Below are 52,009 nucleotides of genomic sequence, written 5' to 3'. Positions count from 1 at the left end.
GGACGGGGCCCGGGCGCGCCGGGGTGCGGCCGGCGCGGCGGCGACGCCCAGTTGGGCGGCCGGCCGGCCGGTCCCGGAGGCGGGCCGGGCGGGGCGGCGACGGGCGGGCCGCCCGGTGCGGCGGACCAGGCCGTCCCCCCCGGGTGAGCCGCCACCGGTATGCCCATCGATTCGGTCTGCGGTGGGCGCCCCGCCATGCCCTGGTGCCGGCCGACCTCGAAGATCAGCTGCGGCCCATCCGGATTCCCGATGTTCAGGCACTGGCCGTCGTGAATCTCCACCACCGGCACCCGCCGGCCGTTGACGAAAGTGCCGTTGAGCGAACCGTTGTCGATCGCGAGCCACCGGCCTTGGTCGAAGCGCAGCAGCAGATGAGCGCGCGAGATCAACGGGTGCGTGATACGCATGTCGGCGCGCAGGTCGCGCCCCACCACCACATCATGGCCGGCGGCGAACGTGCGTTCTGAGCCGTCGAAGCGAACCGTCAAGACGGGCGGGGCTGGTGCACTCATCGAACCAACTGTAACTCGTGGACCAAAGGCCAACCTGAGGCCCAAATGTGCGTTAGCGGGGCGATCACCGCCGGCGCGCTAACTTCGATTGCCCGCCAAAACATCCGGGGCGCCGGTGACCACGCAGCGCGTTCGCGTGTAGATGGTGGCCATGCACTTGTTGCAGTGGGTGCACGCCGAGCGCACGCTGTGCGCGGCTCCGTCGGCGGCGATCCGGTTGATCAGGTCCGGCTCGGCCAGCAGCGCCCGGCCCATCGCGACGAACTGGAAGCCCTCGGCCATCGCCAAGTCCATCGTGTCGCGGTTGGTGATGCCGCCGAGCAGGATCAGCGGCATGGTCAGCTCGGCGCGGAACAGCTTGGCGTGGCGCAACAGATAGGCCTCGCGGTAGGGGTACTCGCGCAGGAACTTCTTGCCCGTCATCCGCATGCCCCAACTCAGCGGCGGCTTGAACGCCGCGGCGAACTCCTTGAGCGGCGCGTCGCCGTGGAACAGATACATCGGGTTGACCAGCGAGCTGCCCGCGGTGAGTTCGATCGCGTCCAGGCCGCCGTCGTCCTGTAGCCACTTCGCGGTGGTGAGCGATTCCTCGGTGCTGATGCCGCCGCGCACGCCGTCGGACATGTTGAGCTTGGCGGTCACCGCGATCGGCGTGCCCTCCTTTTCCACCGCGCGGCGCACGGCCATTACCATGCCGCGCGCCACCTTCGCCCGGTTCTCAAGCGACCCGCCGAACTCGTCGTCGCGACGGTTGATCAGCGGGGACAGGAACGAGCTGGCCAAGTAGTTGTGGCCCAAGTGGATTTCGACCGCGTCAAAGCCGGCTTCGATGGCCAGGCGCGCCGCGTTGGCGTGCCCCTCGATGACGTCGTTGATGTCGTCGCGGGTCGCCTTCTTGGCGAAGCGCATCCCGATCGGGTTGAAGAACCGCACCGGCGCCAGCGCCCTGGCCTTGTTGGATTTGGCGTTGGCGACCGGGCCGGCGTGGCCGATCTGCGCGCTGACCGCCGCGCCCTCGGCGTGAATCGCGTCGGTCAGCCGGCGGAACCCCGGCACCGCCTCCGGGCGCATCCAGATCCCGTTGCCCTCGGTGCGGCCGCCGGGGGAGACGGCGCAGTAGGCAACCGTCGTCATGCCGACACCGCCCGCCGCGGGCAGCCGGTGGTATTCGATCAGGTCGTCGGTCACCAGGGTGTCGGGCGTGCGGGCCTCGAAGGTCGCCGATTTGATGGTGCGGTTGCGCAGCGTGATCGGGCCGAGCTTGGCCGGGCTGAACACGTCCGGAGGGGTAGGCATATCGGGAGCCTAATCGCGATCGCAAGCGCGGCGAAGCCGCCTTCCCGCTCCGCACCACATAACCAGTGGCCGGCTTCCCGCTCCGCGACACATAACCAGTGGGGACGACTCGCCGATGACGTTCGCACTGGATTATGTCTCGCGATGTGCCCGCGGGGTGGGCCGCCGTCGTCGCCAGACACGCCCGTCGTGCCAGACTGTCAGGCGTGGGCGCAATCACACTGGACGGCAAGGCCACCCGCGACGAGATCTTCGTCGACCTCAAGCAACGGGTCGCCGCGCTGACCGCGTCGGGCCGCACGCCCGGGCTGGGCACCATCCTGGTCGGCGACGACCCGGGGTCGCAGGCCTACGTCCGCGGCAAGCACGCGGACTGCGCCAAGGTCGGCATCACGTCGATTCGCCGCGACCTGCCCGCCGACATCGGCACCGCGACGCTGCAGGACACCATCGACGAGCTGAACGCCAACCCCGAATGCACCGGCTACATCGTGCAGTTGCCGCTGCCCAGGCATCTGGACGAGAACGCGGCGCTCGAGCGCGTCGACCCGAACAAGGACGCCGACGGGCTGCACCCGACGAACCTGGGCCGGCTGGTGCTCGGCGTTCCGGCGCCGCTGCCGTGCACCGCGCGTGGCATCGTGCACCTGCTGCGGCGCTACGACGTCGAGATCGCCGGGGCCCACGTGGTCATCATCGGCCGCGGTGTGACGGTCGGCCGCCCGCTGGGGCTGCTGCTGACCCGTCGTTCCGAGAACGCCACGGTGACGTTGTGCCACACCGGAACCCGCGATCTGGCCGCGCACACCAGGCAGGCGGACATCATCGTGGCTGCCGTCGGGGTGCCGCACATGCTGACCGCCGACATGGTGCGTCCCGGCGCCGCGGTCGTCGACGTGGGCGTCAGCCGGACCGACGACGGCCTGGTCGGCGACGTGCATCCCGACGTGTGGGAGGTGGCCGGGCATGTGTCGCCGAATCCGGGTGGTGTCGGTCCGTTGACCCGGGCGTTCCTGCTGAGCAACGTGGTCGAGCTGGCCGAGCGGGGATGAGCGCGCGGTCCGTCGTCAGGGCCCAGTGGCCGATCTTGCTGGTGGGCCTGACCTTCGCCACGGCGCTCGCGCTGGTCGGGGCCAACTTCTGGCGCCGCGGCTCGCTGCTGATCGGCATCGGCGTCGGCCTGGCGGCCGCACTGCGGCTGGTGCTGTCCGACGATCGATCGGGTCTTTTGGCGGTGCGCAGCAAGGGGATCGACTTCGTCACCACGGCCGCGGTCGCGACCGCGATGGTCTACATCGCGTGGACCATCGACCCGCTGGGCACCGGTTAGATACCCGGCACCGCGGGGATCTGCCCGGCCATGCCGGGGATCTGGCCGCCCACGCCGGGGATCTGGCCGGGGATTTGCCCGCCCATGCCGGGGATCTGCCCGGCCATTCCGGGCAGTTGCGGCACCGCGCCCGACAGGTTGCCACTGGCCAGGTTGGCCATCTGCTCCGGGCAGTAAGTCTGGATCGCGATGGTGGTGAACATGCGGGCCATCATGGGCGACATGCCCCGCCCGGAGACGCTGGACGCGGCCGCGGCGAAGTTGCCGCCCGGCTCTGCGAGCATCGGGCAGATGGACTGGCCCACCGACATCGCGTTTCCGGGTTCGCCGAAGTCGATGCCGGCGTGGTTGAGCGCGTCGATGAAGTTGTCGTCGGGGTTGTCTGCCCCGGCGGGCGCGGCCAGCGCAGATGCCGCGGTCAGCAGCCCGGCGGCCGCGGCCAGCAGACGAACGGTCAGCGGCTGGGTCCGAAACAGCCAGATCCAGCGGTGCGTTCGTCCCCATGCCTTCATGCGGCCTCCCCCTCGGTCGTGGAGTGCGCCGGAGGCACTCGAATCACGTTACGAACTCTGAGCTATCACTGTCACGTTTGCGACACGGAGGGATAAATGTTCGCACAATAAGCGTTTTGTGATTTCGTCGCGGCCGCGGCGTCGATTATTGGGCGGTCGCCCGCCGCGCGGATCGAAGCCACACTGTGACCTGACACGGGCGCCGTCGCCGGGTTTTTGCGTGAGAAATGTTTGAGAATCTCCGCACATGACGACGAATCGCAGCCGTCCGCTGGACCCCGCCCTGCCAAGGGGCATCTCGCGCCAGACATTCCTTCGGGGCGCCGTCGGGATGTTGGCCACCGGCGCAGTTTTGGGTACCGCGCGGGCGGCCGCGGACGCCGCCGCCGGCTGGGACGGGCTGGCGTCTTCCATCGGCGGCACCGTCGTGCTGCCGACCAACGCCACTCAATTCACCACCAGCAAAAAGGTTTTCAACTCGTTCTACGACAACTCCAGTCCCGCCGCGGTGGTGACGGTTTCGTCGCAGGCGGATGTGCAGAAGGTGGTCGCTTTCGCGGCGGCCAACAACCTCAAGGTCGCCCCGCGCGGTGGCGGTCATTCCTACGTCGGCGCCTCCAGTGCCAACGGCACCCTGGTGCTGGACCTGCGCGGGCTTCCCGGTGGCGCCAACTTCGACGGCAACACGGTCACCGTCACGCCGGCGACCACCCTGTATGCAATTCATCAGGCCCTGACCGGCGCCGGCCGGGCGATACCCAGCGGCACCTGCCCGACGGTCGGCGTCGCCGGACTCGCGCTGGGCGGCGGGATAGGACCCGACGCCCGGCACGCCGGCCTGACCTGTGACGCGTTGCAGTCGGCCACCGTGGTTCTGCCCAGCGGCGACGTGGTGACCGCCTCCGCGAACGACAACCCGGATCTGTTCTGGGCGCTCCGCGGCGGTGGCGGAGGCAATTTCGGCGTGACGACGTCGATGACGTTCTCCACCTTCGCCACGGCATCCAGCGATGTGGTGCGCCTGGACTTCCCGCCCGCGTCGGCCACGCAGGTGCTGGTCGGCTGGCAGTCTTGGCTGAGCGCCGCGGACCGAAACACCTGGGGCATCGTCGATCTCATGGTCGGCTCCGCGCCGAATTGTCATGTGCTGGCCACCTGCCCCGCAGGCTCGGGGTCGGGAGTGGCCGACGCGATCAAGTCGGCGGTCGGGGTGGCACCCAGTTCGGTATCGAACAAGACCATGAGCCGGTCGGATCTGGTGATGTTCCTGGCGGGCGGTAGCTCGACGCCACCGGCGCGCGCATTCGTGGCCGGCTCCGACGTCATCGGTCCGGTGGATTCGGCTGCGGCGCATGCCATTGCCACCGCGATCGGCCAGTGGCCGTCGGGCGCCGGACAGGCGTCGGTCCTGGTGGACCCGCTCGGTGGCGCTGTCGCCGACGTGGCAGCGGGCGACACCGCGTTCCCGTGGCGCAATCAGGCGGCCGTTCTGCAGTGGTACGTCGAACCCTCCAGCAGCCAGGTCAGCGCCGCGAACACCTGGCTGAGCTCCGCGCACCAAGCGGTGCAACAGATTTCGGTGGGCGGATACGTGAACTACCTGGAGGCCAACGGCGCTCCGGCGCGCTACTTCGGCTCGAACCTGTCGCGGCTGACGACCGTGCGGCAGAAGTACGACCCGAATCGGGTGATGTTCTCGGGGCTGAATTTCTAGCTGGGTTTTTTGCGAAACGTTTTGCGCGAGTGTGAATCTGTGGTGATTTCTGGGGGCGTTTTTGTCGGTGGGGGTGGCTAGTTTGGCGGTATGAGTCCCAGTGGTCATCCCGAGGTCGAGGCGGTGTTCGACGACCTTGATGCGGTCATGGCGCGTGCCCGCGCGTTGCCGGTGGACGCGATGACGGTTGGGCAGCAGCTGGCGATGCTGCAGCGTTCCGAGCAGGTCCGCCGCCAACTGCCGGCTATCGAGCATCCGGTGGTCAATTCCCTGGCCCGCCAGGCCACCCCCGAAGAGCTCGGCGGCACGCTGGCGCACGCGATCGCCGAGACCACGTTGATCAGCCGCGCCGAAGCCTCCCGGCGCGTGAAGGAGGCGGCTGATCTGGGTCCGCGGCGTGGGTTGACCGGTGAACCGCTGGAGCCGCTGCTGCCCGCGACCGCGGCCGCCCAACGCGCCGGCAGGCTGGGCACCGGGCAAGTGGCGGTGATCCGGCGGTTCTTTCACCGGCTGCCCGGCTGGGTGGACTGCGCCACCCGCCAAGCGGTCGAGGCTGACCTGGCCACGCACGGGACGCAGTATCGCCCCGAACAGCTGGCCGAGCTCGCCGAGCATATCGCCGACTGCCTCAACCCCGACGGCACCTACACCGACGACGACCGCGCCCGGCGCCGCGGGCTCACGCTGGGCAAGCAAGGCCCCGACGGCATGTCCGAACTACGCGGCACTGTCAGCCCCGAACTGCGCGCCACCATCGAGGCGGTGCTGGCGAAGTTGGCGGCGCCGGGTATGTGCAACCCGCTCGACGACACCCCCTGCGTCGACGGGGCACCCAGCCAAGAGGCGATCGACCGTGACGCCCGCTCGGCGCCACAGCGCAACCACGACGCGCTGCTGGCGGCCAACCGCGCCCTGCTGGCCTCGGGAAAACTGGGCCAACACAACGGCTTACCGGCCTCCATCATCGTCACCACCACCCTGGCCGAGCTCGAAGCCGCCGCCGGGCGTGGGCTGACCGGCGGCGGCACCATCCTGCCGATGAGCGACGTGATCCGCCTGAGCCGCCACGCGCGTCACTATCTGGCGATCTTCGACAAAGGCAAACCCTTGGCCCTGTACCACACCAAACGACTCGCCTCCCCCGGCCAGCGAATCGTGCTCTACGCGAAGGACAGGGGATGCTCGGCGCCGGGCTGCACCGTGCCCGGCTACTACTCCGAGGTCCACCACGTCACCGACTGGACCCAATGCCGGCGCACCGACATCGACAACCTCACCTTCGCCTGCGGACCCCATCACCGCCTGCTCACACCCGACGGCTGGACCACCCGGAAAAACACCCAACACGACACCGAATGGATCCCACCCCCGCGCTTGGATCGGGGCCAGCCCCGCACCAACACCTTCCACCACCCCGAGAAACTGCTCCGAAACGAGGACGACCGCGACGACAGCGACGACGAACCGTAGCGTTCGCTACTCGGCGAGCGCCGCCCGGATGCAGACGGTGACGTAGGGCAGCGCGAGGCCGGCGGAATTCGACAGCGCCGGATGGGTGGCCAGCAGTTCGCGCACCTGATCCAGCGTCCTGGTGCGGACCTCGGTCGGCGAGGTGATGCAGTAGCTGCGCGATGCGACCAGGTCGATCAGGGCTTGCGGCGTAAGGTAATTCGTCCACTCCACCTGGTGGCGCTCCGGCTCGGTGAACGACGCCGACAGGTCGACGTCGAAGCGGCCCCGGTCGCCGTCGGAGCCGATGATCTCGCCCAACTCCCGCACCCAGCCCAACCGCTCGTCGCGGGTGTTCCACACCAGGCCCAGCCGGCCGCCCGGGCGCAGCACCCGGGCCACCTCGGGAATGGCGCGCTCGGCATCCACCCAATGCCACGCCTGCGCGACCAGCACCACGTCGACGCTGTTGTCCGGCAGCGGGATCTCTTCCGCCGTGCCCAGCAGCGCCCGGGTTTCCGGCAGCGAGGTGCGCAACACCTCCAGCATGTCGGGAATCGGGTCGACGGCCACCACGTCCAGCCCGCGTTCCACCAGCCGGGTGGTCAGCTTGCCGGTCCCCGCGCCCAGGTCCAGCACCTGGCGCGCGCCGCGGGGCAACAGCCAGTCGATGGCCTCCGGCGGATAGGACGGACGGCCCCGTTCGTAGGCTGCCGCCGCCGAACCGAACGACAGGGAGCGGTCGTGGCGAGAGCGGGTCACCGCCGGCACGTGCCTTCTGCCGCGCCCGCTTTGGCGGCCAGATCCAACGTCTGGCGGATCAGGTTGCCGACCGCGTCGGTTTCCACCAGGAAGCCGTCATGCCCGCAGATGGACTCGACAACCTGCAGCCCGTCGCAGCCCGGCAGCAGCTCGGCGAGCTCCTGCTGCAGTCGGAGCGGGTAGAGCCGGTCGGAGGTGATGCCGCCGACCACCGCGGGCACCGGGCAACCGCTGAGGGCCCTGCCCACCCCGCCGCGGCCGCGGCCGACGTCGTGGCTGTTCAGCGCCTCGGTCAGGGTCACGTAGCTGCCCGCGTCGAAGCGGGCCAGCAGCTTGTCGCCCTGATGTTCCAGGTAGCTCTGCACCGCGTAGCGACCGCCTCCGAATGGGGGGCCCGGATCCTCGCCGCCCTGGGAATCGTTGCCGAACCGGGTGTCGAGCTCCTCCTCGCCGCGATAGGTCAGGTGGGCGAAGCGGCGGGCGAGGGTCAGGCCGGTGTCCGGTGTGCGGCCGGTGCCGTGGTAGTCGCCGCCCTGCCAGTTCGGGTCGGCCTTGATGGCCGCGATCTGCGTGGTCTGCGTGCCGATCTGGTCCGCGGTCGCGCGCGCACCGACCGCCAGCAGCAGCCCCGCCCGCACCCGGTCGGGGTGACCGATCATCCACTCCAAAGCCCTTGCGCCGCCCATCGATCCGCCGACCACCGCGGCCACCTCGTCGATGCCCAGAGCGGCCAGCGCGGCGATGTCGGCCTCCACCTGGTCGCGCACCGAGATCATCGGAAACCGTGAGCCCCAAGGCTTTCCGTCGCGGGCCAGCGAGCTGGGCCCGGTGGACCCCCGGCAACCGCCCAGCACGTTGGTGGCCACCGCGCACCAGCGGCCGGTGTCGATCGGCGCGCCCGGCCCGGCCACGCCGTCCCACCAGCCGGCGGTCGGGTGCCCGGGCCCGGCGGGCCCGGTGATGTGCGAGTCACCGGTCAGCGCGTGCAGCACCACCACCACGTTGTCGCGCGTCGGCGACAGCTCGCCCCAGCGCTGAACGGCGATGCAGACGTCGTCGATCACCGCGCCGCTCTCGGTGGTCAGCGAGCCGATGTGCACCAGCCCGATCTCGCCTTCGGCCGGCAGCGTCTGGGTGGGGACGTCGGAGATCGTCATCGCCGGGCTCCTCAGAACGCCGCCACTGCTTGCGGGTCGGCACCCGAGTTGTTCGCGTCCGCGCCGAATTTGCGCGCCGCGGCGAAGCCGAGCTCCAGATCGGCCAGGATGTCGTCGATGCCCTCGATCCCGACGGCCAGCCGCACCAGCCCGGGGCTGACGCCGGTGCTCAGTTGCTCGGCCGGGCTGAGCTGGGCGTGGGTGGTCGACGCGGGGTGGATCACCAGCGACCGCACGTCGCCGATGTTGGCGACGTGGCTGTGCAGCTTCAGCGCGTTGACGAACGCCTTGCCCGCCTCGACTCCGCCGGCCAGCTCGAACGACAGCACCGCGCCGGTCCCCTTGGGCGCCAGCTTCTTTGCCCGCTCGTGCCAGGGCGAGCTGGGCAGGCCCGCGTAGTTGACCGCGAGCACACCGTCATGGCCGGCCAGGTATTCGGCGACCCGTTGCGCGTTGGCGACGTGCCGCTCGATGCGCAGGCTCAGCGTCTCGATGCCCTGGGCGACCAGGAACGCGTTGAACGGCGAGGCGGCGGACCCGAGGTCGCGCAGCAGCTGGACGCGCGCCTTGAGCGCGTACGCCGGCGGGCCGAGCTCGGCGAACACCACGCCGTGGTAGCTCGGATCGGGCGTGGTGAACCCGGGGAAGCGGCCCTGCGTCCAGTCGAAGGTGCCGCCGTCGACGATGACGCCGGCGATCGCGGCCCCGTGCCCGCCCAGGTATTTGGTCGCCGAATGCACCACGATGTCCGCGCCGTGCTGCAGCGGCTGGATCAGGTACGGCGTGGCGATGGTGTTGTCGACGATCAGCGGTATCCCGTTGGCATGCGCGATCCCGGCCACGCCGGGGATGTCCAGCACGTCGATCTGCGGGTTGGAGATGGTCTCGCCGAAGAACGCCTTGGTGTTCGGCCGCACGGCGGCCTGCCAGGCGTCCAGGTCGTCGGGATCGTCGACGAAGCTGACCTCGATGCCCAGCTTGGCCAGCGAGTAGTGGAACAGGTTGTAGGTGCCGCCGTACAGGCGCGGGCTGGAGACGATGTGATCCCCGGCACAGGCGAGGTTCAATATGGCGAACGTCTCAGCGGCCTGTCCCGAGCTGAGGAACAGCGCGGCCACACCGCCCTCGAGCGCGGCGATGCGCTGCTCGACGACGTCGGTGGTCGGGTTGCCGATCCGGGTGTAAATGTTGCCCGGCACCTCGAGCCCGAACAGGGCCGCGGCGTGGGAGGTGTCGTCGAAGGTGTACGACGTGGTCTGGTAGATCGGCAGGGCGCGGGCGTGGGTGGCCCGGTCCGGTTGCTGGCCGGCGTGCACCTGCTTGGTCTCGAACGACCAGCGCGCGGCCGGATCGGTGTCGTCGCTGGTGGCGTCGGTGCTGGTGGTGCTGGTGGTGGTGTTGTCGGGGCTCACGTGGGTGTGCTTTCTGCTTCGGGGTGGGCGAATCGGGTATCGGGGTTGCTGGCGGGTTAGCCGCGGGTTAGCAACGACACGCGATTCGACACATGAGCCGATCCGAAGGAGCCGAACAAGAAAGGGCCGAAGAAAGAGCCGAAGGTGTGCACATGACGTCTTCCCCTCTAGTCAGGGGTCCGTTATGGCGGACCCGCGCTTGCCGCGCAGCCTGTGGCTACTAGACCTGGTCATCACCCGGGGCACCCCACCGCGGTTGGAGGGTTGCCGGCCAGCAAGCCGGGGCTTGATGCTGGCGCTCATGACCAATACGAAGATTAGCTTACTGTGCCGACTCCGTGCCAATGGCAGGTCGACACCTGCCCAAACGCCCTTGATAACGTGGCAGGAAGAACGCTGAGCCCCCCAGATATCTGACCGATATTCGAAGATTTTCCACGCCGGGAGAGGGACCGTGAGCGCCGAACAGCCGACCGTCATCTACACGCTGACCGACGAGGCGCCGTTGCTGGCGACCTACGCGTTTCTCCCGATCGTGCGCGCCTTCGCCGAGCCGGCGGGCATCGAGATCAAGACCAGCGACATCTCGGTCGCCGCCCGCGTCCTCGCCGAGTTCTCCGACTACCTGACCGAGGAGCAGCGGGTTCCCGACAACCTGGCTGAGCTGGGCCGGCTGACCAAGCTGCCCGACACCAACATCATCAAGCTGCCCAACATCAGCGCCTCGGTGCCCCAGCTGATCGCCGCCGTCAAGGAGCTGCAGGGCAAGGGATTCAAGATCCCGGACTTCCCGCAGAGCCCGAAGACCGACGAGGAGAAGGAAATCCGCGCCCGCTACGGCAAATGCCTGGGCAGCGCGGTCAATCCGGTGCTGCGCCAAGGCAACTCGGACCGGCGCGCGCCCAAGGCCGTCAAGGAGTACGCGCGCAGGCACCCGCACAGCATGGGGGAGTGGTCGCCGGCCTCGCGCACCCACGTCGCGACCATGCGGCACGGCGACTTCTACCACGGCGAGAAGTCGATGACGCTGGACCGTGCCCGCAACGTGAAGATGGTGCTCAAGACCCGGGGCGGCGAGACCCTCGAGCTCAAGCCCAAGGTCGAGCTGCGCGACGGCGACGTCATCGATTCCATGTTCATGAGCAAGAAGGCCCTGGTCGAGTTCTACGAGGAACAGATGCAGGACGCCTACGAGACCGGCGTGATGTTCTCCCTGCACGTCAAGGCCACCATGATGAAGGTCTCGCACCCGATCGTCTTCGGCCACGCCGTGAAGGTCTTCTACAAGGACGCCTTCGCCAAGCACCAGGAGCTCTTCGACGAACTCGGTGTCGACGTCAACAACGGGCTGGTCGACCTCTACAGCAAGATCGAGTCGCTGCCGGCGTCGCTGCACGAGGAGATCATCCGCGACCTGCACGCCTGCCACGAGCACCGCCCCGAGCTGGCGATGGTCGATTCGGCCAAGGGCATCACCAACTTTCATTCGCCCAGCGACGTGATCGTGGACGCGTCGATGCCGGCGATGATCCGCGCGGGCGGCAAGATGTGGGGCGCCGACGGGCGGCAGAAGGACACCAAGGCCGTCAACCCCGAGTCGACGTTCTCGCGCATCTACCAAGAGATCATCAACTTCTGCAAAACCCACGGGCAGTTCGACCCGACGACGATGGGCACCGTGCCCAACGTCGGCCTGATGGCGCAGCAGGCCGAGGAGTACGGCTCGCACGACAAGACGTTCGAGATCCCCGAAGACGGTGTCGCCGACATCGTCGACCTCGACAGCGGGGAAGTGTTGCTCACTCAGAACGTCGAGGAGGGCGACATCTGGCGGATGCCGATCGTCACCGACGAAGCGATCCGGGACTGGGTCAAGCTGGCGGTCACCCGGGCGCGCAACTCCGGCATGACGGTGGTGTTCTGGCTGGACACGGAACGGCCGCACGAGGTGGAGCTACGCAAAAAAGTCAAGGCGTACCTCAAGGAGCACGACACCGAGGGCCTGGACATCAACATCATGCCGCAGGTGTGGGCCATGCGGTACACGCTGGAGCGCGCGATGCGCGGGCAGGACACCATCGCCGCGACCGGAAACATCCTGCGCGACTACCTCACCGACCTGTTCCCGATCCTCGAACTGGGCACCAGCGCCAAGATGCTGTCCATCGTGCCGCTGATGGCCGGCGGCGGGATGTACGAGACGGGAGCGGGCGGTTCTGCGCCCAAGCACGTCCACCAACTCCTCGAGGAGAATCACCTGCGCTGGGATTCGCTCGGCGAATTCCTGGCCCTGGGAGCGTGTTTCGAAGACATTGGTATCAAGACCGACAACGAGCGCGCCAAGATCCTCGGCAAGACGCTCGACGCCGCCATCGGCAAGCTGCTGGAGAACAACAAAAGCCCCTCGCGCAAGGCCGGCGAACTCGACAACCGCGGCAGCCAGTTCTACCTGGCGCTGTACTGGGCGGAAGAACTCGCCGGGCAATCCGACGACGAGGAGCTGCGCAAGCACTTCGCCGCGCTGGCGGACTCGTTGCGCGAGAACGAGGACACCATCGTGGCCGAGCTCGCCGAGGCGCAGGGCGAGACGGTCGACATCGGTGGCTACTATCAGCCGGACAGCGAGAAGACGACGGCGATCATGCGGCCGAGCAAGACCTTCAATGAAGCGCTAGCCGCTTCGCAAGGCTCGTAAGGCCCGGGGCCGCGGGCCCAGGGCCGCGAAGAGAAAGCCGAGCTCGGTATGTCCAACAAGATCAAGGTCAAAGGGCCCGTAGTCGAGCTCGACGGTGACGAGATGACCCGCGTCATCTGGAAGTTCATCAAGGACATGCTGATCCTGCCGCACCTCGACATCAACCTGGACTACTACGATCTCGGCATCGAGAACCGTGACCGCACCAACGACCAGGTGACGATCGACGCCGCGTATGCCATCAAGAGGCACGGCGTGGGCGTCAAGTGCGCCACCATCACCCCCGACGAGGCGCGCGTCCACGAATTCAACCTGAAGAAGATGTGGCTATCGCCCAACGGCACCATCCGGAACATTCTGGGCGGCACCATCTTTCGTGAGCCGATCGTGATCTCCAACGTGCCGCGGCTGGTGCCGGGCTGGACCAAGCCGATCGTCATCGGCCGGCACGCGTTCGGCGACCAGTACCGGGCCACCAACTTCAAGGTGGACAAGCCGGGCACCGTCAGCATCACGTTCACGCCCGCCGACGGCAGCGAGCCGATGGTGCACGAGGTGGTGTCCATTCCCGACGACGGCGGCGTCGTGATGGGGATGTACAACTTCAAGGAATCCGTCCGGGACTTCGCGCGCGCCTCGCTGGCCTACGGCCTCAACGCCAAGTGGCCGGTGTACCTGTCCACCAAGAACACCATCCTCAAGGCCTACGACGGCATGTTCAAAGACGAGTTCCAGCGCATCTACGACGAGGAGTTCAAGGACCAGTTCGAGGCCGAGGGGCTGACCTACGAGCACCGGCTGATCGACGACATGGTGGCCGCCTGCCTCAAGTGGGAGGGCGGCTACGTGTGGGCCTGCAAGAACTACGACGGGGACGTCCAGTCCGACCTCGTCGCGCAGGGCTACGGCTCGCTGGGGCTGATGACGTCGGTGCTGATGACCGCCGACGGCAAGACGGTGGAGGCCGAGGCCGCGCACGGCACCGTCACCCGGCACTTCCGGCAGTACCAGGCCGGCAAGCCGACCTCGACGAACCCGATCGCGTCGATCTTCGCCTGGACGCGGGGGCTGCAGCATCGCGGGAAACTGGACGACACCCCCGAGGTGATCGAGTTCGCGCAGACGCTGGAGGACGTGGTCGTCGCGACCGTCGAGAGCGGCAAGATGACCAAGGACCTCGCCATCCTCATCGGCCCCGACCAGGAATGGCAGCAGAGCGAGGAGTTCCTCAACTCGATCGCCGAGAACCTGGAAAAGAAGCTGGCTAACTAGCCGAGGGGTTGGCGCCCCGGCTCGTCGAGGTGCACTCCTCGAGGAACTCGGTGATCAGTTCGGTGACGCGCTCGGGCGCCTCGAACATCGGGATGTGACCCACGCCGTCGAGCTTGGTGACCTGGTGGTCGTCGGGCAGGTGGGTGGTGAAGTGCCGGCTGAACCGGGGCGCGGGCACGATCCGGTCCTTTTCGCAGATGACCAGGTGCGCCGGGACGGCGTTGTCGGCCAGCTCCCGCAGGCCGTGCAGCAGCAGCGACTTGACCAGCAGCTGGAAGTAGGCGGGGCAGTGGGCGACGTCGTCGATGCAGCCGAGCAGCTGCTCTTCGGTGACCCCGTCGGGCGTCGCGCTGATCGCGTAGGTGGCGAGCCGGCGGCTGAACGGAAGCCGCATCACCTTCGGCCCGAACAGCCAGGCCAGCACCAGCAGCGGGATGCCCAGGACGAACTTGGCGATCACCTCGAACTTGGCCGGGCTCCAGCGCGTCCACCCGCCGGCCGGGGCGATGCCCATCACGCTGCGCGCCCGGCCGCGCCGCTCGAGTTCGAACGCGACCCAGCCGCCCAGCGAGTTGCCGACGATGTGGGCGGTGTCCCAGCCCAGCTCGTCCATCTGCCGTTCCACGTGGTCGGCCAGCACGGCCGAGGACAAAAACCAGGTCCCGGCCGGCGGCCCGCCGTTGTGCCCGGCCATCGTCGGCGCGAAGACCTCGTACCGCCCGGTGTCGGCCAGCCGCTGGGCGACGTCCGCCCACACCGCCTGGGACAGCAGGAACGGGTGCAGCAGCAGCACCGGTTCGCCGGAACCGAGATGGATCGGTGGACGTGTCCCCAAGCTCCCCATGGTCCCGACATTAAATGCGGTACCGCCGGTACCGCAAGGCGGGCCCGGCGCGAGGGCGGGGGCGCCGGTCGCTCGCGAGTGTGAAGCTGGCCGCACACTCAGCGGCCGCGGCCCCGCGGAAAGGCCCGCGTGAAAAGATCGATGCATCATGAGCACCGCTACCGGATCCCGCCGGATCTTCTCCGGCGTGCAGCCCACCTCCGATTCGCTCCACCTGGGGAACGCCCTGGGCGCCATCACCCAGTGGGTCGCGCTGCAGGACGACCACGAGCCGTTCTTCTGCGTGGTCGACCTGCACGCCATCACCATCCCGCAGGATCCCGCGGCGCTGCGGCGCCGGACGCTGGTCACGGCCGCGCAGTACCTGGCGCTGGGCATCGACCCCGCCCGCAGCACCGTCTTCGTGCAGAGCCACGTGCCCGCCCACTCCCAGCTGGCCTGGGTCCTGGGCTGCTTCACCGGCTTCGGGCAGGCCTCGCGGATGACGCAGTTCAAAGACAAGTCGGCCCGCCAGGGCGGGGACTCGACCACCGTGGGGCTGTTCACCTATCCGGTGTTGCAGGCCGCCGACGTCCTGGCCTACGACGCCGAACTGGTGCCGGTGGGCGAGGACCAGCGCCAGCATCTCGAGCTGGCGCGCGACGTGGCGCAGCGGTTCAACAGCCGGTTCCCCGGCACCTTCGTGGTTCCCGACCTGCTGATCCCCAAGGCCACCGCCAAGATCTACGACCTGGCGGATCCGACCTCGAAGATGAGCAAGTCGGCGGCCACCGATGCCGGCTTGATCAATCTGCTCGACGACCCCGCCGCGTCCGCCAAGAAGATTCGCTCGGCGGTCACCGACAGCGAGCGGGAGATCCGTTTCGACATCGACGCCAAGCCGGGCGTGTCCAATCTGCTGACCATCCAGTCGGCGGTCACCGGCGTGGGCATCGACAAGCTCGTCGAGGGCTACGCCGGACGGGGTTACGGCGACCTGAAGAAGGAGACCGCCGAGGCGGTCGTCGAGTTCGTCGGGCCGATCAAGGCCCGCGTCGACGAGTTCCTCGCCGACCCAGCCGAATTGGAGGGGGTGCTCGCCGCGGGGGCGCGGCGGGCCGAGGACATCGCCGGCGAAACCGTCCGGCGGGTCTACGATCGGCTCGGGTTCCTTCCGCAGCGAGGATGAGTTTCACATGAGCGAGCCGGCCAACGCGGGCCTCCTCGATCGGCTGCGGGCCCGGTACGGCTGGTTGGACCACGTCCTGCGCGCCTACCAGCGCTTCGACGGCCGCAACGGCGGGTTCTTCGCGGCCGGTCTCACCTACTACACGATCTTCGCGTTATTCCCGTTGCTGATGGTCGGTTTCGCGGCCTTCGGGTTCGTCCTGTCGCGGCGGCCGGAGCTGCTCAAGACGATCGACGACCACATCCGGTCCCAGGTGACCGGCGCGCTGGGCGATCAGCTGCTGGACCTGATGAACTCGGCGATCAACGCGCGGGCGTCGGTCGGTGTCATCGGCCTGGCGACGGCGGTGTGGGCGGGCCTGGGCTGGATATCGCACCTGCGCCAGGCGTTGACGGAGATGTGGTGGGAGGAGCGCATCGAGTCGCCGGGCTTCGTGCGCAACAAGCTCTCCGACCTGGTGGCCATGCTGGGGACGTTCGCGGTGACCATGGCCACCGTCGGCCTGACCACCGTCGGCCACGACGCACCCCTGGGCGCGCTACTGAAATGGCTTGGCATACCGCAGTTTGCGGTGCTGGACTGGTTCTTCTGGCTGCTGTCGATCGTGATCTCGACGGCGGTGTCGTGGTTGCTGTTCGCTTGGATGATCGCCCGGCTGCCGCGGGAGAAGGTGAGCCTGGCCGACTCGATGCGGGGCGCGCTCATCGCGGCGGTCGGGTTCGAGGCTTTCAAGCAGGCGGGATCCCTGTATCTGCGCGCGGTGCTGCGCAGCCCGGCGGGCGCCACCTTCGGCCCGGTGCTGGGCCTGATGGTGTTCGCCTACATCACCTCCTATCTCGTGCTGTTCTGCACGGCGTGGGCCGCGACGGCGTCCGATCACCCGCGCTCCCGCCACGTCGCCCCGCCGCCGCCGGCGATCATCGCCCCGCGCGTACAACCCGACGAGGGGATCAGCGCGCGGCAGACGCTGACCGCGATGGCGATGGGAGCCGTTGGGGCGCTGGCCCTTTCCCGCGTCACCCGGCGGCTGCGCTAGCCGCCCACCCGCCAGCGGCCGGCCGCCATCACGGCGGCCACCCGCAGATCGCGATCCAGCACGACCAGATCGGCGTCGTAGCCGGCGTTCAGGCTGCCCACCCGATCGAGGCCGACGGCGCGCGCCGGCGTCGCCGACGTCGTCTGCACCGCGGCGGCCAGTCCCGCGTCGGCGGCCACGTTGCGAAAGAGGCGGTCCATGGTGGCGGTGCTGCCCGCGATCGTCGACGTGCCGCGCACGCGCGCGACACCGGCCTCCACGTCGATCGGCACCGCGCCGAGCCGGAACGACCCGTCGTCGCAGCCGGCCGCGGCGATCGCGTCGGTGACCACGGCGACCCGGCCGGGACCGGCCGCCCCGACCACCGCGCGCGCGACGGCCGGGTGCATGTGCACGCCGTCGGCGATCAGCTCGACGGTGACCCCTTGGTGGCGCAGCAGGGCGAGCGCCGGGCCGGGCTCGCGATGGTGCAGCGGCGGCATCGCGTTGAACAGGTGGGTGCCGACGGTGGCGCCCAGCGCGATCGCGTGCTCGGCCTGCTCGTAGGTGGCGTCCGTATGCCCCACGGCCACAACGACCCCGGCGTCGAGCAGGCGCCGGATCGCCGCGTCGGCCCCGGGTAGCTCGGGCGCCAGGGTGACCATCCGGACCGCGCCGTCGGCGGCGTCGAGCACGGCGTCGATCTCGGCCGGGTCCGGGTCGCGCATCCGGGCGGGGTCGTGCGCACCGCAGCGGGCCCGGCTCAGCCACGGCCCCTCCAGGTGGATACCGGCGACGGTGCCGCGCCGGACGGCCTCGGCGAGCGCGCGCACCCCGGCGAGCAACTCCGCGGGCGAGGCCGTCACCAGGCTGGCGAGCGTCGTCGTGGTGCCGTGCCGCAGGTGGAAATCCGCGGCCCCGGCGATGCCGTCGGGGTCGGTGTAGGACGCGCCGCCTCCGCCGTGCACGTGCATGTCGACGAAGCCGGGCACGACCGTGCCGTCGGGGAATTCGGCGTCGGCCGCGCGGGGCGGCGCACCCGCCCCGCAGGCCGCGATCCGCCCGCCTTCCGTCTGCAGCCAGCCCGGCCGGTGCACCCGACCGTCGAGCACCGCGGTGCCCGCGGCGATCACTACCATCGGCCGCCGTTCTCCCAGAAGTGCCGGATCTCTTCCAGCTGGCGGCCCTTGGTCTCGGGCGCGTACCGGTAGACGACGACGAAGGCGAGAACGGCCAGCGACGCGAACAGCGCGAAAGTGCCTGCGCCACCGAGGGAATGCAACAGGGTGAGGAACACGGCGGCGATGATCGCGTTGGCCACCAGGTTCGAGGTGAGCATCGTGCTCGACCCGATGGACCGCAGCCGCGACGGGAAGCTCTCGCTGGCGTACACCCAGCCCAACGAGCCGAACCCCATGGTGTAACCGAAGATGAACAGCACGATGCCGGCGAAGCCGAAAACCGCGCCGCCGAGGCCGCCCCCGAACACGGCTATCAGCACGACGTCGGCGGCGATCATCATGGCGATGCCGGACAACAGGGTCGGGCGCCGGCCCACCCGGTCGACGAGCAGCAGCGCGGCGCCCACGGCCCCCAGCCCGGCGAACTGAACCAGCGCCGGCAGCGCCAGCAGCGCGAAATTGCCGGTGAACCCCATGGTCGCGAAAATCCTTGGGCTGTAATAGATGATCGCGTTGATGCCGGTGATCTGGAGCAGAAACCCGAGCGTGATCACGAAGGCGGTGGCCCGCGAATACGGGCGTCGCAGCATCTCCGACCAGCCGCCGCGCCCCTCGCCCAGCGCGCGGCCGATCTCGGCGAGCTCCTCGTCCACCCGGGCGCCGGGCTCCACGCGCAGCAGCGCCGAGCGGGCGTCGTCGAGCCGGCCCTTGAGCACATACCACCGCGCCGTGTCGGGCGCCCGAATCAGCAACGGCAGCAACAGCATCGCCGGCACGGCGGCCAGGCCCAGCATCCAGCGCCAGCCGTGGATGCCGGCCAGCAGGTATCCGGTCAGGTAGCCGGCGATGAGCCCGCTGACGATGGCCAGCTGATAGGCGGTCAGCAGCGAGCCGCGGACCGCCGTGGGGGCCGACTCCGCGATATACACCGGCACCACCACCACCGCCACGCCGATCGTCAGGCCCAGCAGCAGCCGCGCCGCCAGCAGCATCGGCAGGGAGGCCGAGAGCGCGCCCAGCAGCGCGAACGCGGCGTAGGCGACCAGCAGCAGCACCACCGACTTTTTGCGGCCGATCGCGTTGGCCAGCATTCCCGCGCCGAGCGCGCCGGCGATCTGGCCGATCACCGCCATCGTGGTGAGCAGTTCCTGCTGCCGGGTGGACAGCCCGAAGTCCTCGGTGACGTACAGCTGCGCCCCGGCGATGATGGACAGGTCGTAGCCGTAGACGAGGCCGACGCTGGCGGCGGTCAACCCGACCAGCAGCCCGCGCGACCGGGCGGGCCGCGATCTCACCGGTGCTGCGGTCGGCGGTTCATCGAGCGTGCGACCATGATCAAACTAAACACGATGACGGTCCCGATGACGGCGACACCCACCCGGATCGGCAGCGCGTCCGCCGACGGGATGAGCCCGGCGGCCTGCGCGCCGTTGGCTTGCCGGTCGGCGGCGCTGTCCCGCTTGGCGGGCGCCAGCGACGGGTCCGGTTCGATCAGGCTGCCGACCTGGGTGCCCTGCGGCGTGCTGAACCCGTAGTCCAACAGGTGCGCCGCCTGCTCCCACGGGGCGATCGGCTGCCGCGTCCCGTGCAGCAGCACCGCCATCAGGCGTCGCCCGTTGCGGTTGGCCGCTCCGACGAAGGTCTGGCCGGCGTCGTCGGTGTAACCGGTCTTGCCGCCCAGGGCGCCGGGGTACTTGTAGAGCAGCTGGTTGTCGTTCTCCAGTTCGTAGCCGGGATGGTCGCCGTGGCCGGGGAAGTCGAACGTCCGGGTGGCGACGATGTCCGCGAAAGTCGGGTTCTGCCAGGCGTATCGGTAGAACAGGCCGATGTCGTAGGCCGACGTGCTCATGCCCGGCCCGTCCAGCCCGGACGGCGTCGCCGCCCGGGTGTCCTTGCCGCCGAGCTTGGCGGCCAGCACGTTGATCTTCTCCACCGCCTGCTGCATGCCGCCGAGCTGCATGGCCAGCGCGTGCGCGGCGTCGTTGCCGGAGTGCATGAGCAGGCCGTGCAGCAGCTGGTTGACCGTGAACACGCCGCCCTCTTCGACGCCGACCTTGGTGCCCTCGGCGGCCGCGTCGTCGGCGGTTCCGGGCACGGCCTTGTTCAGGTTGAGCGCGTTGATCGACGCCATGGCGACGAGCACCTTGATGATGCTTGCTGGGCGGTGCCGGCCGTGCGGGTCCTTGGCCGCCACCACCGCGCCGCTGTCCAGGTCGGCCACCAACCACGCGTCGGCGGAGACGTCGGTGGGCAGCGGCGGCGTGTCGGGGGCGGCGACGATGCCGCAGCTGCCGAGCGCGTCGCCGCCGACCGGCTTGGGCGGCACCGCCAGCGGGATCGGCGGGTCCCCCGCCTGGGGAACCTCCGAGGAATCCACCGCGGGCGGGGTGTTCACCTTGAACGGGCAGTTCGCGGGGGCGGCGTTGGGTTCGGCGCCGGGTTCCGCGCGGGCCGGGGGGGCGGCGAGCGGCATCGGGGCCACGGCCAGGAAAGCGGCCGCTGCCAGGCACGATGCGGAGCGTAGGAAGTTCATTGCTTGTGCAGACTAGGCGATCGCGGGCCGGATCCGGGGGAGCCGCGCTGTGACTGGTGAGACGGAAGTTGCGAGTCGGCTCGCCCGGCGGGAACGCGGTCGAGCCACTACGCTGGGCATGCCGTCAGCGTGACAGCGACGCACCTCACCCGCCGAACACCAAAGGGTCTGCCATTCACCACGATCGTTTCTGGTCCCGACGGCGGCGTCGCGACGCCCCCCGGTCGCTGCACCGGCTGCTGAAGGAAGTCGAGAAGGCGACGCAGGTACGGCGCTCCGGGCTCGAGGGCGTGCTGACCGAACTGCGCGAGCATCGTGACGCCGCGTCCGACGCCCGCCGGCGGGAGGCGCTCACCTGGCTGTGCAACGCGGTTTCGCGGATGGCCGACAACCCGACGGCGGCGCATTCCCGGGAGGTGCTGATCGCGGCCGACGCGGTGAAGCGCGCCTAAACCCGTCGAGACGCTTCGCCGAGCACGTCGCGCAAAACCGATTCGATGGTGTCGAACTCGGCCTGACCGCTGATCAGCGGCGGCGCCACCTGGACCACCGGGTCGCCGCGGTCGTCGGCGCGGCAATACAGGCCCGCCTCGAAGAGCGCCGGCGACAGGTAGCCGTGCAGCAGCCGTTCGCATTCTTCACCGCTGAAGGTCTCCTTGGTCGCCTTGTCCTTGACCAGCTCGATGCCGTAGAAGTAGCCCTCGCCGCGGACGTCGCCGACGATGGGCAGGTCGTACAGCTTCTCCAGGGTGGCGCGGAAGGCCGGCGCGTGTTGCCGCACACGGTCGTTGAGGCCCTCGCGCTCGAAGATGTCGAGGTTGGCCAGCCCCACGGCCGTCGAAACCGGGTGTCCGCCAAAGGTATAGCCGTGTGGAAAGACGGTGGCACCGTCGTTGAACGGCTCGAACAACCGCTCGCTGGCGATCATCGCGCCGAGCGGCGAGTACCCCGACGTCAATCCCTTGGCGCAGGTGATCATGTCGGGCACGTAGCCGAAGTCTCCGAGGTCCGATGAGCAGGCGAACATCGACCCGATGCGGCCGAACGCGCAGATGACCTCGTCGGAGACCAGCAGCACGTCGTACTCATCGCAGATCCGGCGCACCCGCTCGAAATAGCCCGGGGGAGGCGGGATTGCGCCGCCCGCGTTCTGCACCGGCTCCAAAAACAGCGCGGCGACGGTCTCGGGACCCTCGAACTCGATCGCCTCGGCGATGCGGTCGGCGGCCCACTGGCCGAACGCCTTCGGGTCGTCCCCGAACGGGTCGGGCGCGCGGTAGAAGTTCGTGTTGGGCACCCGGAATCCACCCGGTGTCACCGGTTCGAACGGCGCCTTGTACGACGGGAGGCCGGTGATCGCCAGGGCGCCCTGGGTGGTGCCGTGATAGGCGATCGAGCGCGAAATCACCTTGTGCTTACCGGGTTTGCCGGTCAGCTTGAAGTACTGCTTGGCCAGCTTCCACGCGGTCTCGACGGCCTCGGTCCCGCCGGTGGTGAAGAACACCCGGTTCAGGTCGCCCGGCGCGTGGCCCGCGAGGCGCTCGGCGAGCTCGACCGCGCTCGGGTGGGCATACCCCCACAACGGGAAGTACGCCAGTGTGCTCGCCTGCCGGGCGGCGACCTCGGCGAGTTCGGTGCGGCCGTGGCCGACCTGGACCGTGAACAGCCCCGACAGCGCGTCGAGGTAGCTCTTGCCGCGGTCGTCGAAAATGGTGACGCCGTCGCCGCGGACGATGATCGGCGGCGTGATGCCGGCGCCGTGCCGGGCGAAGTGCAGCCACAGGTTTTGCGTCATCCTGGGCCTGAGCGTAGCGCGCTAGGCTCACGTTATGACCGCAGCGCGGCAGGTCAGCGAATTCCAGTCGCTGCGGCCGCATCTGATGGCGGTCGCCTACCGGCTGACGGGCAGCGTCGCCGACGCCGAGGACATCGTGCAGGAGGCCTGGCTGCGCTGGGACTCCCAGGACGCCCGGATCACTGACCTGCGGGCCTGGCTGACCACCGTGGTGAGCCGCCTCGGCCTGGACAAGTTGCGCTCGGCGGCGCACCGCCGCGAGACATACACCGGAAACTGGCTGCCCGAGCCGGTGGTGACCGGCCTCGACGGCTCCGATCCGCTGTCCGCCGTGGTCGCCCGCGAGGACGCCCGGTTCGCGGCGATGGTGGTGCTGGAGCGCCTGTCGCCGGACCAGCGGGTCGCCTTCGTCCTGCACGACGGGTTCGCGGTGCCCTTCGCGGAGGTGGCCGACGTGCTCGGCACAAGCGAGGCGGGCGCGCGGCAACTGGCGTCGCGGGCGCGCAAGGCGGTCGCGGCCGAGCCGCCGCCCGCGCCCGACCCGTCGCACGCCGAGGTGGTCGGCCGGCTGATGGCCGCCATGGCCGCCGGTGACCTGGGCACCGTGGTGTCGCTGCTGCATCCCGACGTCAGCTTCACCGGCGATTCGAATGGCAAGGCGCCCACGGCCGTTCAGGTCATCCACGGGGCGGACAAGGTGGCCCGCTTCATGTTCGGCCTGGCCCGTCGCTACGGCCCGGCCTTCTTCACGGCCAACCAGCTGGGGCTGGTCAACGGCGAACTGGGCGCCTACACGGCGGGCAGCCCCGGCGACGACGGGCACTGGCAGATGCTGCCGCGGATCCTCGCGATCACGGTGCGCGACGGAAAGGTCTGCGCGCTGTGGGATATCGCCAACCCGGACAAGTTCACCGGCTCTCCGCTGCGGTCTCGCTAGCCCACGGCACGCGGCAGGCGTCCCCGGAGTTGAAGCCCTGTTCGGTGATGCCCAGCGCCGTGTTCATCCGGGCCCGCATGTTCTCCACGCCGATCTGATAGGTCAGCTCGATCACGCCCGCGTCGCCGAAGCGGGCCCGCAGATCGGCGACCTGCTCGTCGGTGACGGTGTGCGGATCGGTCGTCATCGCGTCGGCGTAGCGGATCGCGGCCCGCTCGTCGTCGGTGAAAAGCGGCGACGTCGCGTAGCGGTCGATGTCGTTGAGGCGCTCGACGTCGAGGCCGTCCAGGCGCTGCAGCATGGAGCCGAAGTCGACGCACCAGGAGCAGCCGATGCTGCGCGCCGTCCACAACACCGCGAGCTCCCGCACGCTGACCGGCAACGCCGTGGACGCCCGGTCGATCATCGTCTCGTGCACGGCGCCGGCGACCATCAGCCTGCGGTGGTGGGCGGCCACGGTGAACGGCTCGGGGACCTGGCCGTAGCGCCGCTTGGCGATCCGGTACATGGCGCGGGTCAGCAGCCCGGCGCGGTCGGGGGGCAGGGGCTCGATGCGGGTCTTCTGTGTCATACCCCTCAGACGAGACGGGCCGCGAAAGTGTGACGGGCTTCCGGCGAACGGGCCACCTGAGCCGGACAGGTTGATAGCATCCAGCCACCACTTCGTGTGCTCAAAGGAGGTCTGCGGTGGACGAGGTGGGGGGCGAGGTATTCGGGCGCTATCGGCTGTTCGAGGTGCTGCGATCGAGCGGCACCGGCATCGTGTACAGAGCCTACGACACGATGATGAGCCGCGGGGTGGCCATCAAGGTGCTCCCGCCGGAGTTGGCCGCCGAGCCTGGTTGCCAGGAGCGGTTCCGGCGTGAGGTCTCCGCCGCAGCACAACTGAGCGACCCGAATCTCATCCCGATCTATGAAGCCGGCGAGATCGACGGCCAGCACTATCTGGTGATGCCCGCTGTCCCTGACGGCAGCACCGTGCAAGACCTGCTACGCCGCGAGGGGCCGACCAACCCGGTGGTGGCGGTGCGGGTGATCGTGCAGGCGGCCTCGGCGCTGGAAGCCGCACACGTCGCCGGGCTGGTTCACGGCGACATCAATACGTCGAACTTGTTGGTGGGCGGCCCTTTCGTCTACCTGATCGACTTCGGCGCGACACCGACCGCCACCGATACCGCCGACGCTCGCACCGACATCTACGCTCTGACCGCAGTGCTTTACGAATGCCTGACCGGTCAGCCCGCCGTTGTAGGAGATCTTGGCCCGCCCAAACCTACCGACATCGACCCGGCCATCCCGCCCGGCTTCGACGACGTGATCGCGCGCGGCATGGCCAAAGACCCCGACGACCGTTATCAGACCGCCCGCGAGTTGGCCGCCGCCACGCATAACGCGCTCACCGCCGAGAGCCCTGCCGCTTCGGGAGCGGCGCCGGCGAAGGTAGTGGAGTTCGGTCGCTATCGGCTCTTCGAAAAGCTCGGTCAGGGCAATATGGGCGCGGTTTATCGGGCCCACGACACCGCGCTGGGACGGGATGTGGCGATCAAATTGCTCCAGCCGGAATTGGCTGCCGAGCCGGGTTATCAGGAGAGATTTCGCCGCGAGGCCTACGCTGCTGCCCGGCTGGCCAGCCCGAACATCATCCCTGTCTACGAGATCGGTGAGTTCGACGGGCGCCTGTATCTGGTGATGCCGATCGTCGATGGCGTCGATCTGAACAAGGTCCTCAAGACCGATGGAGCGATGAGTCCGCAGCAGGCGGTGCGGGTGGTCGAACAGGTTGCGGCGGCCCTGGATGCGGCCCACAAGTCGGGGCTGGTGCACCGCGATGTGAAGCCGTCGAACCTGTTGATGGTCGGTGAAGACTTCGTGTATCTGATCGATTTCGGACTCGTTCACGAGGCCGATGCCACTCGCCTGACGCTCACGAACGTCGCCCCGGGAAGTCCGGCGTACATGGCCCCGGAACGCTTCGGTGGTGGCAAAGTCGTCGACGCTCGTGCCGACGTGTACTCGCTTGCCTGTGTGCTGTACGAGTGCCTCACCGGGCGCGTGCCGTTCAGCGGTGGCGGCGTGGAGGGGCTGACCGCCGCCCACCGCAGCGACGCTCCGCCCAAACCCAGCTGCTTCGATCCCGCGATCCCCGTCGGGTTCGACGCGGTGATCGCGCGGGGCATGGCGAAGGAACCCGACGACCGCTTCCAATCGGCACACGAACTGGCGGTGGCCGCCCGCGCGGCCCTCACCGACGACTTCGGCGCTCACGCTGCGCCGTTAGCCTCCGCCGATGACGCCGCACTCTTGGAGAAAGGCAGCCTGCCCGAAAACCCGTCCCCACCCCGCACCCCGCGCAAAAGACTCGGCCGCGCCGGAGTTCTGACCCTCGCCGCGGTGGTGGTCGTCGCCGTAGTCGCTGGTGTCGCGTTATTGCGAGTCACCAGAGGGTCCCCGTTGCATTCGGCGAAACCCAAGGGTCAGGTCGTGCTGCCGTTCACCGGTCTCGACAATCCCCAGCGCGTCGCGGTCGATGCGAAAGGCGACGTCTACGTCACCGACACCGGCAACAACCGGGTGCTGAAACTGGCCGCGGGTTCGACCAGCCAGACCGTGATACCGATAGCCGGCCTGGACGGTCCCCTGGATATCGCGGTCGACGACGCGGGCGGCTTGGAGGTCACCGAGCCCGCGCATCACCGGGTGCTGGATGTGACGGCCGGGTCGACCGACCCGACCCTGCTGCCGTTCACCGATCTCGGGGACCCCACGGGTGTGGCGGTCGCTACCCGCGACCCCGGCGACGAGCGCGCCGTCGTCGTCACCGACTGCGCGCACAATCGGGTGGTGGAGCTGCTCGGGTATTCGACCGAGCAGAATGAGCTGCCGTTCGGCGGCTTAGCGTGTCCCTCGGCCGTGGCGGTGGATCACGCCGGCGCCCTCTTCGTCATCGACCGGAACAACGAACGGGTGCTGAAACTGCCGCTGACCGGGACCGTTCCGACTGTGCTGCCGTTTATGGTCGGACATCCGGACAATGTGGCCGGCGACACCAGCGGAAACGTGTATGTGACCGACGTTTACTACAATCGCGTCACGGAGTTCATCGCGGCCTCCAACACGTCGAAGACGCTGCCGTTCAACGGAATCAACAATCCTCAGGGCATCAGCGTGGACACCGCCGGGAATGTCTACGTCGTCGACACGGGCAACAACCGGGTGCTCAAGCTCCCGCCTGGTAACGCTTAGCCCTCAGCGCGTGAACATCAGCGCGCGCTTGACCTCTTGGATCGCCTTGGTGATCTGGATGCCGCGCGGGCAGCACTCGGTGCAGTTGAACGTGGTGCGGCACCGCCACACGCCGTCCACCTCGTTGAGGATGTCGAGGCGCTCGGCGGCGGCCTCGTCGCGGCTGTCGAAGATGAAGCGGTGCGCGTTGACGATCGCCGCCGGGCCGTAATAGCTGCCCTCGTGCCAGAACACCGGGCAGCTGGTGGTGCAGGCCGCGCACAGGATGCACTTGGTGGTGTCGTCGTAGCGGGCGCGGTCGGTGGGGCTTTGAATGCGTTCCCGCGTGGGCGGATTGCCACTGGTGACCAGGTACGGCTTGACCGCGCGGTAGGCGTCGAAGAACGGCTCCATGTTGACCACCAGGTCCTTCTCCACCGGCAGGCCACGGATCGGTTCCACCGTGATGGTGAGTTGCTTGCCCTTCTTCTCGGGCAGCAGGTCGCGCATCAGCACCTTGCAGGCCAGCCGGTTCACGCCGTTGATGCGCATGGCGTCCGAGCCGCACACCCCGTGGGCGCAGGAGCGCCGGAAGGTCAGCGTCCCGTCCAGGTAGCTCTTGATGTAGATCAACAGGTTGAGCAGCCGGTCGCTGGGCAGGCAGGGCACCCGAAAGCTTTGCCAGCCGCCGGTTTCCGCGAACGCGTCGGGGCTGTCGGGGTTGAAGCGGGCGATCTTGAGGGTCACCAGCACCGCGCCCTCTGGGATGGGCGGCAGCGGCGGCTCCACGCGGGGTGCCGCTGCGGGTTCGACGGCCTCGCCTGCGGTCATCAGTACTTCCGTTCCTTCGGTTCGTAGCGGGTCTGCACGACGGGCTTGAAGTCCAGGGCGATGTCGCTGAGCAGGTCGGTGCCCTGCTTGTAGGCCATCGTGTGGCGCATGTAGTTGACGTCGTCGCGGTTCGGGTAGTCCTCCCGGGCATGCCCGCCGCGGGACTCCTTGCGGTTCAGCGCGCCGACCACGGTCACCTCGGCCAGCTCCAGCAAAAAGCCCAGCTCGATGGCCTCCAGCAGGTCGCTGTTGAAGCGCTTTCCCTTGTCGTGCACGGTGATTCGCGAATACCGCTCCTTGAGCGCGTGAATGTCCGTCAAGGCCTGTTTCAGCGTCTCCTCGGTGCGGAACACCGCGGCGTTGTTGTCCATCGACTGCTGCAGCGCGTTGCGAATGTCGGCCACCCGCTCGTTGCCGTGCTCGGAGAGGATGTCGCCCACCCAGCCGACGACCATCGCCGCCGGATCCCTTGGCATGTCGACGAAGTCGTGCCCGTCGGCGTAGTCCGCGGCGGCGATGCCGGCGCGGCGGCCGAAGACGTTGATGTCCAGCAGCGAGTTGGTGCCCAGCCGGTTGGCCCCGTGCACCGACACGCACGCGCACTCGCCGGCCGCATACAGGCCCGGCACGGTAGAGGTGTTGTCCCGCAACACCTGCCCGGTGACGGTGGTGGGGATGCCGCCCATCACGTAGTGGCACGTCGGGTACACCGGGACCAGCTCGTGCACCGGGTCGACACCCAGGTAGGTGCGGGCGAACTCGGTGATGTCGGGCAGCTTGGCCTCCAGCACGTCCTCGCCCAGGTGGCGCACGTCGATGTAGACGTAATCCTTGTGCGGGCCCGCGCCGCGGCCCTCGAGCACCTCCAGCACCATCGAGCGGGCGACGATGTCGCGGGGTGCCAGGTCGACGATCGTCGGCGCGTAGCGCTCCATGAACCGCTCGCCCTCCCCGTTGAGCAGCCGGCCGCCCTCGCCGCGCACGGCCTCGGAGATCAGGATGCCCAGCCCGGCCAGGCCGGTCGGGTGGAACTGATGAAACTCCATGTCCTCCAACGGAAGTCCCTTGCGGAAGACGATGCCGATGCCATCGCCGGTCAGGGTGTGCGCGTTGGAGGTGGTCTTGTACATCCGGCCCGAACCGCCCGTCGCGAGCACCACGGCCTTGGCGTGGAAGACGTGGATCTCGCCGGTGGCCAACTCATAGGCCACCACCCCGGTGGCCACCGGCCCGCTCGGGGTCTGCGTCAAAACCAGGTCCAGCGCGTAGAACTCGTTGAAGAACTGCACGTCGTGCTTCACGCAGTTCTGGTAGAGGGTCTGCAGGATCATGTGGCCGGTGCGGTCGGCGGCATAACAGGCCCGGCGCACGGGCGCCTTGCCGTGTTCGCGGGTGTGTCCGCCGAACCGGCGCTGGTCGATGCGGCCCTCGGGGGTGCGGTTGAACGGCATCCCCATCTTCTCCAGGTCCAGCACCGCGTCGATGGCTTCCTTGCACATGATCTCCACCGCGTCCTGGTCGGCGAGGTAGTCGCCGCCCTTGACGGTGTCGAAGGTGTGCCATTCCCAGTTGTCGTCCTCGACGTTGGCCAGTGCCGCGCACATCCCGCCCTGGGCGGCGCCGGTGTGGCTGCGGGTGGGGTAGAGCTTGGTCAGCACCGCCGTGCGCACGCGCGGGCCGGCCTCCACGGCCGCCCGCATGCCGGCCCCGCCGGCGCCGACGATCACCACGTCGTATCGGTGTTGCTGGATCACTTCGTCAGCCCCCTAAATCACGAGATATTCGGGTCGAATGTCACCAGCACGTAGGTGCCCAGCACCAACGTGAACCCCATCGACAGCAGCAGCAGGCTGTTCAGCCAGAACCGGGTGCTGTCCTTGCGGCTGTAGTCGTCGATGATGGTGCGCAGCCCGTTACCGCCGTGCAGCTGCGCCAGCCACAGCAGCGCCAGGTCCCAGAACTGCCAGAACGGCGAGGCCCAGCGCTGCGCCACGTAGTTGAAGTCGATGCGGTACACGCCGTCGTCCCACATCAGCATGATGAACAGGTGCCCGACGGCCAGGACGAGCAGCGCGACGCCGGAGAACCGCATGAACAGCCAGGCGAACTTCTCGAAGTTGGGGATGCCGGCCCGGCGCCGCGGCGAGCGCGGGTTGTCCAGGCTGGCCGGCCGGTCGTGGCTGCGCTGGCGCACCGGGGCCACCTGACCGCGGCCCAGCTGCAGGTCGGGGGAGTTCATCGGAGGTGCTCCCAGATATGGATGCCGGTCACCACGCCGGCCGGAACCATGAGCAGCATGAAGACGACGCCGACGATCCAGAACATCAGCTTCTGGTAGCGGGTGCCCTCGGACCAGAAGTCGATCAGGATGACCCGGATGCCGTTGAGCCCGTGGAATGCCACCGCGGCCACCAGCCCGTACTCCATCAGGCCGACCACCGGGGTCTGGTAGTCGTGGATCACCGCGTTGTAGGTCTGCGGGCTCACCCGCAGCATCGCGGCGTCCAGCACGTGGACGAACAGGAAGAAGAAGATCGTCGCGCCGCTGATGCGGTGCAACACCCACGACCACATGCCCGGGTCGCCCCGATACAGGGTCCGGGGGGGTCGCCGTTTGCGCGAGGGGGCAGATGCTGTTGCCGGATCCGCGGTTGTCGCCTGCGTGGTCACCCAGTCCTCACCGCCTTCTGACATAGGAGGGCAATTCAGCCTAACCCGCCCGGGGGACGGCCCGCGCCGAGCGGGCGGCCAGGCGAAACACCGTGCCGGGGTTAGGGTGACAGTCTCACGGGCCTGAAAGGCGAACGGGATTGAGTATGTCTGATATCGATTGGAACACGCTGCGCCACAAGGCAATCGGTGCCGCAGTGGGCGCCTACGCGCCGTACTCGCGGTTCCCGGTGGGGGCGGCCGCGCTGGTCGACGACGGGCGGATGGTCACCGGCTGCAATGTGGAGAACATCTCATATGGCCTTGGTCTCTGTGCCGAATGCGGCGTGGTGTGTGCCCTGCACACCAGCGGTGGCGGGCGGCTGATCGCGCTGGCCTGCGTCGACGGGCAGGGGTCCCCGCTGATGCCGTGCGGGCGATGCCGCCAGCTGCTGCTCGAGCACGGCGGCCCCGAGCTGCTGATCGACCACCCGGCCGGGCCCCGCCGCCTCGGCGAGCTGCTGCCCGACGCCTTCTGGGCCGACCTGCCGCGGGAACCCCGTTGACCGGCTTTGAATTCCACGAGGCCTTCGACGCGCCGACGGTGATCCGGACCAAGCGCGACGGCGGCCGGCTGTCCGACGCCGCGATCGAGTGGGTGATCGACGCCTACACCCACGGCCGGGTCGCCGAGGAACAGATGTCGGCGCTGCTGATGGCGATCTTCCTGCGCGGCATGGACGGCGGCGAGACCGCCGGCTGGACCGCGGCGATGCTGGCGTCCGGCGACCGGCTCGACTTTCGCGACCTGCCGTTACCGACCGTCGACAAGCACTCCACGGGCGGCGTCGGGGACAAGATCACCCTGCCGCTGGTGGCCGTCGTCGCCGCCTGCGGCGCCGCGGTGCCCCAGGCGTCGGGGCGGGGGCTCGGGCACACCGGCGGCACCCTGGACAAGCTCGAGTCGATCGCCGGGTTCACCGCCGCGCTGTCCAACCGGCGGGTGCGCCAGCAACTCCGCGACGTCGGCGCGGCCATCTTCGCCGCCGGCGAGCTGGCCCCGGCCGACGCCAAGCTGTACGCGCTGCGCGACGTAACCGCCACCGTCGAGTCGCTGCCGCTGATCGCCAGCTCGGTGATGAGCAAGAAGCTGGCCGAGGGGACCGGGGCGCTGGTGCTCGACGTGAAGGTCGGCTCCGGAGCGCTGCTGCGCTCCGCGGAGCGGTGCCGCGAACTGGCGCACACCATGGTCGGCCTGGGCGCGGCCCACGGCGTGCCCACCCGCGCGCTGCTGACCGACATGAACGCGCCGCTGGGGGCGACCGTCGGCAACGCCCTCGAGGTCGGCGAGTCGCTGGACGTGCTGGCCGGCGGCGGGCCGCCCGACGTCGTCGAGCTGACGCTGCGGCTGGCCCGCGAGATGCTCGAGCTGGCCGGCGCCGACGGCCGGGAGCCGGCCGAGACGCTGCGCGACGGCACCGCGATGGACCGGTTCCGCCGGCTCGTCGCCGCTCAGGGCGGCGATTTGTCGGTTCCGTTGCCGATCGGAGCGCATGCCGAGACCGTGACCGCCGGGCGGGGCGGCACAATGGGCGATATCGACGCGATGGCAGTGGGGCAGGCGGCTTGGCGGCTCGGTGCGGGCAGGTCCCGACCGGGCGAACGAGTGCAGGCCGGCGCCGGTATCCGGATCCACCGCCGCCCCGGCGAGGCCGTCGCGGCGGGGGAGCCGCTGTTCACCCTCTACACCGACACCCCGGAGCGGTTCGGCGCCGCGCTGGCCGAGCTGGACGGTGGCTACCGCGTCGGCGACGCGCCACCGCCCGCCCGGCCGCTGATCATCGATCGGATCGTCGCGTGATGACTCCACTGGGCCTCGAGCAGATCAAGAAGGCGCCCAAGGCGCTGCTGCACGACCATCTCGACGGGGGGTTGCGCCCGGCGACCGTCGTGGACATCGCCGGCCAAACCGGCTACGACGGGCTGCCCACCACCGACGTCGACGAGCTGGCCACCTGGTTTCGCACCCGGTCGCACAGCGGCTCGCTGGAGCGGTACCTGGAGCCCTTCTCGCACACCGTGGCGGTGATGCAGACCCCCGACGCGCTGCACCGGGTCGCGTACGAGTGCGTGGAAGACCTGGCCGCCGATTCGGTCGTCTACGCCGAAATTCGGTTCGCGCCCGAGTTGCACATCGATCGCGGGCTGTCCTTCGATGCGATCGTCGACGCCGTGCTGGCCGGGTTGGCCGACGGTGAGAAGGCGTGCGCCGCCGCGGGCCGGCCGATCGTGGTGCGTCTGCTGGTCACCGCCATGCGGCACGCCGCGGTGTCGCGCGAGATCGCCGAGCTGGCGATCCGGTTCCGGGACAGGGGGGTTGTCGGCTTCGACATCGCCGGCGCCGAGGCGGGCAACCCGCCGACGCGGCACCTGGACGCCTTCGAGTACATGCGAGACCACAACGCGCGCTTCACCATTCACGCGGGTGAGGCCTTCGGGCTCCCGTCGATCCACGAGGCGATCGCGTTCTGCGGCGCCGACCGGCTGGGCCACGGGGTGCGCATCGTCGACGACATCGACGTGCTGGGCAACGGCGAAGTCAGGCTGGGCCGGCTGGCATCCATTCTGCGGGACAAGCGAATTCCGTTGGAGCTGTGCCCCAGCTCCAACGTGCAGACCGGCGCGGTGAAAAGCATCGCGGACCATCCGTTCGACCTGCTGGCCCGCACCCGGTTCCGGGTGACCGTCAACACCGACAACCGGCTGATGAGCGATACCACGATGAGCCTGGAAATGTGCCGGCTGGTCGAGGCTTTCGGATATGGATGGAGCGACCTCGAGCGGTTCACCATCAACGCGATGAAGTCGGCGTTCCTTCCCTTCGACGAGCGGCTGGCGATCATCGACGACGTGATCAAGCCGCGCTATGCCGTGCTGATCGCGGGCTGACGCCGCCCGCCCGAAAACCGGGCGAGCGGCGCAGCTTTGGGCTCAGCGGGTGAGGCGGGTGCCGGTACGGCGACCGGTGAGCGCCTCGTAGAGCGCGATGAGGACGATCGCGGCGCCGACTCCGATGAAGAACGGCACCCAGGCGATCCCGCCGTTGGCGTTGTGGTATCCGAATTGGCTGGCGACCGCCGAGCCGATCAACGCGCCCACGGCGCCGATGACGACGGTCATGATCATGCCGACGTTCTGCTTGCCCGGCATCACCAGGCGGGCGACCACGCCGATGATCGCGCCCACGATGATGGCGAGGATGATGGATCCGACCATTTCAGCTCCTGTCGTAGCGGCTCCCGGGGTGGGCGCCATCCTCGACAAGGATTTCCCCGAAAAGACGGACTTCTAACACAATTCGCGCGGGAGTCAGATCAGGTCTTCGGCGAGTCCGATCGCCCGCACCGTACCGGCCAGGTGCGTTTGCACCGCGCGCAGCGCCCGCCGGCCGTCGCCGTCGCGCAGCGCCTCGGCGATCTCGCGGTGCTCGTCGAGGATCCTGGTCACCCGCTCGGGGTCGCGCAGCGCCGACTCGCCGATCATCCTCATCTGCCGGTCCCGCAGTGACGCGTAGAAGTCCGACAGGATGGCGTTCCCCGATTCGGCGAGCGTGACGGCGTGGAAGGCGCGGTCGGCGTCGAGGAACTCGGGCCAATCGCCGCGGTCGACGGCGGCGCGCTGCCGTTGCAGCTCGCCCTGCAGTCGCTGGAAAACCCCGGCGCAGGCGGCCGGTCCGCGGCCCACCACCTTGGTGGCGGCGAACTGCTCGAGCACCAGCCGCGCCTCCATCACCGACCTGACCTCGCCGGGCGAGACGGGGACCACGAGGGCACCGCGCTGCGGGTACAGCCGCAGCAGCCCCTCGGCCTCCAGTCGCAAAAACGCCTCGCGCACCGGTGTGCGCGACATGCCGAGCGCCGCGGCGACGTCGCCCTCGCTGATCAACTCCCCGCCGGGGAACGCGCCGGTGAGGACCCGCGTCTTGACGTAGTCCAGCGCGCGGTCCTTGGCCGTGCCCGGCCGCGGGTCCCTCGATGCCACGGCAGCCTTCCGGTAGCTAAGTCGTATCCCAGCAGTGTGGTGACGGTACACCACGCCGTGCATTGACAACGCGACAACTTAGATACAAGATAGATACGAGAAAGACATGAGATGCGCCCGCCAGCCCGCGAGCAGCCGAAGGAGACCCGAGATGCCCGTCACCGAACCAGCACTGACCCCCGACCTGGACCCGACGATCCCGGCGCCGGCGATCAACGTCGCCGAGTACGGATTCGAAGGCCGGCTCCAGGACTGGGCGCAGGACGCCGAGTTCTTCGAGTACTCCAAGGCCGCCAACCCGATCGGCTCGGGCCACGTCCCGCAGGTGCCGATTACCCGCTTCGACGCGGACGTCTACACCGACGCGCCGACCGGGGTCATCCCGCTGGACCTGTCCAAGGAGCTGGGCGTCGAGACCGGCGCCGCGACCAGCCCCGCGCTGCTGGCCAACTTCGTGCGGATCCACCCGGGCGAACAGGTCGACACCAGCCCCAACGCCACCTCGCAGCTGTACTACGTGCTCTACGGGCGGGGCTTCGCGGCGGTCAACGGCCAGCTGGTGGGCTGGGAGAAGGGCGACTTCCTGACCCTGCCCGCGGGCACCCACTCGGTGTTCTACGCCGCCACCGACACGGCCATGTACTGGGTGCACGACGAGCCGCTGATGCGCTACCTGGGCGCCGAAGCCACCCAACCGCGGTTCCGGGCGACCAAGTTCCGGCGCACGGACGCGGTGGCCAAGCTGGAGGAGATCGCGTCGCGCCCGGGCGCCAACGAGAAGAGCCGGGTCAGCGTGCTGCTGGCCAACGCCAACCAGGAACAGACGCTGACCATCACCCACGTGCTGTGGGCCATGTTCGGCGTGCTGCCCGCGAACCAGGTGCAGCGCCCGCACCGGCACCAGTCGGTGGCCCTCGACCTGATCCTGGACGCGCCGGCCAGCGGCTGCTACACCCTGCTGGGCACCCGCCTGGACGAGCGCGGCGACATCGTCGACCCCATCCGGGTGGACTGGCGGGCCGGCTGCGCGTTCACCACCCCGCCGGGCATGTGGCACGCGCACTACAACGAGACCGACGAGCCCGCACACCTGATCCCGATCCAGGACGCCGGGCTGCAGACCCACCTGCGCAGCCTCGACATCAAGTTCACGCAGCGCCGCGACCTCGTCGCCGGCTGACCCGGTGGGCCGTGCACGGCCCACGTCCGGCGCATAGTGTGGCTGGACATGAAGTTGCCCCTGCTGGGCCCCGTGTCGGTCACCGGCTTCCAGAACGCCTGGTTCTTCCTTTTCCTGCTGGCCGTTCTGCTGATCCTGGGCATCTACGTCGTGCTGCAGTTCGCCCGCCGCCGTCGGGTGCTGCGGTTCGCCAACATGGAGGTGCTCGAACGGGTCGCGCCGGCGCACCCGAGCCGGTGGCGGCACGTGCCGACGATCCTGCTGGCCACGTCGCTGGTGCTGCTCACCACGGCGATGGCCGGCCCGACCTCCGACGTCCGCATCCCGCTGAACCGTGCGGTCGTCATGCTGGTCATCGACGTGTCGGAGTCCATGGCCGCCACCGACGTTCCCCCCGACCGGCTGACCGCCGCCAAGTTGGCCGGGAAGCAATTCGCCGACGAGCTGACGCCGGCCATCAACCTGGGGTTGGTGGAGTTCGCGGCCAACGCCTCGCTGCTGGTCTCGCCGACCACCAACCGGGCCGCCGTCAAGGCGGCGATCGACAGCCTGAAGCCGGCCCCCAAGACCGCGACCGGCGAAGGCCTGTTCACCGCGCTGCAGGCGATCGCCACGGTCGGCTCGGTGATGGGCGGCGGCGACGGCCCGCCGCCGGCGCGCATCGTGCTCGAGTCCGACGGCGCGGAGAACGTGCCGCTGGACCCCAACGCCCCGCAGGGGGCGTTCACCGCCGCCCGGGCCGCCAAGGCGGAGGGGGTGCAGATCTCGACGATCTCGTTCGGGACGCCGTACGGCACCGTCGAATACGAGGGCGCCACCATCCCGGTGCCCGTCGACGACCAGACGCTGCAGAAGATCTGCGAGATCACCGACGGTCAGGCGTTCCACGCCGACAGCCTGGAGTCGCTGAAGGACGTCTATTCGACCCTGCAGCGCCAGATCGGCTACGAAACCGTCAAGGGCGACGCCAGCCTGGCCTGGATGCTGCTGGGCGCGGTCGCCCTGGCCGGCGCCGTCCTGGCCGGCCTGTTCCTGAACCGCCGGCTGCCCGCCTGACGATCAGACCGGCAGCCGCCTGTTGATCACCAGCGCCAGCGCCGTCGCGATCAACGCGGTGAGGACGCCCAGCCGCAACCACCCGGCGCTGCCCGGCCCCGGCACCGTGCGGTAGCCGATGTCCTTCTCGATGGCGTTGTAGCTCTTGTTGAGCTCGGCGAGGTTGCCGGCGGTGTAGGACTGCCCGCCCGAGAGCTTCGCGATCGTCTTCATCTGGTCGGTCGAGACCGGGACCGCGACCCGCTGGCCGTCCATCTCGATCTCGCCGGTCTTGGTGCCGAACGAGATCGTCGAGATCGGCACGCCCTCGTCGCGGGCCAGCCGCGCCGCCGTGTAGACACCGTCGTGCGGATCGCTGGGGTTGGACGGCTTGTTCTCCCCGCCGTCGGAGAGCAGCACGATGCGGGCCGGGGGCGGGGTGTCGCCCCCCGTGATGGCCGTCGCGCTGACCGCGTGCAGGGCGGTGAAGATGGCCTCACCGGTGGCCGTGCTGTCGGCGAAGTCCAGTTTCTTGAGCGCGTCGATGGTCGCCTGGTGCTGGGGGGTCGGCGGCACCAGCAGGTACGGCGTGCCCGCGAACCCGACCAGCCCGAGGTTGATGCCCGGCGTCAGCTGGCTGGCGAACTGGCTGGCCGCCTCCTCGGCGGCCTTGAGCCGGTTGGGTGGGACGTCGGTCGCCCGCATCGACTGCGACATGTCGATGACCAGCACGATCACCGCGCGGTTGCGGGGGATGCGCATGTCGTGGGTGGGGGTGGCCAGCGCGATGGTCAGCAGCGAGAGGCTCAGCAGCGAGACGGCGATCGGGAGGTGCCGTATCGGCGACTGCGGCACGCTGGCCTCGGTGAAGCGGCGCAGTCGGCGCCGGCGGCGGCGCTGGACCAGGACGTAGACCGCGAGCAGGGCCAGCGGGAGCAAACCGAACAGGAGCATGCCCGGGCGTTGAAAGCCGTACAGCGGTAGCGGGCCTATCCCGGGAAGCGACACCCGCCAGTAAAGAGGAGACTCCGGGGCCCGTCAAACGGGGGCCCGTTCGGGCCCTACTCCCGCCTGAGCCGGCCGTCGACGAACTGTTCCAGGTTCTCCCATTCCCGTACGGCCGAGGCGTACGGGGCCGACGGCTTGCCGACCGAGCCGGGCTCGAGCACGTAGGCCACCAGCTTGCCCAGCGGCCGGCCCGGCTCGAGCGCCTTGTCGACCGTGCCCTCCTCCGAGTAGTCGCCGATGTCGCGGAGCAGCTCGACGGCCAGGTCCAGCTGGTCGCGGTCCACGGCGTCCGGCCCGTCGGCGATGTCGTCGGCCAGCCCGCTGAGCACGTAGACGTTGTCCTCGGTGACCTGGACCTCCAGCGAGCCGTCCGTGGCGGCGGTCCTGATGTCGTCGTAGGTGCTCAGGTCGGCCAGGTCGTGGTCGTGCTCGTCGGCGAGGTACCGGGCCAGCGCACGCTCGGAGCCGAAGACGCTGATCCGCCCGTTGCGGCCCAGGAAGATCGGGCGGTCGTCCAGGTAGCACCGCAGCGTGTAGAAGGTGCCCGAACTCGTCATGATCCGGATCGGGTCGATGCCCACCTGAACCCAGAAATCCTCGTCGCTGCCCAGGACCACGGTGTCGCCGGCGGCCCGGGATTCCTCGTCGTCGGCGTCCACGAGCTCGTCGGCCTCCGCGTCCTGTTCGGCGGCTTCGGCTTCGGCGTCATCGTCGGCCTCGGTGTCGTCGGCGTCCTCGGTGTCTTCGTCCTCGCGCTCCTCGGCCAGCTCGTCGGCGGCCTTGGCCGACAGCTTGGCGTCCACCTCCGGGGTGGTGACGATGCCGTCGATCGCGCCGAGCGCGTCGTCCCAGCCGCGCCCGATGATCTCGCCGATCGCGGTCCAGCGCTTGAGGCCGGCCTTGCCGGTGAAGTGGTCGATGCCGCCCGAGACGGTGCCCAAGGTCGGGTTGCCGTTGAAGAACTTCGACACCGCGGCGAGCTCGCACACCGACCCGATGGACGAGACCAGCGCCAGCGTGCGCGCGAGCGCGGCCACCGACTCCTCGGTCGGCTTCTCCGAGACCAGCTCCTCGACCGCGACCAGATCGAACTGCCTGTCCTCGGCCGGTTCGAACTTGTACGCGGGCGCCGAGGTCAGGTCCTTCCACGCCGGGTGGTCGACCAGGTCGTTGTCGGTATCGGAGCGCACGAACGCGACCAGGTCGGCGACGGAGGAGAACACGTACAGGTCCTCGTCCTTGCCCAGGAACGCCTCCCACTCGTCGCCGGCGTCGCGCCAGCGGGGCGCCCACACGGTGTAGCGGTCACCGTCGGACAGGCTCAGGCGGATGGGCACGAGGTCAGCAGCCATGCGGCACACAATAGCGGCGGCGGGCGGGGGCGCCCGGCGCGGCTAGCCCCAGATATCGGTGATCGGCGGCGCGCTCGCCGCGTACCCGGTTTTGGGCAGCCCGTACATCTGCTCGAGCGTGGAGAGCACGTTGTAGTGGTTGATCTGTTCGGCGTAGTTGCCGGGGCGGACGTGCGCGCCGTAGAAGACCGTCGGGATCTGGTTGCGCCGCCCGCCGTCGTCCTCGTCGAACGTCACGATCAGCAGGCTGTTGTTGGCCACCGCCCAATTGGCGTAGCCCGACAGCTGCCGGTTCAGCCAGGTGTCGGCCTGCGCGATCGAGCCGTCGTGCATGTTGTCGTCGTTGTTCGGGATGACGAACGACACCGTGGGCAGGCGGGCGTAGTCGCCCATCGGGAAGGCGGAGAACGGCAGGGAGTACGCCGGCGGCACGTTGGTGAAGTTGGCCCAGGGCACGTGCTTGCGCGCGTACTTGCCGGCGCTGCACACCGGCGAGCCGGCGGCGGGCAGGCCCTCGGCGAAGCCGGCGAACGTGTAGCCCGCGGCGAGCAACTCCGACCCGAGGTTGGGCGCGGCGCCGGCGTTGACCGGGCACTGGTCGGTGGTCACCCCGAACGTGTTGCCGGCGAACAGCGCCAGGTAGTTCGGTTCGCTCGGGTGGGTTTCGGCGAACGACTGGGTCATGTTGGCGCCGCCCGCGGCCAGCGCGGTGATGAAGGGCGCCGACTTGTTGCCGATGATGCCGCTTTCGGAGCGGTTCTCCTCCACCACGATCACGATGTGTGCGGGCTGCGGAACGGCCGTGGCCACCAGGACGATCCGCGGATTCAGCGGGCTGGCCGCCAGCCCCACCAAGGCCGCCGCACCGAGCAGCCCGAGGACTCGAATCACCCTGCCCGTCAACCCTGTTGAACCCGCGATTGCGCCCAGCACCACGGGAGCATACGGGCGCACCGGTGCGGCGGCCGCGGCGACGCGGGAGGCTTCGGCGGGGCGTTAACGAAATGCGGCCGGATCGTTATATAGGGTCGAACACCGTGGAGGTGCGCGTTGTCGATCACCCGCTGGCGGTCGCCCGGCTCACGACGATGCGCGACGAACGCACCGACAACGAGGGTTTCCGGGCGGCGCTGCGCGACCTGACCGCGATGCTGGTCTACGAGGCCACCCGGGACGCGCCCCGAGAGACCTTCCCGATCCGCACGCCGCTGGCCGAGACGCAGGGCGTGCGGCTGGCCGGGCCGCCCCTGCTGGTGCCGGTGCTGCGGGCCGGGCTGGGCATGGTCGACCAGGCGCTGGCGCTCTTGCCGCGGGCGCGGGTCGGCTTCGTCGGCGTGTCGCGAAACGAGGAAACCCACCAGGCGACCGGGTATTTCGAGTCGCTGCCCGACGAACTGGCCGGCCTGCCGGTGCTCGTGCTGGACCCGATGCTGGCCACGGGCGGCTCGCTGAAACACACCGTCGGCCTGCTGCTCGATCGCGGCGCGGCCGATATCACGGTGTTGTGTGCGGTGGCCGCGCCCGAAGGCATTGCCGCGCTTGAGAAAACGGCCCCCGGCGCGCGGCTGTTCACGGTGGCCGTCGACGACGGGCTCGACGACAACGCTTACATCGTGCCGGGCCTCGGCGACGCGGGCGACCGCCAATACGGGCCCCGCTAGCCGGCTACCAGCTCCGCACCTCGGCCACCAGCCGGTCGCGCAGCGCGCCCGCCCGCTCCCGGGCCCGGGGCAGGCCGTCGCTCACCGCGCAGCGAATCTCGATGTAGCACTTCAACTTCGGCTCGGTCCCGGACGGCCGCACCACCAGCCGGACTGATGCGTCGTCGCCGCCGCCGGTGAAGATCAGCGCGTCGGTGATGTCGGTGACGGTCACGGCGACACCGGCCAGCGTTTCCGGTGGCGCCGCCCGCAGCCGGCGCATCAGTTCGGCGGCTTCGGCGGCGTCGGCCACGCGGCGCGACACCGCCGCGACGTCGTGCACGCCGTACCGTTGCGCGAGCCGATCGAGCGCGTCGGAGACCGAACGGCCCCGGTCCTTGAGCGAAGCCACCAGGTCGCACACCAGCACCGCGGCGCTGATGCCGTCCTTGTCGCGCACGGCGTCCGGGTCGACGCAGTGCCCGATCGCCTCCTCGTAGGCGTACACCAGGGCGCCGCCGGGGACCTGGGCGTCGGCGCGCGCCAGCCACTTGAAGCCGGTCAGGGTTTCGACGTGGACGGCTCCGTACCGGCGCGCGATCGCCGCCAGCATCCGCGACGACACCACGGTGCTGGCCACCACCGCTTTGCTGGGATCGGCGACTCCCGACAAGATGTAATCGCCCAGCAGCCAACCTGTTTCGTCGCCGGAGAGCATCCGCCATCCCGATTCGGTCGGGATGCCGACCGCGCACCGGTCGGCGTCGGGATCCAGCGCGACCGCGACGTCGGCCGTGACGTCGGCGGCCAGGGCGAGCAACGCGTCGGTGGCGCCGGGCTCCTCGGGATTGGGGAAGGCGACGGTCGGGAAGTCGGGATCCGGCGCGAACTGGGCGCCGACGGTGTGCACCGGCCCGAAGCCGGCGCGTTGCAGCGCTTCCACGGCCACGACGCCGCCGACGCCGTGCAGCGGGGTCAGCGCCACCCGCACCGAACCGGCGGCGCGCCGCAGCCCGGCCGCCCGGGCGACGTAGCGCTCGACCAGATCGGTCGCGGCGGCTTGCACGGGCGCCCTGGCGATTTCGTCGGCCGGGGGAGCGGCGGCCATCGCGGCCTCGATCTCGCGGTCGGTGGGCGAGACGATCTGGATGCCGCCGTCGACGTAGACCTTGTAGCCGTTGTCGGCCGGCGGGTTGTGCGACGCGGTGATCTGTATCCCGGCGGCCGCGCCGGTGTGGCGGACGGCGAACGCGACCACCGGTGTCGGCACCGGGCCGGGCAGCAGTCGCACGGAAAATCCCTGGGCCGCAAGCACTTCGGCGGTTACGGTGGCGAACACCGCGGAGCCGTGCCGGGAGTCGCGCCCGACGATCACGAGAGCGCCGGCCAGGCCGCGCCCGCGCAGTACCCGCGCCACCGCCCAGGTCGCGCGCGACACCACCGCCACGTTCATGGCGTCGGGGCCGGCGCGCACCGGACCGCGCAGCCCCGCGGTGCCGAACCTGAGCGGGCGCGCGAACCGCGCGGCCAGCTCGGCGGGCTCGCAGGCGGCCAGCTCGGCGGCCGTCGCCGGGTCGGGATCGTGGGCGATCCACTCCGCCGCGGCGCTCGCACCCCGGGCGTCGCCGGGGGCCGCGGGTCGCCGCCATTCCTCGGGCGTCATCGCACCTAGAACCGGGCGACGACGTCGGCCAGCAGCGCGCCCATCCGGCTCGCCGACGCGGCGCCGGCGGCGAGCACCTCGGCGTGGCTCAGCGGTTCGCCGCTGATCCCGGCGGCCAGGTTGGTGACCAGCGACACCCCCAGCACCTCGGCGCCCGCCGCCCGGGCCGCGATGGTCTCGTGCACGGTCGACATGCCGACCAGGTCGGCGCCCAGGATCCGCAGCATGCGCACCTCGGCGGGCGTCTCGTAGTGCGGGCCGGGCAGGCCGGCGTAGACGCCCTCGGTCAGCCCGGGATCGACCCGGCGGGCCAGCTCGCGCAGCCGCGGGGAGTAGGCGTCGGTCAGGTCCACGAACTGCGGGCCGGCCAGCGGCGAACGCGCGGTCAGGTTCAGGTGGTCGCTGATCAGCACCGGCTGCCCGACCGCCATGTCAGGCCGCAGCCCGCCGGCGGCGTTGGTGAGCACGACGATGCGCGCCCCGGCCGCGCAGGCCGCCCGCACCGGGTGCACGACGTGGCACAGGTCGTGGCCCTCGTAGGCGTGCACCCGACCGACCAGCACCAGCACGCGGCGTTCGCCGATGCGCGTCGACATCAGCTCGCCGGTGTGTCCGACCGCGGTGGGGGGCGCGAACCCGGGCACGTCGGCCTGGGGCAGCACGGCGGTCGGGGGGCCGAGCGCGTCGGCCGCCGGGCGCCATCCCGATCCGAGCACGACGGCGACGTCGTGCCGGGCAGCACCGGTGCGGTCGGCGATGACCCGCGCCGCCCGCCGGGCCAGATCGGCGGGGTCGGATGCGACGTCGCTCACAGTCGGCGAGCATAGTGCGGGTCGTCGGGGTTAGCGCCGCGATGGCGCGCGCCGGGATATGTGAAAATCTGCCGCATGAACCTTCGTAGGTGGCCGGTCGTCGGCCTGGCCGTCGCCGTTGCGGTGTCGGTGTTTTCGATCACGAGCGGCGCGCTGCCGTCGGCATTGGCCGACGGGTGCCCCGACGTGCAGCTCATCTTCGCCCGCGGCACCGCCGAGCCGCCCGGGCTGGGGGTCGCCGGTGATGCGCTGCTCGCCGCGCTGCGGTCGGACCTCGGCTCGCGCAGCGTCGACGCCTACCCGGTGAACTACCCGGCCAGCTACAACTTCCTGCAGACCGCCGACGGCGCCAACGACGCGCGCGACCACATCGCACAGATGGTCGACCAGTGCCCGTCGACGAAGCTGGTGCTCGGCGGTTTCTCCCAGGGCGCCGCCGCCGTCTCGATGCTCGCCGGGGTGCCGCCGCTGGGCGAGCGGATCGGCAACTTCGGGTCGGCTCCCGCGCTCGACCCCGGCCTGGCCAACAAGGTTGCGGCCGTCGCGGTGTTCGGCAATCCCGGCAACCGGTTCAACACGCCCCTGTCGACGGCGGGCCAGTTCGCCGGGCGCGCCATCGACATCTGCAGCCCCGGCGATCCGGTGTGCGTCGTCGGCGGCCGGGACCGGGAGGCCCACCACGATTACGGCGTGCCGCCCTACCCCGGACAGGCGGCGGGCTTCATCACCGGGCTGGTGTAGCCCGGGGCCCGACGGCGCGGTGGGATACTGCGAGAATGCCCCCCACCGCATCGGACAACCTCTCAGACACGGTCGAGGATGTCGTGCGGCGACGCGGCCCCGACCTGGTTGAGCTATCCCACGCGATACATGCCGAGCCCGAGCTGGCGTTCGCCGAGCACCGCAGCTGCGCCAAGGCCCAGGCGCTGGTCGCCGAACGCGGCTTCTCCCTCACCGCATCCGCCGGTGGCCTGGACACCGCCTTCCGTGCGGACTTCGGCAGCGGGCCGCTGACCGTCGGGGTGTGCGCCGAATACGACGCGCTGCCCGAGATCGGCCACGCCTGCGGGCACAACATCATCGCCGCGTCGGCGGTGGGCACCGCCCTGGCGCTGGCCGAGGTGGCCGACGAGCTGGGCCTGCGGGTGGCGCTGATCGGCACCCCCGCCGAGGAGGCGGGCGGCGGCAAGGCGCTGCTGCTGAAGGCCGGGGTGTTCGACGACGTCGCGGCGGCGGTGATGCTGCATCCCGGGCCGGCCGACATCGCCGCGGCCCGCTCGCTGGCGCTGTCGGAAGCGATCGTGCACTACCGTGGCAGGGAATCCCATGCCGCCGTCGCGCCGCATCTGGGGATCAATGCCGCCGACGCGGTGACCGTCGCGCAGGTGGCCGTCGGGGTGTTGCGCCAGCAGCTGGCCCCGGGCCAGCTGGTGCACGGGATCGTCACCGACGGCGGCCAGGCGGTCAACGTCATCCCCGGGCACGCGACGCTGCAGTATGCGATGCGGGCGGTCGAGTCGGATTCGCTGAGACAGTTGGAGGGCAGGATGTACGCGTGCTTCGCCGCGGGCGCGCTGGCCACCGGGTGCGAATACGACATCGACACCCCGGCGCCCCCGTACGACGAACTCACACCCGACGAATGGCTGGCCGACGTCTTCCGCGAGGAGATGCGCCGGATCGGGCGCGAGCCGGTGGCCCGCGAGTTCGAGGCCGCGCTGCCCATGGGCAGCACCGACATGGGCAACGTGACCCAGGTGCTGCCGGGAATCCACCCGATCGTCGGGGTCGAGGCCGGCGGCGCCACGGTGCATCAGCGCGCGTTCGCCGACGCCGCCGCCGGCCCCAGCGGCGACCGCGCCGTCATCGAGGGTGCAATCATGTTGGCCCGCACCGTGGTTCAGCTGGCCCAGACGCCTGCCGAACGCGACCGCGTGCTGGCGGCCCGGGAGCTGCGCGGGGCGCACGCATGAGCCTCGCCGACGCCGCCACCTCCTGGCTGGCCGCCCACCACGACGACCTGGTCGAGTGGCGCCGGCACATCCATCGCTATCCCGAGCTGGGCCGCCAGGAGTACGCCACCACCCAGTTCGTCGCCGAGCGGTTGGCCGACGCGGGGCTCAACCCGAAGGTGTTGCCCGGCGGGACGGGACTGGTCTGCGACCTCGGTCCCGAACACGAGCCGAGGATCGCGCTGCGGGCCGACATGGACGCCCTGCCGATGGCCGAGCGGACCGGCGCGCCGTACACGTCCACCATGCCCAACGTCGCGCACGCGTGCGGCCACGACGCGCACACCGCGATCCTGCTCGGCACCGCACTGACCCTGGCGTCTGTGCCGGAGCTGCCCGTCGGGGTGCGGCTGATCTTCCAGGCGGCCGAGGAGCTGATGCCCGGCGGCGCGATCGACGCGATCGCCGCCGGCGCGATCGGCGGGGTGGCGCGCATCTTCGCCCTGCACTGCGACCCGCGGCTGCAGGTCGGCCAGGTCGCGGTCCGGCACGGCCCCATCACCTCGGCGGCCGACCAGATCGAGATCACCTTGCATTCGCCGGGCGGGCACACCTCCCGTCCGCACCTGACCGCCGACCTGGTCTACGGGCTCGGCACGCTGATCACCGGGCTGCCGGGGGTGCTGTCCCGGCGCATCGACCCGCGCAACGGCACGGTGCTGGTGTGGGGCGCGGTCAACGCCGGGGTGGCCGCCAACGCCATCCCGCAGACCGGCGTGCTGGGCGGCACCGTCCGCACGGCGAGCCGGCAGACCTGGGTGGGCCTCGAGGAGATCATCCGCGAGACGGTGTCGGCGCTGCTCGCGCCGCTGGGCATCGAGCACACGCTGCAATACCGGCGCGGCGTGCCGCCGGTGGTCAACGAGGACGTGTCGACGCGCATCATGACCCACGCGATCGAGGCGATCGGCCCGGACGCGCTGGCCGACACCCGCCAGTCCGGTGGGGGTGAGGACTTCTCCTGGTACCTCGAGGAGATTCCCGGCGCGATGGCGCGGCTGGGCGTCTGGTCGGGCGAGGGGCCGCAACTGGATTTGCACCAGCCGACGTTCGACCTCGACGAGCGGGCCCTGGGGATCGGCCTGCGCGTGATGGTCAACATCGTGGAGCAGTCGGCCGCGTTCTCGGCGTCCTAGGACCCGCGAGCGACCGTGTTTGTACGGCGACACGCCGTTGAACGTGGCAACTTGCGGACGCTCGGCAGGGTGAATTGTCGGTGCCGCTTCACACGCCCAGCATGGCCGGCATGCACCCAGAGCTCAGCAGGCTGCTCGACGCGCAGGGCGGGGTCGTCACATCCGCCCAGGCCCTGCGGTTCGTTACCCGCCGCGGCCTGGAGGCGCACGTGAATGCCGATGCCCTACAAAAGGTTTGGCATGGCATCTACGGCCGGGGCCGACTCACAACTGCCTTGCAACTTCGCGGGCTTGACCTGGCGACCGGCACGAGTGTCGCAGCTTGCATGGGTACAGCCGCGGCGGTCCACGGTTTCGACACGGAGGCGACAACCGATTTGCACGTGCTCAATCCTCGCGGCCGTCGCCTCCGATCAGCCGACGGGCTGGTCGTGCACCGGCGGGCGGGCGCGCCGTTGAGCGTGGTCGCCGACCGGCCCGTCACCACGCCCGCGTGGACGGCCATCGAGGTGGCCCGCGGGCTGCCTCGACCAAGGGCGTTGGCAACGCTGGACGCCGCCCTGCGCAGCGGCACATCCGGCTTGGCTGACCTGCGGCAGGCGCTCAACCGGCAAGCAGGACGGCGCGGCGTCGTGACCGTACGCGAGTTACTCGGTCTGGCCTCGCCGCTGGCCGAGTCACCGATGGAGAGTGAGGCGCGGCTGGTCATGATCGACGGCGGGTTGCCGCCACCGGTCCTGCAGTACCAGGTGACCGACCTGCAGGGCTACACCTGGCGGCTCGACTTCGCCTGGCCCGAGCTGCGCGTCGGCGCAGAGTACGACGGTGTCGACTGGCACAGCGGGCCCGAGGCATTCCTGCGGGATCGCCGCCGGAGCGCGGCGCTGCAAGACCTCGGGTGGGTGGTCGTGCCGATCGTGGCCGGGGATGTCAGATACCGGCGGGTGGAACTCGTCCGGCGGCTCGAGATGCGATTGAAACGCGGCCGGGCGGCTTGAGCTCGTCGCGAGAGTCCGCAAAATGCCGGCTGAAGCGGCGTGTCGCCGTGCAGACACGCGCGCTCGCGGGCAAGCGGGAGGGCCCTACGAGCCGGTGCCCGGGCCGATGTTGTGGGCCGGCCGAGTGCGCAGGTTGTGCACGTAATCTGCTGGGGCACCGGCGATTTCGGCGGCATCGGCCATCACGCCCAGGTACCTCGCCGACGGCAGGCCACCCTCCCAGGCGTCGAGCACGTAGAGCCACGCCAGCACGGGGTCGGTGCTGGTGTCCGACGAGATGCGCTCCACCCGGCAGCGGATCTTCTTGTGCACCCCGAACTCCGAGCCCTCCCACCGGTCCAGGTTGTTCTCGTCGGCCGGGGTCATGTCGTAGAGGACGACGAACACCTTGGAATTGGGATCCTCCACGACGGTGGCCAGGGCGCCTTCCCAGCCGATGTCCTCGCCCCCGAACGTCAGGCGCCAGCCGTGCAACCAGCCCGTTCCGGCCATCGGCGAATGGGGTGCCCGCTTGAGCATCTGCTCAGGATCCATGTTCGACCCGTAGGCGGCGTAGAGCGGCACGGGGAAAGCTTAGACGTCACACGTGCGAGTGGTCTTCTCCCGCGGGACTCGCCGCGCTGCGGGACGGCGGGTGCCCCCGCTAGGTTGGGGCTGTGGCGACCCGCATCGTGATCCTCGGTGGCGGCCCGGCCGGTTACGAAGCCGCGCTGGTGGCCGCCACCTCCCACCCCGACAGCACGCACGTCACCGTCATCGACTCCGAAGGGATCGGCGGGGCGGCGGTACTGGACGACTGCGTGCCGTCCAAGACGTTCATCGCCTCGACCTGGCTGCGCACCGAGTTGCGCCGGGCCCCGCGGCTGGGGTTCGACATCGACATCGACGATGCCAAGATCTCCCTGCCGCAGATTCATGCCCGGGTGAAGCAACTCGCCACCGAGCAGTCGGCCGATATCACCGATCAGCTGCTCACCATGGGCGTGCACGTTGTCGCCGGCCGCGGCGAGCTGATCGACCCCACGCCCGGGCTGGCCTGCCACCGCGTCAGGGCCACCCATTCCGATCCGGGGCCCGACGGCCCCGTCACCAGCGAGCACGAGGCCGACGTGGTGCTCATCGCGACGGGCGCCAGCCCGCGCGTCCTGCCGTCGGCCCAGCCCGACGGCGAACGCATCCTGACGTGGCGGCAGCTCTACAACCTGGAGGCGCTGCCCGAGCACCTGATCGTGGTGGGCTCCGGCGTCACCGGCGCCGAGTTCGTGCACGCCTACACCGAGCTGGGCGTGCCGGTGACGGTGGTGGCCAGCCGGGACCGCGTGCTGCCCTACGAGGACGCCGACGCCGCGCTGGTCCTCGAGGAGGCGTTCTCCGAGCGCGGCGTCGCGCTGGTCAAGAACGCCCGCGCCCAGTCCGTCACCCGCACCGACGACGGCGTGCTGGTCACCCTGGCCGACGGGCGCACCGTGGCGGGCAGCCACGCCCTGATGACCATCGGGTCGGTGCCCAACACCGGCGGCCTGGGCCTGGACCGCGTCGGCATCGAGCTCGGCCGCGGCGGCTACCTGACCGTGGACCGGGTGTCGCGGACCTCGGTGGCCGGCATCTACGCCGCCGGCGACTGCACCGGACTGCTGCCGCTGGCCTCGGTGGCCGCCATGCAGGGCCGGATCGCGATGTACCACGCGCTGGGCGAGGGCGTCAGCCCGATCCGGCTGCGCACGGTGGCGGCGACGGTGTTCACCAGGCCCGAGATCGCGGCCGTCGGCGTGCCGCAGACGATGATCGACGACGGTTCGGTGTCGGCCCGCACCATCATGCTGCCGTTGCGCACCAACGCGCGGGCCAAGATGTCGGGGCTGCAGCAGGGCTTCGTGAAGATGTTCTGCCGCAAGTCCACCGGCGTGGTGATCGGTGGCGTGGTGGTGGCCCCGATCGCCTCGGAGCTGATCCTGCCGATCGCGGTGGCCGTGCAGAACCGCATCACCGTCAACGAGCTGGCGCAGACGCTCGCCGTTTACCCGTCGTTGTCCGGGTCGATCACCGAGGCCGCTCGTCGGCTGATGGCGCACGACGATCTGGACTAGCCTTGGTTCGACACCGTCCTACTGGCGAGTAACCGACAGGAGTTTCCCGGTGACCGATCCGATCCACGCGCCCAGCGAGTTGGGCTCGCCGGCGTCCGTGCTGGGACCGCAGCACCGCGAGGTGGCCTGGGAGCGGCTCGGCACCGAGCAGTTCGACGTCGTCGTCATCGGCGGCGGCGTGGTGGGCTCGGGCTGCGCGCTCGACGCTGCCACCCGCGGGCTCAAGGTGGCGCTGGTGGAGGCGCGCGATTTCGCGTCGGGCACCTCCAGCCGCTCGTCGAAGATGTTCCACGGCGGGCTGCGCTATCTCGAGCAGCTCGAGTTCGGGCTGGTGCGCGAGGCGCTCTACGAGCGGGAGCTGTCGCTGACCACGCTGGCGCCGCATCTGGTCAAGCCGATGCCGTTCCTGTTTCCGTTGACCAATCGCGTCTGGGAGCGGCCGTATGTCGCGGCGGGCATCTTCCTCTACGACCGGATGGGCGGCGCGAAATCGGTTCCGGCCCAAAAGCATCTGACGCGGGCCGGTGCACTGCGGTTGAGCCCGGGCTTGAAGCGGACATCGTTGATCGGGGGAATCCGCTACTACGACACCGTCGTCGACGACGCGCGGCACACCATGACCGTCGCGCGCACCGCCGCCCACTACGGCGCGGTGGTGCGCTCCTCCACGCAGGTGGTCGCCATGCTGCGCGAGGGCGACCGGGTGACCGGCGTGCGGGTGCGCGACTCCGAGGACGGCGCCGTCACCGAGGTCCGGGGCCACGTCGTCGTCAACGCGACCGGGGTGTGGACCGACGAGATTCAGGCATTGTCGAAGCAGCGCGGGCGATTTCAGGTGCGCGCCTCCAAGGGCGTGCACGTGGTGGTGCCGCGCGACCGCATCGTGAGCGACGTCGCCATCATCCTGCGCACCGAGAAGTCGGTGATGTTCGTCATCCCGTGGGGCAGCCACTGGATCATCGGCACCACCGACACCGATTGGGACCTGGACCTCGCTCATCCCGCGGCCACCAAGGCCGACATCGACTACATCCTGCGCACGGTCAACACCGTGCTGGCCATCCCGCTGACCCACGCCGACATCGACGGCGTCTACGCCGGGCTGCGCCCGCTGCTGGCCGGGGAGAGCGAGGAGACCTCCAAGCTGTCCCGCGAGCACGCCGTGGCGGTGCCCGCGCCGGGCCTGGTGGCCATCGCGGGCGGCAAGTACACCACCTACCGGGTGATGGCCGCCGACGCGATCGACGCGGCCGCCCAGTTCGTCCCGGCCCGGGTGGCGCCGTCCATCACGGAGAAGGTCAGCCTGCTGGGCGCCGACGGGTACTTCGCACTGGTCAATCAGGCCGAACACGTTGCGGCGCTGCAAGGTTTGCATCCGTACCGGGTGCGCCACCTGCTGGACCGCTACGGTTCGATGATCGGCGACGTGCTGGGGTTGGCGGCCGGCAACGCCGATCTGCTCAGCCCGATCAAGGAGGCGCCGGGCTACCTGAAGGTGGAGGCCCTGTACGCGGTGACGGCCGAGGGGGCGCTGCATCTCGAGGACATCCTGGCCCGCCGGATGCGCATCTCCATCGAGTACTCGCACCGCGGTGTCGACTGCGCCCGCGAGGTCGCCGACGTGGTCGCGCCCGTGCTGGGCTGGAGCGCCGCGGACGTCGAGCGCGAGGTGGCGAACTACTCCGCGCGGGTGGAGGCCGAGATCCTGTCGCAGGCGCAGCCCGACGACGTGTCGGCCGACGAGCTGCGGGCGAGCGCCCCGGAGGCGCGCGCCGAGATCCTCGAGCCGGTGCCGTTGAATTGAGCGTGCGGTGAGGCCCGCGCCACTTCCGGTGCGGGACGGCCTGGGCCCGGCGCGGGTGCGGCTGCGCGGCGGCCCCGTGCTGGCCGAGCTGACCGCCCGGTTCGGCGCCGCCGCGCGGTCGAAGGTGCTGGCCGGGGAAGTGGTCGACGCCGACGGTTTACCGGTCGACGAGGCCACCGTGCTGCCCGCCGGTGCCAGCGTCTACCTCTATCGCGAACTGCCCGAAGAGGTCCCCGTCCCGTTCGACATCCCGGTGCTGCATCGCGACGCCGACATCGTGGTGGTCGACAAGCCGCACTTTGTGGCGACCATGCCCCGCGGCCGGCACGTCGCGCAGACGGCGCTGGTGCGGCTGCGCCGGGAGCTGGGCCTGCCGGAGCTCAGCCCGGCCCATCGGCTCGACCGGTTGACCGCCGGCGTGCTGCTGTTCACGGCGCGCCGCGAGGTGCGCGGCGCCTACCAGACGCTGTTCTCGCGGGGGTTGGTGCGCAAGACGTACCTGGCGCGCGCGGCGGTCGACCCGGCGCTGGTGTTGCCGCGTGTGGTGCGCAGCCGAATCATCAAGCGGCGCGGGGTTTTACAGGCCGGCTGCGAACCGGGAACGCCGAACGCGGAGACGCTCGTCGAGCTCGTCTCCCCGGACGGCCTGTACCGGCTGACCCCGCGCACCGGACGCACCCACCAGTTGCGCGTGCACATGGCCTCCCTCGGCGTGCCGATCGACGGGGATCCGTTGTACCCCGACATCGTCGACGTTCCGCCCGACGACTTCAGCACGCCGCTGGGGCTGCTGGCGCGGCGCATCGAGTTCGACGACCCGCTGACGGGCGAGCGCCGCGAGTTCGTCAGCCGCCGCGCGCTGGGCTGACTTCGTGTCGCCTGTTGCCTCACGTCAAGATGCGCGCGAAGGCGGATTCGTTGCCTCACGTAAACGTGCGCGCTTGTTGACTTGAGC

Annotated in this window: 47 protein-coding genes, 1 pseudogene and 1 riboswitch; of the genes and pseudogenes, 24 read left to right on the top strand and 24 right to left on the bottom strand. The window is 69.9% G+C overall.

Going from position 1 to position 52,009, the window contains the following annotated elements; all coding sequences use genetic code 11:
- Positions 1-512, bottom strand: a 512-nt coding sequence (locus BST44_RS22420; protein ID WP_142274643.1) for an FHA domain-containing protein, incomplete at its 3' end; no start/stop codon positions are given.
- A 78-nt stretch (positions 513-590) separates the two neighbouring features.
- Positions 591-1,808: an NADH:flavin oxidoreductase gene (locus BST44_RS22415; RefSeq protein ID WP_083179276.1), complete on the bottom strand. Its 1,218-nt coding sequence runs from the start codon at positions 1,806-1,808 to the stop codon at positions 591-593.
- Positions 1,809-2,014: 206 nt separating this feature from the next.
- Here BST44_RS22415 and BST44_RS22410 point away from each other — a divergent pair, with 206 nt between their 5' ends.
- A complete protein-coding gene (locus BST44_RS22410) occupies positions 2,015-2,860 on the top strand; it encodes a bifunctional methylenetetrahydrofolate dehydrogenase/methenyltetrahydrofolate cyclohydrolase (protein ID WP_083179275.1) in 846 nt (281 codons plus the stop codon).
- The gene (locus BST44_RS22405; RefSeq protein WP_083179274.1) at positions 2,857-3,138 is read left to right on the top strand and encodes a DUF3017 domain-containing protein; all 282 of its coding nucleotides are present in this window, start codon (positions 2,857-2,859) and stop codon (positions 3,136-3,138) included. Before BST44_RS22410 ends, BST44_RS22405 begins: the two co-directional genes overlap by 4 nt.
- Here the strand turns inward: BST44_RS22405 and BST44_RS22400 are convergent.
- Positions 3,135-3,650 carry a DUF732 domain-containing protein gene (locus tag BST44_RS22400; protein WP_083179273.1) on the bottom strand — a complete coding sequence of 172 codons (516 nt, stop codon included), beginning with the start codon at positions 3,648-3,650 and terminating at the stop codon, positions 3,135-3,137. The genes BST44_RS22405 and BST44_RS22400 overlap by 4 nt on opposite strands.
- Positions 3,651-3,933: 283 nt before the next feature.
- Here BST44_RS22400 and BST44_RS22395 point away from each other — a divergent pair, with 283 nt between their 5' ends.
- Positions 3,934-5,364, top strand: a complete 1,431-nt coding sequence (locus BST44_RS22395; RefSeq protein ID WP_083179282.1) for an FAD-dependent oxidoreductase — start codon at positions 3,934-3,936, stop codon at positions 5,362-5,364.
- A gap of 90 nt (positions 5,365-5,454) precedes the next feature.
- The gene (locus BST44_RS22390) at positions 5,455-6,834 is read left to right on the top strand and encodes an HNH endonuclease signature motif containing protein (protein ID WP_083179272.1); all 1,380 of its coding nucleotides are present in this window, start codon (positions 5,455-5,457) and stop codon (positions 6,832-6,834) included.
- A gap of 6 nt (positions 6,835-6,840) precedes the next feature.
- On the opposite strand, the gene BST44_RS22385 is transcribed toward BST44_RS22390, so the two are convergent.
- Genes BST44_RS22385 through BST44_RS22375 form a run of 3 tightly spaced genes read right to left on the bottom strand, consistent with a single transcriptional unit; the run spans position 6,841 to position 10,144 of the window.
- Positions 6,841-7,575 carry a class I SAM-dependent methyltransferase gene (locus tag BST44_RS22385; RefSeq protein ID WP_065444836.1) on the bottom strand — a complete coding sequence of 245 codons (735 nt, stop codon included), beginning with the start codon at positions 7,573-7,575 and terminating at the stop codon, positions 6,841-6,843.
- Positions 7,572-8,732 (bottom strand): homoserine O-acetyltransferase MetX, encoded by a 1,161-nt coding sequence (metX, locus tag BST44_RS22380; protein WP_083179271.1) that lies wholly within the window; start codon positions 8,730-8,732, stop codon positions 7,572-7,574. The genes BST44_RS22385 and metX overlap by 4 nt, the downstream gene beginning before the upstream one ends.
- Positions 8,733-8,743: 11 nt before the next feature.
- Positions 8,744-10,144 carry a bifunctional o-acetylhomoserine/o-acetylserine sulfhydrylase gene (locus BST44_RS22375; RefSeq protein ID WP_083179270.1) on the bottom strand — a complete coding sequence of 467 codons (1,401 nt, stop codon included), beginning with the start codon at positions 10,142-10,144 and terminating at the stop codon, positions 8,744-8,746.
- A gap of 190 nt (positions 10,145-10,334) precedes the next feature.
- Positions 10,335-10,451: riboswitch (SAM riboswitch) on the bottom strand.
- 147 nt (positions 10,452-10,598) lie between these two features.
- Here BST44_RS22375 and BST44_RS22370 point away from each other — a divergent pair.
- The gene (locus BST44_RS22370; RefSeq protein ID WP_083179269.1) at positions 10,599-12,839 is read left to right on the top strand and encodes an NADP-dependent isocitrate dehydrogenase; all 2,241 of its coding nucleotides are present in this window, start codon (positions 10,599-10,601) and stop codon (positions 12,837-12,839) included.
- A gap of 48 nt (positions 12,840-12,887) precedes the next feature.
- Positions 12,888-14,111: an NADP-dependent isocitrate dehydrogenase gene (locus tag BST44_RS22365; protein ID WP_083179268.1), complete on the top strand. Its 1,224-nt coding sequence runs from the start codon at positions 12,888-12,890 to the stop codon at positions 14,109-14,111.
- On the opposite strand, the gene ephH is transcribed toward BST44_RS22365, so the two are convergent.
- Entirely contained in the window at positions 14,104-14,955 is an 852-nt protein-coding gene (ephH, locus tag BST44_RS22360) for an epoxide hydrolase EphH (RefSeq protein WP_244184899.1), read from the bottom strand. The two genes, BST44_RS22365 and ephH, sit on opposite strands and share 8 nt — an antisense overlap.
- A gap of 148 nt (positions 14,956-15,103) precedes the next feature.
- Between ephH and trpS the strand changes: the two genes are divergently transcribed.
- Positions 15,104-16,123, top strand: coding sequence for a tryptophan--tRNA ligase (gene trpS, locus BST44_RS22355; protein ID WP_083179266.1), 1,020 nt, complete (start codon positions 15,104-15,106; stop codon positions 16,121-16,123).
- 7 nt (positions 16,124-16,130) lie between these two features.
- Positions 16,131-17,159 carry an inner membrane protein YhjD gene (gene yhjD, locus BST44_RS22350; RefSeq protein WP_083179265.1) on the top strand — a complete coding sequence of 343 codons (1,029 nt, stop codon included), beginning with the start codon at positions 16,131-16,133 and terminating at the stop codon, positions 17,157-17,159.
- On the opposite strand, the gene nagA is transcribed toward yhjD, so the two are convergent.
- Genes nagA through dacB1 form a run of 3 tightly spaced genes read right to left on the bottom strand, consistent with a single transcriptional unit; the run spans position 17,156 to position 20,852 of the window.
- On the bottom strand, positions 17,156-18,277 hold the full coding sequence (gene nagA / locus BST44_RS22345) for an N-acetylglucosamine-6-phosphate deacetylase (protein ID WP_083179264.1): 1,122 nt from the start codon (positions 18,275-18,277) through the stop codon (positions 17,156-17,158). The genes yhjD and nagA overlap by 4 nt on opposite strands.
- A complete protein-coding gene (locus tag BST44_RS22340; RefSeq protein ID WP_083179263.1) occupies positions 18,271-19,614 on the bottom strand; it encodes a sugar porter family MFS transporter in 1,344 nt (447 codons plus the stop codon). The genes nagA and BST44_RS22340 overlap by 7 nt, the downstream gene beginning before the upstream one ends.
- Complete coding sequence (dacB1, locus tag BST44_RS22335; protein WP_083179262.1) at positions 19,611-20,852, bottom strand: D-alanyl-D-alanine carboxypeptidase DacB1; 1,242 nt, start codon at positions 20,850-20,852, stop codon at positions 19,611-19,613. Before dacB1 ends, BST44_RS22340 begins: the two co-directional genes overlap by 4 nt.
- A gap of 227 nt (positions 20,853-21,079) precedes the next feature.
- On the opposite strand from dacB1, the gene BST44_RS22330 reads away from it, so the two are divergent.
- Positions 21,080-21,304, top strand: a complete 225-nt coding sequence (locus BST44_RS22330) for a hypothetical protein (protein ID WP_083179281.1) — start codon at positions 21,080-21,082, stop codon at positions 21,302-21,304.
- Here the strand turns inward: BST44_RS22330 and BST44_RS22325 are convergent.
- A complete protein-coding gene (locus BST44_RS22325; protein ID WP_083179261.1) occupies positions 21,301-22,647 on the bottom strand; it encodes an aspartate aminotransferase family protein in 1,347 nt (448 codons plus the stop codon). The two genes, BST44_RS22330 and BST44_RS22325, sit on opposite strands and share 4 nt — an antisense overlap.
- A 34-nt stretch (positions 22,648-22,681) precedes the next feature.
- Here BST44_RS22325 and BST44_RS22320 point away from each other — a divergent pair, with 34 nt between their 5' ends.
- Positions 22,682-23,584: a sigma-70 family RNA polymerase sigma factor gene (locus BST44_RS22320; RefSeq protein ID WP_083179260.1), complete on the top strand. Its 903-nt coding sequence runs from the start codon at positions 22,682-22,684 to the stop codon at positions 23,582-23,584.
- Here the strand turns inward: BST44_RS22320 and BST44_RS22315 are convergent.
- Positions 23,556-24,188, bottom strand: a pseudogene (locus BST44_RS22315) (carboxymuconolactone decarboxylase family protein); the annotation flags it as partial. The gene BST44_RS22320 and the pseudogene BST44_RS22315 sit on opposite strands and share 29 nt — an antisense overlap.
- 83 nt (positions 24,189-24,271) lie before the next feature.
- On the opposite strand from BST44_RS22315, the gene BST44_RS22310 reads away from it, so the two are divergent.
- Complete coding sequence (locus BST44_RS22310) at positions 24,272-26,827, top strand: serine/threonine-protein kinase PknD (protein WP_083179258.1); 2,556 nt, start codon at positions 24,272-24,274, stop codon at positions 26,825-26,827.
- A gap of 3 nt (positions 26,828-26,830) precedes the next feature.
- Here BST44_RS22310 and BST44_RS22305 read toward each other — a convergent pair whose 3' ends face one another.
- The 4 genes from BST44_RS22305 to sdhC are packed head-to-tail and all read right to left on the bottom strand — an operon-like array spanning position 26,831 to position 30,211.
- Positions 26,831-27,637: a succinate dehydrogenase iron-sulfur subunit gene (locus BST44_RS22305; RefSeq protein ID WP_083179257.1), complete on the bottom strand. Its 807-nt coding sequence runs from the start codon at positions 27,635-27,637 to the stop codon at positions 26,831-26,833.
- The gene (sdhA, locus tag BST44_RS22300; protein ID WP_083179256.1) at positions 27,637-29,391 is read right to left on the bottom strand and encodes a succinate dehydrogenase flavoprotein subunit; all 1,755 of its coding nucleotides are present in this window, start codon (positions 29,389-29,391) and stop codon (positions 27,637-27,639) included. The genes BST44_RS22305 and sdhA overlap by 1 nt, the downstream gene beginning before the upstream one ends.
- A gap of 17 nt (positions 29,392-29,408) precedes the next feature.
- A complete protein-coding gene (locus BST44_RS22295) occupies positions 29,409-29,876 on the bottom strand; it encodes a succinate dehydrogenase hydrophobic membrane anchor subunit (protein ID WP_083179255.1) in 468 nt (155 codons plus the stop codon).
- A complete protein-coding gene (gene sdhC / locus BST44_RS22290) occupies positions 29,873-30,211 on the bottom strand; it encodes a succinate dehydrogenase, cytochrome b556 subunit (RefSeq protein WP_244184897.1) in 339 nt (112 codons plus the stop codon). Before sdhC ends, BST44_RS22295 begins: the two co-directional genes overlap by 4 nt.
- A gap of 242 nt (positions 30,212-30,453) precedes the next feature.
- Between sdhC and BST44_RS22285 the strand changes: the two genes are divergently transcribed.
- Genes BST44_RS22285 through BST44_RS22275 form a run of 3 tightly spaced genes read left to right on the top strand, consistent with a single transcriptional unit; the run spans position 30,454 to position 33,235 of the window.
- Positions 30,454-30,852 carry a cytidine deaminase gene (locus BST44_RS22285; RefSeq protein ID WP_083179253.1) on the top strand — a complete coding sequence of 133 codons (399 nt, stop codon included), beginning with the start codon at positions 30,454-30,456 and terminating at the stop codon, positions 30,850-30,852.
- A complete protein-coding gene (locus BST44_RS22280) occupies positions 30,849-32,147 on the top strand; it encodes a thymidine phosphorylase (protein ID WP_083179252.1) in 1,299 nt (432 codons plus the stop codon). The genes BST44_RS22285 and BST44_RS22280 overlap by 4 nt, the downstream gene beginning before the upstream one ends.
- Entirely contained in the window at positions 32,147-33,235 is a 1,089-nt protein-coding gene (locus BST44_RS22275; protein ID WP_142274640.1) for an adenosine deaminase, read from the top strand. Before BST44_RS22280 ends, BST44_RS22275 begins: the two co-directional genes overlap by 1 nt.
- 42 nt (positions 33,236-33,277) lie before the next feature.
- Here the strand turns inward: BST44_RS22275 and BST44_RS22270 are convergent, their stop codons facing one another.
- Both BST44_RS22270 and BST44_RS22265 read right to left on the bottom strand, forming a co-directional pair.
- Positions 33,278-33,562 (bottom strand): GlsB/YeaQ/YmgE family stress response membrane protein, encoded by a 285-nt coding sequence (locus BST44_RS22270; protein ID WP_083179250.1) that lies wholly within the window; start codon positions 33,560-33,562, stop codon positions 33,278-33,280.
- A 93-nt stretch (positions 33,563-33,655) separates the two neighbouring features.
- Positions 33,656-34,327: a GntR family transcriptional regulator gene (locus BST44_RS22265; protein ID WP_083179249.1), complete on the bottom strand. Its 672-nt coding sequence runs from the start codon at positions 34,325-34,327 to the stop codon at positions 33,656-33,658.
- Between the two features lie 151 nt (positions 34,328-34,478).
- Here BST44_RS22265 and BST44_RS22260 point away from each other — a divergent pair, with 151 nt between their 5' ends.
- Both BST44_RS22260 and BST44_RS22255 read left to right on the top strand, forming a co-directional pair.
- Positions 34,479-35,507 carry a cupin gene (locus BST44_RS22260; protein ID WP_083179248.1) on the top strand — a complete coding sequence of 343 codons (1,029 nt, stop codon included), beginning with the start codon at positions 34,479-34,481 and terminating at the stop codon, positions 35,505-35,507.
- Between the two features lie 48 nt (positions 35,508-35,555).
- Positions 35,556-36,563: a VWA domain-containing protein gene (locus BST44_RS22255; RefSeq protein ID WP_083179280.1), complete on the top strand. Its 1,008-nt coding sequence runs from the start codon at positions 35,556-35,558 to the stop codon at positions 36,561-36,563.
- 3 nt (positions 36,564-36,566) lie between these two features.
- Here BST44_RS22255 and BST44_RS22250 read toward each other — a convergent pair whose 3' ends face one another.
- The 3 genes from BST44_RS22250 to BST44_RS22240 are packed head-to-tail and all read right to left on the bottom strand — an operon-like array spanning position 36,567 to position 39,838.
- Positions 36,567-37,550, bottom strand: coding sequence for a VWA domain-containing protein (locus tag BST44_RS22250; RefSeq protein WP_083179247.1), 984 nt, complete (start codon positions 37,548-37,550; stop codon positions 36,567-36,569).
- A 53-nt stretch (positions 37,551-37,603) separates the two neighbouring features.
- Positions 37,604-38,902: a protein export chaperone SatS gene (gene satS / locus BST44_RS22245; RefSeq protein ID WP_083179246.1), complete on the bottom strand. Its 1,299-nt coding sequence runs from the start codon at positions 38,900-38,902 to the stop codon at positions 37,604-37,606.
- A 42-nt stretch (positions 38,903-38,944) separates the two neighbouring features.
- Positions 38,945-39,838: an alkaline phosphatase family protein gene (locus tag BST44_RS22240; RefSeq protein WP_439330746.1), complete on the bottom strand. Its 894-nt coding sequence runs from the start codon at positions 39,836-39,838 to the stop codon at positions 38,945-38,947.
- A 101-nt stretch (positions 39,839-39,939) separates the two neighbouring features.
- On the opposite strand from BST44_RS22240, the gene upp reads away from it, so the two are divergent.
- Positions 39,940-40,563, top strand: coding sequence for a uracil phosphoribosyltransferase (upp, locus tag BST44_RS22235; RefSeq protein ID WP_083179245.1), 624 nt, complete (start codon positions 39,940-39,942; stop codon positions 40,561-40,563).
- A 4-nt stretch (positions 40,564-40,567) separates the two neighbouring features.
- Here the strand turns inward: upp and BST44_RS22230 are convergent, their stop codons facing one another.
- Positions 40,568-42,205: a phospho-sugar mutase gene (locus BST44_RS22230; protein ID WP_083179244.1), complete on the bottom strand. Its 1,638-nt coding sequence runs from the start codon at positions 42,203-42,205 to the stop codon at positions 40,568-40,570.
- A gap of 5 nt (positions 42,206-42,210) precedes the next feature.
- Positions 42,211-43,017 carry a purine-nucleoside phosphorylase gene (locus BST44_RS22225; RefSeq protein ID WP_083179243.1) on the bottom strand — a complete coding sequence of 269 codons (807 nt, stop codon included), beginning with the start codon at positions 43,015-43,017 and terminating at the stop codon, positions 42,211-42,213.
- A gap of 75 nt (positions 43,018-43,092) precedes the next feature.
- On the opposite strand from BST44_RS22225, the gene BST44_RS22220 reads away from it, so the two are divergent.
- The 4 genes from BST44_RS22220 to BST44_RS22205 all read left to right on the top strand — a co-directional run bounded on the left by BST44_RS22220 (position 43,093) and on the right by BST44_RS22205 (position 47,163).
- A complete protein-coding gene (locus BST44_RS22220; RefSeq protein ID WP_083179278.1) occupies positions 43,093-43,758 on the top strand; it encodes a cutinase family protein in 666 nt (221 codons plus the stop codon).
- Between the two features lie 35 nt (positions 43,759-43,793).
- A complete protein-coding gene (locus BST44_RS22215; protein WP_083179242.1) occupies positions 43,794-44,990 on the top strand; it encodes a M20 family metallopeptidase in 1,197 nt (398 codons plus the stop codon).
- The gene (locus BST44_RS22210; RefSeq protein ID WP_083179241.1) at positions 44,987-46,165 is read left to right on the top strand and encodes an amidohydrolase; all 1,179 of its coding nucleotides are present in this window, start codon (positions 44,987-44,989) and stop codon (positions 46,163-46,165) included. The genes BST44_RS22215 and BST44_RS22210 overlap by 4 nt, the downstream gene beginning before the upstream one ends.
- Positions 46,166-46,275: 110 nt before the next feature.
- The gene (locus BST44_RS22205; RefSeq protein ID WP_083179277.1) at positions 46,276-47,163 is read left to right on the top strand and encodes a type IV toxin-antitoxin system AbiEi family antitoxin; all 888 of its coding nucleotides are present in this window, start codon (positions 46,276-46,278) and stop codon (positions 47,161-47,163) included.
- Between the two features lie 84 nt (positions 47,164-47,247).
- Here BST44_RS22205 and BST44_RS22200 read toward each other — a convergent pair whose 3' ends face one another.
- Positions 47,248-47,727, bottom strand: a complete 480-nt coding sequence (locus BST44_RS22200; RefSeq protein ID WP_067742751.1) for a gamma-glutamylcyclotransferase family protein — start codon at positions 47,725-47,727, stop codon at positions 47,248-47,250.
- 92 nt (positions 47,728-47,819) lie between these two features.
- Here BST44_RS22200 and BST44_RS22195 point away from each other — a divergent pair, with 92 nt between their 5' ends.
- The 3 genes from BST44_RS22195 to BST44_RS22185 are packed head-to-tail and all read left to right on the top strand — an operon-like array spanning position 47,820 to position 51,922.
- Complete coding sequence (locus tag BST44_RS22195) at positions 47,820-49,250, top strand: NAD(P)H-quinone dehydrogenase (RefSeq protein WP_083179240.1); 1,431 nt, start codon at positions 47,820-47,822, stop codon at positions 49,248-49,250.
- 49 nt (positions 49,251-49,299) lie between these two features.
- A complete protein-coding gene (locus tag BST44_RS22190; protein WP_083179239.1) occupies positions 49,300-51,054 on the top strand; it encodes a glycerol-3-phosphate dehydrogenase/oxidase in 1,755 nt (584 codons plus the stop codon).
- A 7-nt stretch (positions 51,055-51,061) separates the two neighbouring features.
- Complete coding sequence (locus BST44_RS22185; protein ID WP_083179238.1) at positions 51,062-51,922, top strand: pseudouridine synthase; 861 nt, start codon at positions 51,062-51,064, stop codon at positions 51,920-51,922.
- Positions 51,923-52,009 lie beyond the last annotated feature (87 nt).

It is taken from the genome of Mycobacterium scrofulaceum, assembly GCF_002086735.1.
GTDB lineage: Bacteria > Actinomycetota > Actinomycetes > Mycobacteriales > Mycobacteriaceae > Mycobacterium > Mycobacterium scrofulaceum.
The sequence above is the reverse complement of the archived record's forward strand: the minus strand, read 5'-3'. Positions and strand labels throughout refer to the sequence as shown.

Bases quoted from the DNA above. Each gene is read 5' to 3' on its own strand.
- BST44_RS22415 (WP_083179276.1), bottom strand. From the start codon at position 1,808: ATGCCTACCCCTCCGGACGTGTTCAGCCCGGCCAAGCTCGGCCCGATC.
- BST44_RS22405 (WP_083179274.1), top strand. From the start codon at position 2,857: ATGAGCGCGCGGTCCGTCGTCAGGGCCCAGTGGCCGATCTTGCTGGTG.
- BST44_RS22400 (WP_083179273.1), bottom strand. From the start codon at position 3,650: ATGAAGGCATGGGGACGAACGCACCGCTGGATCTGGCTGTTTCGGACC.
- BST44_RS22390 (WP_083179272.1), top strand. From the start codon at position 5,455: ATGAGTCCCAGTGGTCATCCCGAGGTCGAGGCGGTGTTCGACGACCTT.
- metX (WP_083179271.1), bottom strand. From the start codon at position 8,732: ATGACGATCTCCGACGTCCCCACCCAGACGCTGCCGGCCGAAGGCGAG.
- BST44_RS22365 (WP_083179268.1), top strand. From the start codon at position 12,888: ATGTCCAACAAGATCAAGGTCAAAGGGCCCGTAGTCGAGCTCGACGGT.
- ephH (WP_244184899.1), bottom strand. From the start codon at position 14,955: ATGGGGAGCTTGGGGACACGTCCACCGATCCATCTCGGTTCCGGCGAA.
- trpS (WP_083179266.1), top strand. From the start codon at position 15,104: ATGAGCACCGCTACCGGATCCCGCCGGATCTTCTCCGGCGTGCAGCCC.
- yhjD (WP_083179265.1), top strand. From the start codon at position 16,131: ATGAGCGAGCCGGCCAACGCGGGCCTCCTCGATCGGCTGCGGGCCCGG.
- nagA (WP_083179264.1), bottom strand. From the start codon at position 18,277: ATGGTAGTGATCGCCGCGGGCACCGCGGTGCTCGACGGTCGGGTGCAC.
- dacB1 (WP_083179262.1), bottom strand. From the start codon at position 20,852: ATGAACTTCCTACGCTCCGCATCGTGCCTGGCAGCGGCCGCTTTCCTG.
- BST44_RS22325 (WP_083179261.1), bottom strand. From the start codon at position 22,647: ATGACGCAAAACCTGTGGCTGCACTTCGCCCGGCACGGCGCCGGCATC.
- BST44_RS22320 (WP_083179260.1), top strand. From the start codon at position 22,682: ATGACCGCAGCGCGGCAGGTCAGCGAATTCCAGTCGCTGCGGCCGCAT.
- BST44_RS22305 (WP_083179257.1), bottom strand. From the start codon at position 27,637: ATGACCGCAGGCGAGGCCGTCGAACCCGCAGCGGCACCCCGCGTGGAG.
- BST44_RS22295 (WP_083179255.1), bottom strand. From the start codon at position 29,876: ATGAACTCCCCCGACCTGCAGCTGGGCCGCGGTCAGGTGGCCCCGGTG.
- sdhC (WP_244184897.1), bottom strand. From the start codon at position 30,211: ATGTGGTCGTGGGTGTTGCACCGCATCAGCGGCGCGACGATCTTCTTC.
- BST44_RS22285 (WP_083179253.1), top strand. From the start codon at position 30,454: ATGTCTGATATCGATTGGAACACGCTGCGCCACAAGGCAATCGGTGCC.
- BST44_RS22275 (WP_142274640.1), top strand. From the start codon at position 32,147: ATGACTCCACTGGGCCTCGAGCAGATCAAGAAGGCGCCCAAGGCGCTG.
- BST44_RS22270 (WP_083179250.1), bottom strand. From the start codon at position 33,562: ATGGTCGGATCCATCATCCTCGCCATCATCGTGGGCGCGATCATCGGC.
- BST44_RS22260 (WP_083179248.1), top strand. From the start codon at position 34,479: ATGCCCGTCACCGAACCAGCACTGACCCCCGACCTGGACCCGACGATC.
- BST44_RS22255 (WP_083179280.1), top strand. From the start codon at position 35,556: ATGAAGTTGCCCCTGCTGGGCCCCGTGTCGGTCACCGGCTTCCAGAAC.
- satS (WP_083179246.1), bottom strand. From the start codon at position 38,902: ATGGCTGCTGACCTCGTGCCCATCCGCCTGAGCCTGTCCGACGGTGAC.
- BST44_RS22230 (WP_083179244.1), bottom strand. From the start codon at position 42,205: ATGACGCCCGAGGAATGGCGGCGACCCGCGGCCCCCGGCGACGCCCGG.
- BST44_RS22220 (WP_083179278.1), top strand. From the start codon at position 43,093: ATGAACCTTCGTAGGTGGCCGGTCGTCGGCCTGGCCGTCGCCGTTGCG.
- BST44_RS22215 (WP_083179242.1), top strand. From the start codon at position 43,794: ATGCCCCCCACCGCATCGGACAACCTCTCAGACACGGTCGAGGATGTC.
- BST44_RS22210 (WP_083179241.1), top strand. From the start codon at position 44,987: ATGAGCCTCGCCGACGCCGCCACCTCCTGGCTGGCCGCCCACCACGAC.
- BST44_RS22205 (WP_083179277.1), top strand. From the start codon at position 46,276: ATGCACCCAGAGCTCAGCAGGCTGCTCGACGCGCAGGGCGGGGTCGTC.